This window comes from Clostridium celatum DSM 1785 (genome assembly GCF_000320405.1).
GTDB lineage: Bacteria > Bacillota > Clostridia > Clostridiales > Clostridiaceae > Clostridium > Clostridium celatum.
Genome location: NZ_KB291618.1, coordinates 57672 through 115342, shown reverse-complemented (window position 1 = coordinate 115342; position 57671 = coordinate 57672). Strand labels below are relative to the sequence as shown.

The 57671-nt window shown below is 27.9% G+C and carries 46 protein-coding genes, 1 other RNA gene, 2 pseudogenes and 1 riboswitch (2 of these 50 cut by a window edge); of the genes and pseudogenes, 45 read left to right on the top strand and 4 right to left on the bottom strand.

The features are described 5' to 3' along the window. The 9 genes and pseudogenes from HMPREF0216_RS04580 to tpiA form a co-directional block, all read left to right on the top strand. Positions 1-124, top strand: the 3' end of a protein-coding gene (locus HMPREF0216_RS04580; RefSeq protein WP_005211723.1) for a D-alanine--D-alanine ligase. Its footprint begins 788 nt before the window's first position; the window shows 124 of its 912 coding nt (coding positions 789-912); its start codon lies beyond the left edge, outside the window; its stop codon occupies positions 122-124. Positions 125-287: 163 nt separating this feature from the next. After that, entirely contained in the window at positions 288-1229 is a 942-nt protein-coding gene (locus HMPREF0216_RS04575) for a glycoside hydrolase family 25 protein (RefSeq protein ID WP_005211720.1), read from the top strand. Between the two features lie 231 nt (positions 1230-1460). Continuing rightward, positions 1461-2948 (top strand): VanW family protein, encoded by a 1488-nt coding sequence (locus tag HMPREF0216_RS04570; protein WP_005211710.1) that lies wholly within the window; start codon positions 1461-1463, stop codon positions 2946-2948. A 313-nt stretch (positions 2949-3261) separates the two neighbouring features. Next, complete coding sequence (locus HMPREF0216_RS04565) at positions 3262-3723, top strand: tRNA (cytidine(34)-2'-O)-methyltransferase (RefSeq protein ID WP_040418861.1); 462 nt, start codon at positions 3262-3264, stop codon at positions 3721-3723. Positions 3724-3746: 23 nt separating this feature from the next. Continuing rightward, positions 3747-4583 carry a DegV family protein gene (locus HMPREF0216_RS04560; protein ID WP_005211703.1) on the top strand — a complete coding sequence of 279 codons (837 nt, stop codon included), beginning with the start codon at positions 3747-3749 and terminating at the stop codon, positions 4581-4583. Positions 4584-4972: 389 nt separating this feature from the next. Then, positions 4973-6020: pseudogene (locus HMPREF0216_RS04555) on the top strand (sugar-binding transcriptional regulator). Positions 6021-6066: 46 nt separating this feature from the next. Continuing rightward, the gene (gap, locus tag HMPREF0216_RS04550; protein WP_005211699.1) at positions 6067-7080 is read left to right on the top strand and encodes a type I glyceraldehyde-3-phosphate dehydrogenase; all 1014 of its coding nucleotides are present in this window, start codon (positions 6067-6069) and stop codon (positions 7078-7080) included. Positions 7081-7231: 151 nt separating this feature from the next. Beyond that, a pseudogene (locus tag HMPREF0216_RS04545) lies at positions 7232-8409 on the top strand (phosphoglycerate kinase). Positions 8410-8660: 251 nt separating this feature from the next. Beyond that, the gene (gene tpiA, locus HMPREF0216_RS04540; RefSeq protein ID WP_005211696.1) at positions 8661-9407 is read left to right on the top strand and encodes a triose-phosphate isomerase; all 747 of its coding nucleotides are present in this window, start codon (positions 8661-8663) and stop codon (positions 9405-9407) included. A 116-nt stretch (positions 9408-9523) separates the two neighbouring features. Here the strand turns inward: tpiA and HMPREF0216_RS04535 are convergent, their stop codons facing one another. Next, positions 9524-10396 (bottom strand): hypothetical protein, encoded by an 873-nt coding sequence (locus HMPREF0216_RS04535; RefSeq protein ID WP_040418859.1) that lies wholly within the window; start codon positions 10394-10396, stop codon positions 9524-9526. 25 nt (positions 10397-10421) lie between these two features. Between HMPREF0216_RS04535 and HMPREF0216_RS17050 the strand changes: the two genes are divergently transcribed. From HMPREF0216_RS17050 to HMPREF0216_RS04520, 4 genes are all read left to right on the top strand, one after another. Further along, positions 10422-10574: a hypothetical protein gene (locus tag HMPREF0216_RS17050; protein ID WP_005211686.1), complete on the top strand. Its 153-nt coding sequence runs from the start codon at positions 10422-10424 to the stop codon at positions 10572-10574. A 293-nt stretch (positions 10575-10867) separates the two neighbouring features. Then, entirely contained in the window at positions 10868-12400 is a 1533-nt protein-coding gene (gpmI, locus tag HMPREF0216_RS04530; RefSeq protein WP_005211684.1) for a 2,3-bisphosphoglycerate-independent phosphoglycerate mutase, read from the top strand. A gap of 137 nt (positions 12401-12537) precedes the next feature. After that, entirely contained in the window at positions 12538-13404 is an 867-nt protein-coding gene (locus HMPREF0216_RS04525; RefSeq protein ID WP_040418857.1) for a DegV family protein, read from the top strand. Positions 13405-13635: 231 nt separating this feature from the next. Next, the gene (locus HMPREF0216_RS04520) at positions 13636-14070 is read left to right on the top strand and encodes a GH36 C-terminal domain-containing protein (RefSeq protein WP_005211680.1); all 435 of its coding nucleotides are present in this window, start codon (positions 13636-13638) and stop codon (positions 14068-14070) included. Between the two features lie 146 nt (positions 14071-14216). Here HMPREF0216_RS04520 and HMPREF0216_RS04515 read toward each other — a convergent pair whose 3' ends face one another. After that, on the bottom strand, positions 14217-15989 hold the full coding sequence (locus HMPREF0216_RS04515; protein WP_040418855.1) for a sensor histidine kinase: 1773 nt from the start codon (positions 15987-15989) through the stop codon (positions 14217-14219). Positions 15990-16102: 113 nt separating this feature from the next. Between HMPREF0216_RS04515 and HMPREF0216_RS04510 the strand changes: the two genes are divergently transcribed. From HMPREF0216_RS04510 to HMPREF0216_RS04485, 6 genes are all read left to right on the top strand, one after another. Further along, positions 16103-17353 (top strand): response regulator transcription factor, encoded by a 1251-nt coding sequence (locus HMPREF0216_RS04510; protein WP_005211676.1) that lies wholly within the window; start codon positions 16103-16105, stop codon positions 17351-17353. 27 nt (positions 17354-17380) lie between these two features. After that, positions 17381-18427, top strand: coding sequence for an ABC transporter substrate-binding protein (locus HMPREF0216_RS04505; RefSeq protein ID WP_147576241.1), 1047 nt, complete (start codon positions 17381-17383; stop codon positions 18425-18427). A gap of 376 nt (positions 18428-18803) precedes the next feature. Further along, on the top strand, positions 18804-19709 hold the full coding sequence (locus HMPREF0216_RS04500; protein ID WP_005211674.1) for an ROK family protein: 906 nt from the start codon (positions 18804-18806) through the stop codon (positions 19707-19709). A gap of 174 nt (positions 19710-19883) precedes the next feature. Further along, positions 19884-20594, top strand: a complete 711-nt coding sequence (locus tag HMPREF0216_RS04495) for a GntR family transcriptional regulator (RefSeq protein ID WP_005211673.1) — start codon at positions 19884-19886, stop codon at positions 20592-20594. 161 nt (positions 20595-20755) lie between these two features. Continuing rightward, positions 20756-22120, top strand: a complete 1365-nt coding sequence (gene celB / locus HMPREF0216_RS04490; RefSeq protein ID WP_005211672.1) for a PTS cellobiose transporter subunit IIC — start codon at positions 20756-20758, stop codon at positions 22118-22120. Positions 22121-22176: 56 nt separating this feature from the next. Further along, complete coding sequence (locus HMPREF0216_RS04485) at positions 22177-22491, top strand: PTS sugar transporter subunit IIB (protein ID WP_005211671.1); 315 nt, start codon at positions 22177-22179, stop codon at positions 22489-22491. A gap of 244 nt (positions 22492-22735) precedes the next feature. Here HMPREF0216_RS04485 and HMPREF0216_RS04480 read toward each other — a convergent pair whose 3' ends face one another. Then, complete coding sequence (locus HMPREF0216_RS04480) at positions 22736-23047, bottom strand: PTS sugar transporter subunit IIA (protein ID WP_005211670.1); 312 nt, start codon at positions 23045-23047, stop codon at positions 22736-22738. Positions 23048-23198: 151 nt separating this feature from the next. On the opposite strand from HMPREF0216_RS04480, the gene HMPREF0216_RS18085 reads away from it, so the two are divergent. The 14 genes from HMPREF0216_RS18085 (at position 23199) to smpB (ending at position 36491) form a co-directional block, all read left to right on the top strand. Further along, the gene (locus tag HMPREF0216_RS18085) at positions 23199-23426 is read left to right on the top strand and encodes a GntR family transcriptional regulator (protein ID WP_005211668.1); all 228 of its coding nucleotides are present in this window, start codon (positions 23199-23201) and stop codon (positions 23424-23426) included. Further along, positions 23427-23909 (top strand): UTRA domain-containing protein, encoded by a 483-nt coding sequence (locus HMPREF0216_RS04475; RefSeq protein ID WP_341349472.1) that lies wholly within the window; start codon positions 23427-23429, stop codon positions 23907-23909. 288 nt (positions 23910-24197) lie between these two features. Next, on the top strand, positions 24198-25595 hold the full coding sequence (locus HMPREF0216_RS04470) for a glycoside hydrolase family 1 protein (RefSeq protein ID WP_005211665.1): 1398 nt from the start codon (positions 24198-24200) through the stop codon (positions 25593-25595). 131 nt (positions 25596-25726) lie between these two features. After that, positions 25727-26671 carry an ROK family protein gene (locus HMPREF0216_RS04465; protein ID WP_005211658.1) on the top strand — a complete coding sequence of 315 codons (945 nt, stop codon included), beginning with the start codon at positions 25727-25729 and terminating at the stop codon, positions 26669-26671. Between the two features lie 30 nt (positions 26672-26701). Further along, positions 26702-27637: a type I phosphomannose isomerase catalytic subunit gene (locus tag HMPREF0216_RS04460; RefSeq protein ID WP_005211657.1), complete on the top strand. Its 936-nt coding sequence runs from the start codon at positions 26702-26704 to the stop codon at positions 27635-27637. 260 nt (positions 27638-27897) lie between these two features. Continuing rightward, positions 27898-28482 carry a hypothetical protein gene (locus tag HMPREF0216_RS04455; protein ID WP_005211655.1) on the top strand — a complete coding sequence of 195 codons (585 nt, stop codon included), beginning with the start codon at positions 27898-27900 and terminating at the stop codon, positions 28480-28482. 161 nt (positions 28483-28643) lie between these two features. Beyond that, a complete protein-coding gene (gene eno, locus HMPREF0216_RS04450; protein ID WP_005211653.1) occupies positions 28644-29942 on the top strand; it encodes a phosphopyruvate hydratase in 1299 nt (432 codons plus the stop codon). A 277-nt stretch (positions 29943-30219) separates the two neighbouring features. After that, positions 30220-30939 (top strand): MGDG synthase family glycosyltransferase, encoded by a 720-nt coding sequence (locus HMPREF0216_RS04445; RefSeq protein WP_005211651.1) that lies wholly within the window; start codon positions 30220-30222, stop codon positions 30937-30939. After that, the gene (locus HMPREF0216_RS16700) at positions 30914-31294 is read left to right on the top strand and encodes a glycosyltransferase (RefSeq protein WP_005211649.1); all 381 of its coding nucleotides are present in this window, start codon (positions 30914-30916) and stop codon (positions 31292-31294) included. Before HMPREF0216_RS04445 ends, HMPREF0216_RS16700 begins: the two co-directional genes overlap by 26 nt. 2 nt (positions 31295-31296) lie before the next feature. Further along, positions 31297-31980, top strand: a complete 684-nt coding sequence (locus HMPREF0216_RS04435; protein WP_005211647.1) for a polysaccharide deacetylase family protein — start codon at positions 31297-31299, stop codon at positions 31978-31980. Continuing rightward, positions 31973-33043: a lysylphosphatidylglycerol synthase transmembrane domain-containing protein gene (locus HMPREF0216_RS04430; protein WP_005211645.1), complete on the top strand. Its 1071-nt coding sequence runs from the start codon at positions 31973-31975 to the stop codon at positions 33041-33043. The genes HMPREF0216_RS04435 and HMPREF0216_RS04430 overlap by 8 nt, the downstream gene beginning before the upstream one ends. A gap of 212 nt (positions 33044-33255) precedes the next feature. After that, the gene (gene secG, locus HMPREF0216_RS04425) at positions 33256-33486 is read left to right on the top strand and encodes a preprotein translocase subunit SecG (RefSeq protein ID WP_040418853.1); all 231 of its coding nucleotides are present in this window, start codon (positions 33256-33258) and stop codon (positions 33484-33486) included. 203 nt (positions 33487-33689) lie between these two features. Next, positions 33690-35945, top strand: coding sequence for a ribonuclease R (gene rnr, locus HMPREF0216_RS04420; RefSeq protein WP_005211634.1), 2256 nt, complete (start codon positions 33690-33692; stop codon positions 35943-35945). A 75-nt stretch (positions 35946-36020) separates the two neighbouring features. Next, positions 36021-36491: an SsrA-binding protein SmpB gene (gene smpB, locus HMPREF0216_RS04415; RefSeq protein WP_040418851.1), complete on the top strand. Its 471-nt coding sequence runs from the start codon at positions 36021-36023 to the stop codon at positions 36489-36491. A gap of 74 nt (positions 36492-36565) precedes the next feature. Here the strand turns inward: smpB and HMPREF0216_RS04410 are convergent, their stop codons facing one another. Further along, positions 36566-37489 carry an amidase domain-containing protein gene (locus tag HMPREF0216_RS04410; protein ID WP_005211630.1) on the bottom strand — a complete coding sequence of 308 codons (924 nt, stop codon included), beginning with the start codon at positions 37487-37489 and terminating at the stop codon, positions 36566-36568. Between the two features lie 319 nt (positions 37490-37808). On the opposite strand from HMPREF0216_RS04410, the gene HMPREF0216_RS04405 reads away from it, so the two are divergent. The 12 genes from HMPREF0216_RS04405 to HMPREF0216_RS04360 all read left to right on the top strand — a co-directional run. After that, on the top strand, positions 37809-38861 hold the full coding sequence (locus HMPREF0216_RS04405) for a LacI family DNA-binding transcriptional regulator (RefSeq protein WP_005211628.1): 1053 nt from the start codon (positions 37809-37811) through the stop codon (positions 38859-38861). Between the two features lie 331 nt (positions 38862-39192). Further along, positions 39193-40569 (top strand): sucrose-specific PTS transporter subunit IIBC, encoded by a 1377-nt coding sequence (locus HMPREF0216_RS04400; protein WP_005211627.1) that lies wholly within the window; start codon positions 39193-39195, stop codon positions 40567-40569. 362 nt (positions 40570-40931) lie between these two features. Continuing rightward, positions 40932-41016, top strand: a riboswitch (cyclic di-GMP riboswitch). A gap of 220 nt (positions 41017-41236) precedes the next feature. Then, complete coding sequence (locus HMPREF0216_RS17480) at positions 41237-42940, top strand: discoidin domain-containing protein (RefSeq protein WP_005211624.1); 1704 nt, start codon at positions 41237-41239, stop codon at positions 42938-42940. A gap of 17 nt (positions 42941-42957) precedes the next feature. After that, positions 42958-48588, top strand: a complete 5631-nt coding sequence (locus HMPREF0216_RS17475) for an NPCBM/NEW2 domain-containing protein (RefSeq protein ID WP_005211621.1) — start codon at positions 42958-42960, stop codon at positions 48586-48588. 341 nt (positions 48589-48929) lie between these two features. Continuing rightward, positions 48930-49496, top strand: coding sequence for a hypothetical protein (locus HMPREF0216_RS04390; protein WP_005211620.1), 567 nt, complete (start codon positions 48930-48932; stop codon positions 49494-49496). A 267-nt stretch (positions 49497-49763) separates the two neighbouring features. Continuing rightward, positions 49764-50735 carry a carbohydrate kinase family protein gene (locus HMPREF0216_RS04385; protein WP_005211619.1) on the top strand — a complete coding sequence of 324 codons (972 nt, stop codon included), beginning with the start codon at positions 49764-49766 and terminating at the stop codon, positions 50733-50735. Between the two features lie 7 nt (positions 50736-50742). Then, positions 50743-52170 (top strand): glycoside hydrolase family 32 protein, encoded by a 1428-nt coding sequence (locus HMPREF0216_RS04380; RefSeq protein WP_005211609.1) that lies wholly within the window; start codon positions 50743-50745, stop codon positions 52168-52170. Between the two features lie 442 nt (positions 52171-52612). Next, complete coding sequence (gene mgtE / locus HMPREF0216_RS04375) at positions 52613-53947, top strand: magnesium transporter (RefSeq protein WP_005211607.1); 1335 nt, start codon at positions 52613-52615, stop codon at positions 53945-53947. A 103-nt stretch (positions 53948-54050) separates the two neighbouring features. Further along, positions 54051-54728, top strand: a complete 678-nt coding sequence (locus HMPREF0216_RS04370) for a response regulator transcription factor (RefSeq protein ID WP_005211606.1) — start codon at positions 54051-54053, stop codon at positions 54726-54728. Then, complete coding sequence (locus HMPREF0216_RS04365; protein WP_234088521.1) at positions 54718-56130, top strand: HAMP domain-containing sensor histidine kinase; 1413 nt, start codon at positions 54718-54720, stop codon at positions 56128-56130. The genes HMPREF0216_RS04370 and HMPREF0216_RS04365 overlap by 11 nt, the downstream gene beginning before the upstream one ends. A 437-nt stretch (positions 56131-56567) precedes the next feature. Further along, positions 56568-56922: a transfer-messenger RNA gene (gene ssrA / locus HMPREF0216_RS16685) on the top strand. Between the two features lie 304 nt (positions 56923-57226). Further along, positions 57227-57671, top strand: the 5' portion of a protein-coding gene (locus HMPREF0216_RS04360) for a hypothetical protein (RefSeq protein WP_005211602.1). It continues 44 nt past the right edge of the window; 445 of the gene's 489 nt are visible here — the first part of the coding sequence; the start codon lies at positions 57227-57229; the stop codon falls past the right edge of the window.

The window sequence follows — 57671 nt, the reverse complement described above, 5'->3', positions numbered from 1 at the left end:
TACATTACCAGGTATGACTCCGGCAAGTTTATTCCCTAAGAGTGCTGCAGCTATAGAAGTTAGTTACTCAGGGCTTTTAGATAAAATAATAGAAACTTCATTAAAAGTTGAGAGAACTATTTAATTAATAGATGATATATTGAATGAGGCCTATAGGGATAATACCTATAGGTTTTATTTATATTAGCTAATGATTATAGAATAAGAAATGTTGATTATTAATTTGTAACCATAATTAAATTGTTAAATATCATAATATCAAGGAGAATTTTTTATTGGAGGAAATTATGCAAAATAGAACTGATAAAAGTCTTTTTGGTATTGATATTAATGAATATACACAATCGGTAGATTTTTCAGTGCTTGCTACAACAATTGACTTTTTATACTTAAGGTCATCAGGATCAGCAACAGGTAGATTTAGAGTGGATAGAAAGTTTATAGAGTTTGCAAAACAAGCAAGAGATTTTAAAATTCCTGTAGGAGCATATCATTTTGGGGTACCAAGTGCAGATTTAACAACAGCAGATTCACAATGTGACGATTTTATAAATATATTACAACAAGGTTTTGGAAATAAGGATTATGGAGATTTATTTCCAGTTTTAGATGTAGAGACACCTACAGATAAATCTATTACAACAACTACATTAATTGATTGGATAGATAGATTTAGAAAGAGATTTGAGAAAAAAACAAGAAGAAGACTTATGCTTTATACTGGAGTATTTTTTGTTCAGCTTTATGATAATTTCTTTATACCAAATAGAGGATATCCATTGAAGAATATGATTTTATGGATTGCTTTATATACATCTATTCCAGGAAATCCACCAATACCACCTGATGTAGGAGGTTGGACAAGATGGAGAATTTGGCAATACAGTGAAGAAGCAAGTGTTGGGGGTGTTGGAAATCCTGTAGATGCAAATTGGGGTCCTGATAGTATTGACTTGTTAACTCAACCTAGAGATGTAACAGGGCTTAGTGTTACTAGAAAGGGAAATGTTATAAATGTTACTTTGAATAAGAATACTGATACAGATTTGCTAGGATATAATATATTTGCAAATAATTATTGGATTGGAACAGTTGATGCAAAAGATACTAGTTTTAGTATTCAAGTTAAAAACTTACCTTTCAATGTAACAGGTCCGGTAAAAATAAGTATTGAAGCTTTTGATTATGATGGAGAGACATCAAAGAAGAGAAGTAGTATGACTGTATAAAAGTAACAAGAGTTTTTTCTGAATTTAAGATGAAACAATAATGAAAAATAATGCAAGTTACAAATTTTTATGTTTTATCTTACATTTAGAGAGAATTCTTGTTAAAATAATGTATAGGGAAACGATGGTAAAGATATTTTATTAATTGTATTAGTATTAATAATAGAATATAATATAAAAGATACGTATATCATTAAGAAAAAACATATATGGGGAGGAGTAAAGCTTTTTATGGAAAAGGATAATAATATCAATAAAAAAAGTGTTGCTTTTTACAAAAATAAAAAGAATATACTTATAGCTTCAGGAGTTCTAGTGTTAGCTTTAGGTGTAACATTTGGTTATGTAATGAATGTAAAAGGTAAAGTTGATTCATGGGAAGATAAGATATATCCAGGGGTACAAGCTTATGGCTTAGATTTAGGTGGAAAAACTAAAGAAGAAGCTGTTAACATATTAAATAATGAGTTAGTTACTTTAATAGGTAATAAAACTATAACAGTATCTGTTGGAGATAGAAACTTTGAAATTAAATATTCTGATTTAAATCCAACTGTAAATGCAGAAGAAACTGTAGTAAATGCATTAGAATATGGAAAAGAAGAAGGAATGTTTAGTAAGAAATCTATGATTGAAGATGGGGTAGAGTATCAAGTAGAACCAGTACTATCATATAATGAAGAAAAATTAAAAGAGTTCGAAAATGATATTGAATCACAAGTAGACATAGCCGCAGTTAATGCTAGTATAACTATAAATTCAGGGCAAATATCTATTACACCAGAACAAAATGGTAAAAAGATAGATTCAGAAGAATTACATAATAAACTAATTGAGTGTATAAATCCTAATCCTACATCTAATGAAAGTGTAGCTGTAGAATTAAAAGAGTATGCTCCGAGAATAACATCAGCTGAGTTAGCTAAGATTGACGGTAGAATATCGCAATATATTGATACTTATAGAAATGATGGTAGTGGAAGAGTTACAAATATGGAATTAGCTACAGGGTTTGTAAATGGAACACTTTTAATGCCAGGAGATGAATTTAGTTATAACCAAACTATAGGTGAAACTACTGCTGATAGAGGTTATAAAGAAGCTAATACATATGTAGGTGGAAATGTTGTACCAGGATATGGTGGAGGAGTATGTCAAATATCTACTGCATTATATAGAACAGCTATGAGAGCTAATTTAAAATCATCTTTAAGATATAACCATTCAATGATGGTTGGATATTCTGAAGCAAGCTTAGATGCAACAGTAGCAGAAGGGGACATAGATTATAGATTTATTAATACATATGATTTCCCAATTTATATAGAAGGATATATGACTGGTAGTACTATAGTTTTCAATATTTATGGAAATGTTGAAGGTATGGCTGGAAAGACATATGAACTTGTAAATGAAGTGATTGATAAATATGACTATACAACAGAATATGTTGATGATCCAACATTGGCAGAAGGTCAACAAGTTACAAAGAGTGGAGGAGCAGCTGGATATAAATCTAATGGCTATCTAGTAACTTATGAAAATGGTGTTGAAGTAAATAGAGAATTAGTTTCAACTGATATATATCAACCAATGAATGCTGTTGTTTTAAGAGGTACTAAAAAAGCTACACAAGCACCGGTTCAAGAAGAAAGTAAAAATGAGCAACAAACAACAGAAGGTGAGCAACAATCACAACAAACTTCTGAAGCGCAATAATAAAGTAATAAAAAATATGTATCAAAAGTTATTTTGATACATATTTTTTTGCTTATTTTAAGAAATATAGCAATTATGGTGTTTATAGTAATATAAACAATGTAGTAGTGAAGAGTGCATATGAATTTGTGTTAAATTAGGGTAAGTAATAAAATTGTACTAAAGTAATAATTATTAAATACCATATATTAAAAGTTAATAAACTGTAAAAAACTTTGACTAATAAATATAGATATAGTATCATTTAAATTATAAAGATTATTGTAGAGTAAGGTGTAAAGCATCTTACTTTTTGTTTTGGAGGGTGAATTCCTTGAATTTAAATATAGTTTTATATCAACCAGAAATACCACAAAATACAGGGAATATAGCAAGAACTTGTGTTTTAACTGATTCAACACTTCATCTAATTAAGCCTCTAGGTTTTAGTATAGATGATAAAGCTGTTAGAAGATCAGGATTAGATTATTGGAAAGATTTAAAGTTAGAAGTACATGAATCATATGAAGATTTTATGGCTAAATACGGAGATAGAAGAATATTTTTATCAACCACTCATGGAGGAAATATATATTCTGATGAGAAATTTCAAGATGGTGATTTTATAATGTTCGGAAGAGAATCATCAGGAGTTCCAGAAGAGGTTCATAATGCACATAGTGGAATAAGAGTTCCAATGGTACAAACAAGTACTAGAAGTTTAAACTTATCAAATACAGTTGCGATAATAGCATATGAAGCATTAAAACAAATAGGATTTCCAAATATGAAATAATAATAATAAAAGGGGGTACTACTATGGAAAAAATAAAAATTATTACTGATAGTACTTTAGATTTGCCAGTTTCTCTTATTAGAGAGAAAGATATAGAAGTTTTACCACTTCTTATTAACTTTGGAGAAGAGAGTTATTTAGATGGAGTAGAAATAACTACTCATGAGATGTTAGAAAGAATGGAAAAAGAAAATGTGCTTCCAACTACAGCTCAAGTAACACCAAATAGATTTGAAGACACATTTAAAAAATACTTAAATGAAGGATACAAAATAGTTACGTTAACTTTATCATCAGAAATGAGTGGTACTTATCAATCTGCATGTATTGCTAAGAATATGTTAGAAAGCGATGATATAGTAGTTATTGACTCAAGAAATGTTACTTCAGGGCTAGGGGTACTTGCTTTAAAGGCTTGTGAATTCAGAGATAATGGAGATAGTATTTTTGAAATTGAAGAAAAAATAAAAAATATAATTCCAAAGGTAAAAAGTTCATTAGGATTTGAATCACTTGAAAACTTAGTTAGAGGTGGAAGATTATCTAAAACTGCAGGTACTATAGGTAGTGTTTTAGGTTTAAGACTTATATTAGAAGTTAAAGAAGGACAAATGGCAGTTAAAGATAAAGTTAGAGGAAGTAAAAAAGCTTTAAAGAAAATTATTTCTGACTTTGAAAGTGCAAATGTAGATTTTAACTCACCAATAGTTATAGATGAAATATTAAATGAGGAAATTTTTGAAGGTCTTAAAAAATATTTTGAAGAAAAAAATATAGAATATATTCATGGTATTGTTGGGTGTACTGTAGGGATACATTCTGGTACAAGAGCTTGTGGAATATTCTTTATTGAAAAATAATAAGAAGCTATTATATTGATATTTTTGATTATATTTTATTTAAAATAGAAGCTATAAATTTATAGCTTCTATTTTTTCGTGTGTTAAAAATTAAAAGATGAATAGATATAAAAATATAAGGACAAAATATTATAGAAAATTAAAAGTGAAAATAATAGTATTAGAAAAAATATATTATAAGAGTAATTTTGAAATTACATAAAAAGTAAAAAAAGACAACGAAAATTATAATAAAAAAATAAAAAATAGTAGAAAACATTAAAAAAGGAAAAATAATTTAAAAAAAGTTCTTTTAAAGACTTTTAAATTTTTAATATATGATTTATAATAATAGATGTGGGACATAAAAGTCATTGCTGGGACGTTTTTAGTCCAAAGGAGGATCTAGAGTGCAGGAAATATTAGATTTGCAAAGAAAGATAGTTCCTGAGCTGGTGGAAGTCCTAGAAAAACGTTATAATGTTTTGAGAACAATATATTATAACCAACCCATTGGAAGAAGAATGCTCGCAAGTGAACTTGATCTTGGCGAAAGAATAGTAAGAAATGAAATAAATCTATTAAAGGCGCAAAATTTAATAGAAATTAATACTCCAGGTATGACGGTAACAAAAGAAGGACAAGATGTCTTAGAAGGATTACATGAATTCATACATAAAATAAAGGGACTAAATGACCTTGAGGAGTATATAAAAGCATTTTTAGGGCTTAAAGATGTTATAATAGTTCCTGGAGATGTTGATGAAAATCCATCAGTTTTAAAGGAATTAGGAAACAGCAGCCGCTAATTATGCAAAAAATATAATAAAAGATAAAGATATAATCGCCATTACTGGAGGAAGCACAATAAAAGAAGTTGTTGAAGCTTTTCCAAAGGTAAGTAATCTATCTGATATTCTTGTTATTCCAGCACGAGGTGGAATGGGAAGAAAAGTAGAAAGTCAAGCTAATACTTTGGCTGCATCTTTAGCAAAGAAGGTTAATGGAACGTATAAGTTGTTACATATACCTGAAAATGTTAGTTTGGATGTATTAGAAGGATTACTTAAGGAAAAACAAATTAAAGAGGTTATTGAAAATATTCATAATGCTAACATTTTAATATATGGAATTGGTAATGCAATACATATGGCTAAAAAAAGAGGCTCATCTGAAGAATATATAAATAATCTTGAAAAATTAGGCGCTGTTGGAGAAGCATTTGGGTGTTATTTTAATAAAGACTCAAAGGTAGTTTCACAAAATAATCCTATTGGAATTAATATTAATGATGCAAAGAAAATTAATACGCATATTGCTGTTGCAGCAGGAAAGAATAAAGTAGAAGCTATAATTGCAACTGAAATGTATAATACTAATGCTGTATTAGTAACAGATGAAGCAGTAGGCAGAAAAATTGCTGAGTTAATAAAGTCTAATTTAATTAATAAGATTTAAAATTTAATTTTAAATATATAATATCTATTTTTAGGAGGGAATTGTAATGGTAAGAGTTGCAATCAATGGATTTGGACGTATAGGACGTCTTGCATTTAGACAAATGTTTGGAGCTGAAGGGTATGAAATAGTTGCTATCAACGATTTAACAAGCCCAAAAATGTTAGCTCATTTATTAAAATATGATTCAGCACAAGGAAGATACGCTTTAGGTGATACAGTTGTTGCTGGAGAAAATTCTATCACAGTTGATGGAAAAGAAGTTAGAATATATGCTGAAGCTGATGCTTCTAAATTACCATGGGGAGAAATTGGTGTTGACGTAGTTTTAGAATGTACTGGATTCTACGTATCAAAAGCTAAATCTCAAGCTCATATCGAAGCAGGTGCTAAGAAAGTTGTTATATCAGCTCCAGCTGGAAACGACCTTCCAACAGTTGTATTCAACGTAAACCAAGATATATTAACTGCTGAAGATAACATAATCTCAGCTGCATCTTGTACTACAAACTGTTTAGCTCCAATGGCTAAAGCTTTAAATGACTATGCTACAATCCAATCAGGAATAATGTCAACAATCCACGCTTACACTGGAGACCAAATGATCTTAGATGGTCCTCAAAGAAAAGGTGATTTAAGAAGAGCTAGAGCTGGGGCTGTTAACATAGTACCTAACTCAACTGGAGCTGCTAAAGCTATCGGATTAGTTATTCCAGAATTAAACGGAAAATTAATCGGTTCTGCACAAAGAGTACCAGTTCCAACAGGATCAAGCACAATCTTAGTTGCTGTTGTTAAGGGTGAAAATGTAACTGTAGAAGGAATCAACGCTGCTATGAAAGCTGCTTCAAACGAATCATTCGGTTACACTGAAGAAGAATTAGTTTCTTCAGACATCATCGGAATCAAGTACGGTTCATTATTCGATGCAACTCAAACAATGGTATCTGAAATCGGAGAAGGATTATACCAAGTTCAAGTTGTTTCATGGTATGACAACGAAAACTCATACACTAGCCAAATGGTTAGAACTATTAAATACTTCGCTGAATTAGCTTAATTTTTAATAGATAATTATATACGGATTAGATGCTTATAAAAGCACTCTTATAAGATCCTAAAAACGGGTCCGGTCTCTAAGGCATACTTATAAGACCGGGCCTATTTTAAAATTATGAAGAAAACGATAAAAAATTTATGAGGTGAAGAAAATGAGCTTTAATAAGAAGACAATTGAAGATGTTCAAGTTAATGGTAAAAGAGTTTTAGTAAGATGTGACTTTAACGTTCCATTAAAAGATGGTGTTATCACTGATGAAAATAGATTAGTAGGAGCTCTTCCAACAATTAAATACTTAGTTGAAAATGGAGCTAAGGTTATACTTTGCTCACACTTAGGAAAAGATGCTCTAAGACTTTAGCACCAGTTGCTGTAAGATTAAGCGAAATGTTAGGTAAAGAAGTAGTTTTTGCTAGAGATGAAGAAGTTGTTGGAGAAAATGCTAGAAAAGCTGTTGCTGATATGAAAGACGGAGACGTTGTATTATTAGAAAACACTAGATGCAGAAAAGAAGAAACTAAGAACGGAGAAGAATTATCTAAAGAATTAGCTTCTTTATGTGATATCTACGTTAATGATGCATTCGGAACTGCTCACAGAGCTCACTCTTCAACTGAAGGAGTTACTAAATTCGTAGATACAGCTGTATGCGGATACTTAATTCAAAAAGAATTAAAGTTCTTAGGAGAAGCTGTAAATAACCCAGTTAGACCTTTCGTAGCTATATTAGGTGGATCAAAGGTTTCTGATAAAATTGCTGTTATCAACAACTTATTAGAAAAAGTTGATACAATCATCATTGGTGGAGGAATGGCTTACACATTCTTAAAAGCTCAAGGATATGAAATCGGAACTTCTTTATGTGAAGATGACAGAATGGACTACGCTAAAGAAATGATCGCTAAAGCTGAAGCTAACGGTGTTAAATTCTTATTACCAGTAGACCACAGAATTGCTGATGGATTCAAAGATGTTGAAGCTACAGTTACTGAAGATCAAAACATTCCAGCTGGATTCATGGGATTAGATATCGGACCTAAGACAGAAGCTTTATATGCTGATGCAATTAAAGATGCTAAGACTGTTATCTGGAATGGACCAATGGGAGTATTCGAATTCGAAAACTTCAACAAGGGAACAATTGCAGTTGCTAAGGCTATGGCTGATGCAGATGCTACAACAGTTATCGGTGGAGGAGACTCAGCTGCTGCTGTTAATATCTTAGGATTCGGAGATAAGATGACTCACATCTCTACAGGTGGTGGAGCTTCATTAGAATTCTTAGAAGGTAAAACTTTACCAGGAATCGCTGCTTTAAACGATAAGTAAGCCTCTAAATCTGTGATTTAGATAGGCGAACTTACTCATACGAACGAAAGTGAGTAGGAGTTTCCTATAAAGATTCCAAATTTTTGATTTGGTTAGTTTAAGCTATGCAATGGTGTACACCTACGAGCATAAGGGAGTAGGTGCTTCATTTAAAAATTGCAAGTATAATAAAAATAGATTTAAAGGTTATGAATGAAGCCTAGACTTCATTCATAATTAATTATTTTAAAATAAATTATGAGGTGAATATAATGAGAAAAGCTATTATCGCTGGAAACTGGAAAATGCACTATACTCCAGAAGAAGCTGTTAAAGTTATAAATGAATTAAAACCATTAGTTAAGGATGCTACTTGTGATGTAGTAGTTTGTCCTACTTTTGTTTGCTTAGATGCTGTATTAAAAGCAGTTGAAGGATCAAACATCAAAGTTGCTGCTCAAAACATGCACTTTGAAGAAAAAGGAGCTTTCACTGGTGAAGTTGCTCCAGGAATGTTAGAAGCTATGGGTGTTAGCTATGTTGTTTTAGGACACAGTGAAAGAAGAGAATACTTCAATGAAACTGATGAAGCTTTAAATAAGAAGGTTAAGGCTGCTTTCGCTCACAACTTAACTCCAATCCTTTGCTGTGGAGAATCTTTAGAGCAAAGAGAAAACGGAACAACTAACGAAGTTGTTGGAGCTCAAATTAAAGCTGATTTAGAAGGTTTAGCACCAGAACTAGCAGAAAAAGTTGTTATAGCTTACGAACCAATCTGGGCTATTGGAACTGGTAAAACTGCTACTGATGAACAAGCAAACGAAACAATAATGGCTGTAAGAAGCGTTGTTGCTGAAATGTTTGGTCAAGAAGTTGCTAACAAAGTAAGAATCCAATACGGTGGATCAGTTAAACCTGGAACTATAAAAGCTCAAATGGCTCAATCTGATATCGATGGAGCTTTAGTTGGTGGAGCTAGCTTAGTTGCTACTGATTTTGCACAAATCGTAAACTATTAATAGAAGAAATACTTCAAAGTAATATATTTTACTTTGAAGTATTTTTTTTAATATAATATAAAAGTTTATCTGAAATTATTAGAGAAGATAATGGAATATTAGCATTAACAAACACTTTAAGTAGTATGATTTTCATTTATTAGAATTTCATTTATCTTAATTATATAATTATTATAATCATTAAGTTGAGATAGCTGTATTGATAAATTATTCAATGCAGCTTTTAAATTTGCAATACGAGAATAAATATCTAATGATTCTTTGGATAAGTTACTTAAATATATTTTTTCAATAGAAGAAAATTCATTTATTATTGAATTAAGTTGATTACTACAAAGCTCGCACTTATTAGAAAGAGTAGAACTATTAAAAGATGATATATGAATGTAATTAAGTAATACAGCATTTTCGATTAATTGTTCTCTAACTTCTTTGAGGCTCTCTGCATTATTCTCAAAGTTAAAAAACTTTTCAAGAGTTACAATTGAAGGGGTGATACCTTCACTATCTGTATTAGAATTAGATGTAGATGAATCATTAGAAGTGCTAGAATTAATATCAGCGGAAAAATTAGAGTTAACTTTTAATAATTTTTTAGCAAAAATTGTTGGTAGAGCTAATAGTGCTGTAAAAATACTACTAATCCAATTGACAATACTTTTTTGACTACTTATAGATTCAGCAATTGAGTCACTTGAATCATTTAGGCTATCTCTATGGGAAGAAATAATATTGCTAACTGTATGAAGAATTTTTAATTTTGCATTATTAGAACTTATTACTTGAGATTCAAATTCAGAATTTGCAGGGTATGATATTGTACTATTAAATATAGATGCATTAATTGAATCATAGTCATTAATTAAATCATCTAAGGTGGTTTTATCTTCATTTGAAATCATATTATCGGTTAAAAGTGAATCAGTTGCAGTATAAGCAGCTGCTAAATAGTTATTATAATCATTTTTATATTTTGAGTTACCTGTCATTAAAAAAATTTCTTGAGAATTACTCATGTTAGTTATAGTAGTTTTAAAGTTATCTAATTCTATTATTGTATTTCTTATATTTGATGAATTGTTTATGGCATTAGATAATGATGAGTTTTTAATAAACATAAAAACATTTAAAGATATAACTAGAGCTATACTAATGGTTATAATATAAATTATTAGCTTTTTTATAGTATTACATCCTTTAAATTAGTATAAAATATTATATGAACAGTATTGAATAAGTGTTTTTAAAAATAAAAAGCAAATTATCAGAAAATTTTTTAGACAAACGTTTACAAAAATCTCTATATATTGTTTAGTAATAATAATTATAGTATAATAAACATGGTTCAATTAAGGACACTAATGACAAGTGAGATTCAAGGAGAATTAAATTGCATAATGAAACTCACAAAGTTATAAGTTCTTTGAAACTAAAAAGTATTTATATATTTGGAGGGAATTATGGCGAAGAAACCTGTAATGTTAATGATATTAGACGGATTTGGAATAGCTCCAGAAAGTGATGGGAATGCAGTAGCTGCTGCTAAAAAACCAAACTATGATAAATTAGTTGCGAATTATCCTCACTCACAATTACAAGCAAGTGGAATGTTTGTTGGATTACCAGATGGACAAATGGGTAACTCAGAAGTTGGACATTTAAATATTGGTGCAGGAAGAATTATATATCAAGAATTAACTAGAATAACTAAGGAAATAAACGAAGGTGGATTCTTTAAGAATGAAGCATTATTAGAAGCTATGGAAAATGCTAAGAAAGATAATAATGCATTACATTTAATGGGATTATTATCTGATGGTGGAGTTCACTCTCATATAGATCATTTAAAAGGATTATTAAAATTAGCTAAAGAAAATGAAGTTAAGAACGTATATGTTCACTGCTTCATGGATGGTAGAGATGTTGCTCCAGGTTCAGGAAAAGATTTCGTAGTAGAACTTGAAAACTACATGGCTGAAATTGGAGTTGGTAAGATAGCTACTATTTCAGGTAGATATTATGCAATGGATAGAGATAATAGATGGGAAAGAGTACAATTAGCTTACGATGCAATGGTACTTGGAAAAGGTGAAACTGCTACATCTGCTGTAGAATGTATGGAAAAATCATACCATGATAACAAAACAGATGAGTTCGTATTACCATGCGTTATCGAAACTAACGGAGCTCCAACTGGAACAATCAAAAATGGAGATTCAGTAGTATTCTTCAACTTCAGACCTGATAGAGCTAGAGAAATAACTAGAGCTATAAACGATAAAGAGTTTGCAGGGTTTGAAAGAGAAACATTAAATTTAACATTTGTAACAATGACTCAATACGATAAAACTTTAGAAGGCGTTTTAGTTGCTTATAGACCAGAAGCTATCACAAACACTTTAGGTGAATATGTTGCTTCTAAGGGATTAAATCAATTAAGAATAGCAGAAACTGAAAAGTATGCTCACGTTACATTCTTCTTCAATGGTGGTGTTGAAAAAGAAAACGAAGGTGAAGATAGAGCTCTTATTGCATCTCCAAAGGTTGCAACTTATGACTTAAAACCAGAAATGAGCGCACCAGAATTAACTGATGAATTAATAAACAGATTAGATTCAGGTAAATATGATATGATCATATTAAACTATGCTAACCCAGATATGGTTGGACATACTGGAGTAATGGAAGCTGCTAAGGCTGCAGTTGAAGCTGTAGATACATGCTTAGGTAGAGTTGTTGATAAAGTTTTAGAATTAGATGGAACAGTATTTATAACTGCTGACCATGGAAATGCCGAAACTATGATCGATTTCTCAACAGGAAATCCATTTACAGCTCACACAACTGATCCAGTTCCATTTGTATGGGTATCTAATCATACAGAAGGAAAGACTTTATCAGATGGTAAATTAGCTGATATAGCACCTACAATGTTAACAGTAACGGGATTAGAAGTTCCAGCTGAAATGACAGGGGAATCTTTAATAAAATAGTATTTAAGGAGAGGGCTACCCCTCTCTTTTTTTGTTGAAAAAAATATTTGGCAATCAAAAGATTTGACAATATTAATGTTTCTGTATATAATTGCTTTAAAACAAAACTAATATAAATTTAGTGGAGGATGAAGATTATGGGAATAAAGATATTAACTGATTCAGCATGTGATTTAACAAGAGAATATATAGAAAATAACAATATAGGATTACTTTCATTAATATTAAATTTAAATGGGAAGTTAATAAAAGATGATTTAGGACAAACTCTGAGCTATAAAGATTTCTATAACAAGATGAGAGAAGGTGCAACACCTACAACATCTCAAATAAATGCTCATGAATTTGAAGAAGAATTTACTAAGCATATAAAGAATGGAGATTCAATAATTTATATATCAATATCTTCAAGTTTAAGTGGTACTTTTAATAGTGCCAATATAGCAAAAAATATTTTACTAGAAGAATATCCAGATGCAAATATTTTGTTAGTTGATTCATTAAGTTTTTCTGTTGGTCAAGGTTTTCTAGTTAGTAAGGCATGTGAAATGAGAGATGAAGGTAAAAGTGTAGAAGAAATAGTTAATTGGCTTGAAGAGAATAAGAGAAAAGTAGTACACTCAATAATAATAGATGATTTAAATCATTTAAAAAGAGGTGGGCGTATTTCAGGGGCAACTGCAACTATTGGAGGTCTTTTAAATATTAAGCCAACATTATATATAGATGATGAAGGAAAATTAGTACAAGGTGAAAAAATTAAAGGTAAGAAAAAGGCTTTAAGGTTTTTAGCTAATGAAGTTAAGGAAAAAGCGATAAATACTAAAAATGAAACTTTATATATATGTCATGGAGATTGCTTAGAAGAAGCAGAGACTTTAAGGGATATTATATTAGAAGAACAAGAATTTAAAAATGTAGTTGTAAACTATGTTGGAAATGTAGTGGGAGCACATGCAGGACCAGGAGTTTTAGCAGCATTGTTTTTAGGGAGTAATAGATAGAAATAATAGTAAAAAAATAAGGATGTTATATCAAAAAAAATTGGTATAGCATCTTTTTGTTAATGACATTATAAAAAATATAATATATATGGATATTATTGCAATAAATTATAAAAAAATATTGATTAATAGATGAATATACGATATGCTATAGGTAAACGTTAACAAGAGTGCGATTAATTAGTTAATATATATTGGAATTTTAAATAATAAAGATAGTGGGAGTCAAATATGGGTGTAAGAATTATAGAAAATAGCGGTATGTTTAGTTTAAAAAATGAAATGATGTATATAAATAAAAATAGAGTTATATTAGATAAGGAAACTGTTAAGGGAAAGCTAGAAAGACACAATATAAGTATTGATATAATAAATAATGGGAATTATTATCTTATAAAGAATTCTACAAGAAACAATACTTTAGAATATTGGGAAGTTATCTCTAAAGATAAATCAGAAGTTTTACTTATATTCAATGATAGTCAAATAGAAAATAGTTATAATTGCAAAAAAATAAGATTAAAGGGATTAAATGAAGATGCAGTATATGTGAATAAGGACACTAATGAAGTATTTTTAGGTGGAGCATTAATGTATTGTGGAGTAAATATAAAAAAGCTATATGAAAATTACAATGGTAATATAGTTCATTTAAAAAGGTTATAATATATGTTTAAATATAAAAGTTAAGCTATAAGAAAATCAAAAAATAAGATTTTCTTATAGCTATTTTTTATTGCTTAAACGACTATATAAGAAATGGTGATATTATTAATTCTTATATTTGATGGAATGATACCAAGGTTAAGTAATTATTTTATTATAAATGGTAGAGTTAATACCATTGATGTTCCATTTCCTTCTATGCTAAAAATCTCAAGACCATAATTTTCACCGTAATTAAGTTTTAATCTTTTATTTATATTTCTTAATGCAATACCATTAAAGTTATGGTTTTTATCATTTATATAATCATTTAAATCTTGTAATTTTTCTTCAGGTATACCAATTCCGTTATCAGATATTGTTAATAAAAGATTATTATTTACCTTTGACCCTTGAATTATTATTTTACCGTTGCCACTACATTCACTTAATCCGTGATAAATGGCATTTTCTATTAAGGGTTGAATTATCATTTTAATTATTTCACAAGATAATAGTTCATCTGAAACCATATTTTCAATAGTGAATAATTGGTCAAATCTTATTTTTTGTAAATAGATATAATTATCTATAATTTTTAGCTCTTCTTTTAATGTCACAGTATTAATTCTACGGTTCATGCTATATCTAATTATTTCACCAAAGTATTCTGCCATAGTTGATGTTTCTATATCGTCATTTATTTCAGCCATCATATGAATAGATTCTAATGTATTATATATAAAATGAGGATTTATTTGATTTTGTAATTGTTGTAACTCTAATTCTTTATGTTCAAGAGCATTTTTATAGTTGATATTAATTAAATAATTTATTCGATTTTTCATTTTATTATAAGAGTTAACTAAAAAACCTATTTCATCATCTTTATCATAAATAATTTTTGTATCAAGGTTTTTTTCTAAATTACTTGATTTCATATTTTTAGCTAATGATTCAATTGGATTAAATATTCTATTTTTTAAGAATAAATAAAGTATAGCTGACATAATCAAGAAGAATATTAAATTAATAAAGAAAAACATCATATATAGTGTGTTTAAGTTAAAAGCATCTGATTTTTTTATTGTATTTATAAGTATCCAATCATAAAATTGAATATAATTATAAGTTACTATATAGCTAGTATCTTTGTACATATATTCAATCTGAGGTTCTGTATTAGTAGTTATAAGTTGTGTATTTTGATATAAATCATTGAATAGTGGATTTTTATTAGTTTCTGCTATTAACTGGCCATCTGAATCATAAAGTGAAAGAATTTGATTATTAAATGCTATGTCATTATTTAATAAATTTAAAATTTTATCAGTAGGAATTGTAATTAACAATAATCCAGTTATTTCATTTGATGATATATCAATAATTTGTCGTGTTAGAGCAATTAAATTTTCGTTACTAGAAGTATTAACATCAACAATACTTTTAATATTAATATTGCTAAATATGGAAGTTGAGTTATCGGATTGAATACTTTTTAGAAACCACCACTCTAAAGATGGATTTATTAATATATCTGTAGAGGTATTTCTAGAAGCGAATGTACCACGGCCTTTTAAATCATATATGTAAGCTCCATTTATTGAATCGTTTTGAATTAAAATCATTTCGCAAAGATGTTTTAAATAATTATAATTATTTATATCAAGAACATTATCTGATCTAAGGATATTATGTAAGTTTGATATTTCTGGTATAAGTAATGGATACTTGGACACATCAGAAATACTATTAATCTTTTCAGATATTTGTTTACTTAAACTAAGATTGAAATTTTTAATGAGTTTTTCTGTTTTTAAAGATTCATATTTAGAATATGAGTATAAATTTAAAATAGTAAATATGAAAAAAATTAAATACAAAGTTGCAAAAATTGATAGTGTTAACTTCTTTATAGAAGAATTTTTAATTAAAGTCATGTGATCCCCCAATAAATAAATTCCTAAAAATATATAATTACAATATGTAAACATTTAATGTATAATACTAATATATATCAATTAGTAAGTTTATTCAATAAAAGGGAGGATATATGAAAATATTAGTTGTTGATGATGACAAAATTATCAGAATGGGATTGACTAAAATAATAAAAAGGTTATTTGATCAACATGAAGTAATTTCAGATTTTCAAAATGGCTTGTTAGCACTAGAATATTTAAGGGAAAATAAAGTGGATTTAGTTATTACTGATATAAAGATGCCTATAATGACAGGTACAGAGTTAATAAAAAACTCTTTAGATACATTAACTAATCCTCCTATGTTTGTAGTGTTAAGTGGGTATGATGAATTTACATATGTAAGAGATACAATGAAGTTAGGTGCAATTAATTATTTGTTAAAACCAATTAAGCAAGATGAATTAATAAGTGTACTAGAAGAAGTAGAAAATAAAATAAAGGATAATAGCAAAAAAGAAAAGATATTAAATAAATCTATTGATATTTTAAAGAAGGACTTTTTTAAGCATATGCTATTTTCAAATGGAGAAACAAATTATAAAACTGATAAAAGGTTACTTGAAAATATACAGTTAAGTGAAAACTATATATATAAAATGATCATTATAGATAGGGATAAAAATAATGAAAAAGAATTAGTGAGAAACTTTATTAAATCTGTAATTGATAACTTTAAGAGCATGGAGTATTTATCATTTAATTTTGAGGATAATACATATATGATATTTTATATAGATACTACTAAGGAAAAGAATTTAAGTTATTTTGATTCATATATATATGAAAATGTTGATATGTTTATTGAAAATAATAGAAATGTATATATTGTAGAATCAACAGAAAAGGTTTGGAAGCTTAGAGAGCAATCTAAAGAGTTTAGAAAGCTGAAGAGTAGTATAAGACAAGAGCATAGAATAAAAAAATATAATCTTAACTTATCAGATAAAGCATATTTAAGTAATAATGAAGAAATGAAAAAAACTAATTTAACAGCCATAAAGTTAGCCAAGCAGTATATAGTTGATAATTTTAACAAGAATATAACACTTAAAGAAGTTGCTAATGAAGTGTATTTAAGTCAAAACTATTTATCTGAATTATTTAAAAAGGAAACAAATGAAGGGTTTTATGATTTCTTATCAAAACATAGAATAAGTGTTGCTAAAGAGCTACTTTTAAAAACTAATCTCAAAGTTTATGAAATTGCAGAAAATGTTGGGTATAATGATGCAAGAACATTTGGTAGGTCTTTTAAAAAGATAACAGGAAAGACTCCAAATGAATTTAGAAATAATGATGATAAAGAAGGAAATATGTAATTGTGCTTTTAGAAAGAGGTAGTGTTTGTGAAAACTAAAGGTAGCTTTAAAGTTTTAAGTATTGTAGTTGTTATTTTAGTAAGTATTATTATGGCTACAATTTGTATAATTAAACCTTATAATAAAAATAATGAGAGTACTATAGAAGAAAAGGGGCTAGTAGGTGAAATAAGTTTTGTAAGCAATAGAACCGATAAAAAAGAAGAATTAAAGAATTTAGTAAAAGAATTTGAAAAATTACATCCCAATGTAACTGTTAATCTAGAGCTTATAGGTGAAATAGAAGAGATACTTCAGAGAAGGGCAGCAGTACAGGAATTACCAGATGTTACAATAGTTCCAGGAGCTATAAAATCAAGTGAATATGACAGGTATTTTTTACCCATAGATGATTTAGGCTTTGATGAAAATGAAATATATCATTATAAATATGGAATTAATGAAGAGGGTAAACAATATTGTTTAGCAAGTTCTAGTTTATGGTATGGAATTATATATAATAAAGCTATTTTTGAAGAATTAGGAATTGATAAGATACCGAGTACAAATGAAGAGTTTTTTGAAATTTGTGAAAAGATTAAAAGTAATGGAATTGTACCAATGGCTTTAAATTATACGCAGTCGTGGGTAATGGAGTGTTGGATATCTATAGCACCATATTTATTAGATAATAATTTAGAGACTGACGCAATATTAGGCAATGACAATATTCTTTATGAAGATGGAGGAATGTTAAAATCCTTAGATTTCGTTAGAAGTATAGTAGATAAGGGATATGTAGAGGAAAATATATTAGATTATAAATGGGAACAGTGTAAAAGGGATATAGTATCTGGAAAAGTTGCAATGATTTTTTATAATTCTGATTTTAAGTATCAGTTAAGTGAGATGGGAATGAATAGTGATGATATAGGAATGTTCCCACTTCCTGAAAGTGAAGTAATAAAAATATTTGGTGATTATAAATTAGCAATAGCTAAAAATACAAAATATCCCGAAGTAGCAAAGGAATTTTTAAAATTTTTATTTGAAGAAGATAAGTATGTTAATGCATTAAATATACAATCATCTTAAAAACCAGTGAGAAAAACAAGGAATTTTTTAATGAGTTAAAAGGATTTAATATTTCAATAAATAAAGATGAAGATGAAATATTAGATGAAAGAACGAAAGATAATACTATAGATATACATGGTATTTATGAAAATATAAGAAAATCTATTGGATTAGATTATACTTTTACTCAAAGATATATTATTGATAAAAATATAGAAAATATAATAACTGAAACTAATAATGATTGGAACTTAAAAAAGAAAGAATATATAATAGATTAATTTTAAGATTTAAATATAAATATTACACAGATACTTAAATATTATGGACAACAAAATATTAGGACGATATATTAAATGTAAATATTAATAACTTTTATAAGTAGGAGGAATATATGAACAATTATATAGTATTTGATATAGGTGGGTCATCTGTAAAGTGGTCTATAATTAATAATTTAGGTAAGATAATTATTAGTGATAAAATAGATATAGCTAAAACCAGTGAAGAATTTTTCGAAAACTTATCTACTAAAATTAATAGTTTAAAAGAAGAGTATAGTTTAAAGGGAATTGCTTTAAGTGCACCAGGAGCTGTAGATAGTGAAAGTGGAATTATTGGAGGTATGAGTGCATTACCATATATACATGGGCCTAATTTTAAACGAATATTAAATGAAAATACTGGATTACCAGTTGAAATAGAAAATGATGCAAATTGTGCAGCTTTAGGTGAATGTTGGATTGGTGTGGCAAAAGAAGAAAATGATTGTGCTTTTGTGGTTTGTGGGACAGGCATAGGTGGAGCATTAGTTAAGAATAAAAAAATACATTCAGGTATTCATAAGCATGGTGGAGAATTTGGTTATTGCTTAGTAGATATAGATGTTACTAAGCAAAAATATTTATCATGGAGTGGAGTAGGCTCAACATTTGCATTAGCAAAATCTATTGCAGAGAGAAAAGGCATAGATATAGAAAAGTTTAACGGATTAAAAGCTTTTGAATTATATGATAGCGGAGATGAAGTTGCGATAGAAGAGGTAAATAAATTTTTTAGATATATGGCTATAGGCATATTTAATATTCAATATACTTATGACCCAGAAGTTATAGTTTTAGGTGGAGCTATTTGTGAAAGAAAAGGTTTTTTAGATGAAGTAAATAAAAGGATAGATGAAGTTATGAATTCTAATCCAGATGCAACAATAAGACCAATAGTAAAGATTTGTAAGTATGGAAATGATGCAAATAAATTAGGGGCTTTATACAATTTTTTACAAAAACAAAATTTGATATAGGATATAAAAATAGAGCTATATATTAAGATGAATATAGCTCTATTTTACGTTATAGATATAATGAAGAGTATTTATATGAAAAAGTATAGTAATAACTTAAATATAGATATTGTTTAAAGATATTTGTAAAATTATAATGATATATAGAAAATTAAAATTTTATGAGGTGTTATAATGTTAAAATATGAAGAAATTGCAATTGATCTTCAAAATAAAATAGCAAATAGAGAATATAATGTAAATGATCAATTGCCACTAGAAAAGGAAATGTGCGAAGAATATGGTGTCAGTAGAATTACAATAAAAAAGGCAGTAGATATTTTAGTAATGAAAGGATTAGTTGTAAAAAGAAGAGGGGCAGGTACTTTTGTAAAAGGAATTGAAAGTAGCGAAATAAAAGAAATAAGTGAAAGTAATTTATTAACTGGATTTACAGGTATTTTCCGCAAAATAAAAGTAACAAGTAAAGTTATTGAGTTTAATATAATTAATACAACTAGTGAGATTGCTAATAAGTTAAAAATATCTAATGATGAATTTGTTTATTATATATGTCGTGTAAGATATGCAAATGATGAACCATATGTAATTGAATATACATATATGCCTATTAATGTTATTACAGGATTAAAAAAGGATGTTTTAGAAAAATCTATATATAACTATATAGAAGAAACTCTAAATTTAAAAATTAAAAGTGCTCATAGAACTATTAGAGCTGTAAGTGCAAATGAAGAGGAGAGAAAGTATTTAGAGATAGAGAAATATTCACCATTATTAGAAGTTGAGCAAATAGCTTTTTTAGATAATGGTATACCATTTGAATATTCAAAATCTCATCATAGAAATGATAAATTTGAATTTAAAAGTGTAATTATAAAGTAGAAAAAGTGTGCAAAAATTATGATTTGCACACTTTTTTTAATAAATTTATATTTTTATAATAAAAGAATATACTTTTGCTTTACAAAAGATATATCTTTTATTATAATAAGTCATGTAATAGATTTCATAAAAAGTTATAAACTTGAGAGGGGATGGATTAGATGTCTAAATTTAATGAGTTAATTGAAAAGTATTTACTACCTATAGCTGGTAAGTTAAGTGCTAGCAGAGTTTTAACAGTTTTACGTGATTCATTTATGCTAAGTTTTCCACTAACAATAGTTGGATCGCTTGCAGTTGTTATAATGAATCTACCATATTTAGATAAGGTCATAGGTAGTAATGGGGTAGCTACTGTAACAGATGTATTAAGTATACTACCATCAGCGACTATGAGTATAGCAACACTATTTGTTGTAATGGGCATTGGGTATTATTTAGCAAAAAGTTATGATGTTGATCCTATTTTTCCAGCAGCTATTTCAGTAGCATCATTTTTAGTTTTAACACCGATTTCAATGACTACAGAAGCAGGTGTTTTAGTAACAGATATAATTCCAATTACAAGATTAGGTGCAAAGGGAATGTTTGTTGGTATTTTAGCAGCATTCTTAGCAACTTGGTTATATGTACGTATTATGAAAAAAAATTGGACAATCAAAATGCCAGATGGTGTTCCACCAACAGTAGCAAAATCTTTTGCCGCATTAATACCAGCATGTATAGTATTGACAGTATTTTTAGTAATTAGAACTATTTTTGTTTATACACCTTGGGGTAATATACATGACTTTATATATCAACTTATACAAGTTCCATTAATGCACTTAGGTAGTGGATTAGCAGCAACAATAGTTGCGGTATTTGCAATTCAACTTTTATGGTTCTTTGGTTTACATGGTCAAATTATAGTTAATTCAGTATTAGATCCAATTTGGAATACATTATCACTTCAAAATTATGAAGCAGTAGTTAATCATACAGATTTACCTAACATAGTTACTAAACAGTTCATGGAAACATTTACTGTTGGTATAGGTGGTACAGGTATGACGCTTGCAGTTGTAATTGGTATATTAATAATTGCAAAAAGCAAACAATTAAGAGAGGTAGCTAAATTAGCAGGACCAGCAGGAATATTTAACGTTAATGAACCAGTTATATTTGGTTTGCCAATAGTTATGAATCCAACAATACTTATTCCTTGGATTATCTCACTAATAGTAGGTGTTACTATAGCTTATTTATCAATGAAATTTGGATTAGTTCCAATGACAACAGGGGTAGCAGTACCTTGGACAGTACCAATTTTCTTTAGTGGTATGCTTGCAACTAACTCTTTAGCTGGTGGTATATTACAATTAGTTATATTAGCTGTAGTATTAGCAATTTGGACACCATTTATAAAAGTAATGGATATACAAGCAATTAAATTAGAAAAAGAAGCTGCAGAAAAATCTAAAAATAAAGTAAGCAGATTTAAAAAGACAAAAGAAACAGCAGAAATGACAGAAAAAGCTTACTAAGAAAATTTAAATACAGTATTTAAATAAATAGATATAAAATCTGGAGGGATATTATTATGAAAAATATATTATTAGTTTGTTCAGCAGGAATGTCAACAAGTTTATTAGTTACTAAAATGCAAAAGGCAGCAGAAGAAAATGAAGTAGAATGCAAAATCTGGGCAGTATCACAAAGTGATGCTCCAAATAATTGGGAAAAAGCAGATGTATTATTATTAGGACCACAAGTACGTTTTTTAGAGTCAAAAATGAAAACTATGGTTGGTGGAAAAATACCAGTTGCAGTAATTGATACTGTTACTTACGGAAGAGTAGATGGATTAGCTGTTTTAGAACAAGCATATGATGTTATGGATGAATTTGAAGCATAAAATTTTTATATGCAAAAGGAATATTAGATATCGTTAAAAAATAAAACACAATGTAGATTAGCTTTAGATTAAAGTATAATCTATGTTGTGTTTTATATTATAAAGCACAAATTTTTAAAGATATATTTATTAAAGGAAAATTAAATATTAAAAAATAAGTGTAAGTAATAGAGTTAATATTTTAATATATAATTTATAAATAAAAAATAAAACCAGCATATTGCTGGTTTTATTAAAAAAGTACTTATTTTGAATATTTTTTATGTGTTAAGATTAATTCTTCAACTAACATTTTTAATGTTTCAGTTGTCATTAATTGATCTTCTGCATGCATTAATATTAAAGAAAATGGTAATTGTTCACCATTAGCTTCTTTTTGAACTAAATCAAAGTGACTGTGGTGAGCTTTAGATAAAAACTCTCCAGATAAAGTAACTTTATTATCGGCATCTTCAAATTGCTCTTCTCTAGCTAACATTAAAGCTTCCATTAATAATGATTTTGCTTCTCCAACATTACTAATTAACTCAAATGCAACTGATTCCATATTATTCATAAACAAAACCCTCTCTCTTAAAAGTATATACTTATTATATAATAGAACATTACAAATTTCAATAAAAAATATATATTTAATCTTTCTGAATAAATCATAAATAATTAGTAGAATAAAAATAGAGTAGATAAAGGTAAAGGTGAAATAAAAAATGATAAAATATCAAAAAATAGCATTAGATATCAAGGATGATATTTTAAGAGGTAAATATAAACCAAATGAACAGCTTCCATTTGAAAAGGAAATATGTGAAAAGTACAATGTAAGTAAAATGACTGTAAAAAAGGCATTAGATTTATTAGTGGGTGAAGGTCTAATAATAAAGAGAAGAGGTTCTGGGACATTTGTAAAAGATATAACAGAAAATGAAATTCAATGAATAATAGAAAAAAAACAATTTTCTGGATTAACTAATACTAATTTAGGGCATAAAGTAACAAGTAAAGTGTTAGAGTTTAAAATTATAAATGCTTCCGAAACAATTGCTGATATGCTAAAAATAGAAAAAGATGAATTTATTTATTCTATCCATAGAGTAAGATATGTAGATGATATCCCTGTAGTTATAGAAAAAACTTACATACCTTTAAATCTTATTCCAGGAATGAAATTAGCAGATGTTAAAGGATCTATATATAGTTACATACAAGATAAGTTAAATTTAAAAATACAAAGTGCACACTCTACAGTAAGAGCCTATAAAAGTACAGATTTAGATAGAGAATATTTAGAATTAAATTTAGATGAACCTGTATTAGAAGTAGAAAGAGTTGCATACTTAGATAATGGAAAAGTTTTTGAATATTCTTTTTCTAGACATAGATATGATAAATTTGAATTTAAAGCAATTACAGTAATTTAAAAAATTACTGCAATGAGAAAACATAAAAAATTCTTAGTTAATAAATCACAACTTATTAACTAAGAATTTTTTTTGCTTTTTTTAATTATGACAAATGAATATCAATATGTTTTGCAGTAATATAAGAAAAATTCCAATATAAAAGTATGTTTTTTTAAAATCAAAAACATGATTTTAAAAATAAAAGATATGTTTTTATAAATAAAAGTATAGACATTTAAAAAAGACGAGGATATAATATGATTAAGAATTAGTTCTATAAATTATAAATTTCGGAGGAGAAAAAAGATGACTAAAAAATATATATTTCCAGAAGGGTTTTGGTGGGGATCAGCAACATCAGGTCCACAATCAGAAGGAGATTTTAATAAACCACATAAGAGTGTATTTGACTATTGGTATGAAGTAGAGCCAGAAGCTTTCTTTGATAGAGTAGGACCACAAGTTACATCTAATTTTTATAATAGCTACAAAGAAGATTTAGCTATGCTTAAGGAAATTGGTTTAAATAGTTTTAGAACATCAATTCAATGGACAAGACTTATAAAGGATTTAGAAACTGGAGAACCAGATGAAGATGCAATAAGATTTTATAATGATGTTATAGATGAAACTATAAAAAATGGCATGATTCCAGTTATGAATTTACATCACTTTGATATACCAGTTGAATTATATGATAAATATGGTGGATGGGAATCTAAACATGTTGTTGACTTATTTGTAAAGTTTGCAGAAACAGCATTTAAGTTATTTGGAGATAGAGTTAAGTATTGGACTACTTTTAATGAACCTATAGTAGTTGTTGAAGGAGAATATTTATATCAGTTCCACTATCCGAAATTAGTAGATGGTAAAAAAGCTATGCAGGTATTATTTAACTTAAATCTTGCATCTGCAAAAGTAATAAATAAATTTAGAGAAATTGGATGTGATAAGGATGGAGGAAAAATAGGTATAGTTCTTAACTTAACTCCAGCATATCCAAGAAGTAATAGTGAAGAAGATTTAAAGGCAGCTAAAATTGCTGATGACATATTTAATAACTCATTCTTAGATCCAGCTGTTAAGGGAGAATTCCCATCTCTTTTAGTTGAACTATTAAAAGAAAATGGTGTTATGTGGGAAGCTTCAGAGGAAGAAATGGAGATAATAAGAAAAAACACTGTTGATTTCTTAGGAGTAAACTATTATCAACCAAGAAGAGTTAAAGCAAAAGAATCGGAGTTTGATAATTCAAAAGGATGGATGCCAGACAAGCACTTTGATTATTATGATATGCCAGGTAAGAGAATGAATCCATATAGAGGATGGGAGATATACCCTCAAGCAATGTATGATATAGCTATGAATATAAGAGATAATTACAATAATATTCCATGGTATATTTCAGAAAATGGTATGGGTGTTGAAGGTGAAGAAAAATATATAGATAAAAATGGTGAAATTCAAGATGATTATAGAATTGAATTCTTTAAAGAGCATTTACAATATCTTCATAAAGGAATAGAGGAAGGTTCAAATTGTTTTGGATATCATTCATGGACTCCAATCGATTGTTGGTCTTGGTCTAATGCTTACAAAAATAGATATGGATTTATTGCTGTTGATTTAGCTACTCAAAAGAAGACAATAAAGAAGTCAGGTAGATGGATTAAAGAAGTAGCAGAAAATAATGGATTTTAAAAGAGCTAAAAATTAAGAGTTAAAGTTTTTATAGATAATAAATAGAGTATTGAGTTAGTAATTTTAGCTCTTTACTCTTAATTTTTAAGGTGAAATTTTGAAAATAAAATATTATCAAGGACGGAAATATTATGGATAAAGATTATGTTGTAGCTGTTGATTTAGGTGGAACTAAAATATATACAGCATTAGTTGATTTAAAAGGAAATATTATAAAAGAAAAGATTGTTAGTACAGAAGCTAATAAAGGGGATATTGCAATAGTTTCTAATATAAAGAAAACTATAGATTATGTTTTAGAGGATATTGATAGAGAAAAAGTAGGGGCAATAGGGATTGGATCGCCAGGACCTTTAGATGTAAAAAGAGGGTTAATTGTGGCACCACCTAACCTACCTTTTAATAATTATAATATAGTAGAAGAATTAACTACTACGTATAATTTACCAACTTTTTTAGATAATGATGCAAATGCAGCTACATTAGCCGAGTATATGTTTGGAGTAGGTAAAGGTACTGAAAATATGGTTTATATAACTGTAAGTACAGGCATAGGTGGAGGAGCTATATTAAATGGAAAGATATATAGGGGTAGCACTTCAAATGCATTAGAAGTAGGACATACTACAGTTTTTAAGGATGGACCAAGATGTGGGTGTGGAAATAAAGGGTGTTCAGAGAGAATGTCATCAGGTACGGCGATAATGAAGAGAGCATTAGAGGCTGTTAATAGCAATGTTAATACGAATCTTAAAAATTATGAAAATATAACAGCTAAAGAGGTGTTTGTTGAAGCAGCTGAAGGAGATTATGTGGCTAATGATATTTTAGATGAAGCATTATCATATTTAGGCCTAGTAGTTTCTAATGTGATGAATACTTTAGATCCAGATATGATAGTCCTTGGTGGTGGTGTTATTAATGGTGGAGAGGTTGTTATAGAAAGAGTAAAAGAAATTGTAAAACATAGGTCTTTAAGTATAATAGCTGAAAACTGTAAGATAGAAAAATCTAACTTAGAAGGTAAATCAGGTGTTTTAGGGGCAGCTGCATTAGCTATAAGTGAATTAAGATAATAAGTTTATTTAAGAAAGGGAGAGTTTGATATGTATCCAATTAGATTTGAAAATCTTTATTATAATAAAATTTGGGGTGGAAGAGATTTTGAAAATTTTAGAGATAATATGCCAGAGGGGGAGATTGGTGAAAGCTGGGATATAGCTTGCCATCCAAATGGTATTGGAATTGTAGCCAATGGGGAGCTTAAAGGAAAAAGATTTGATGAAATAATTTCAGAATTTGGTCATGATTTAGTTGGTTCAAAAGTAAGCACAGAAAAGTTTCCATTATTAGTTAAACTTATAAATTCAAAAGAAAAATTATCTGTACAAGTTCACCCTGGTGATGAATATGCAAAGAGAGTTGAAAATGAATTTGGAAAGACTGAGGCTTGGTATGTTGTTGATGCAAAACCAGGAGCTAAGTTAATTGTTGGAACAAAAAATTGTAATAAAGCTACTTTTGCAAAAGCTATAGAAGAAGGTAAATCAGAAGATTATCTAAATGTAATTGAAGTTAAAAAAGGTGATTGCTTCTTAATAAATAGTGGACTTGTTCATGCTATATGTGAAGGATTAATAATAGCTGAAATTCAACAAAATTCAGATGTTACTTATAGAGTTTATGATTACGGAAGACCAAGAGAAATTCATGTTGAAAAATCACTTGATGTAATAAACTTTGATTTAGCAGCAGAAAATTTATCAAATCATGAGATTGTTGAGTTTGAAGGATTCTCTAAAATTAATTTTTGTGAAAATGAATATTTTGGAATGCAAAAATTTAATATTAAAAAAGAATGGACAGACTGTAGCAATGAAGAAAAATTCTTTATTTTAACTTGTGTTGATGGAAAAGGAACAATCGAAGGAAAAGAATTCTCTGAAGAAATTAAAATGGGAGATAGCTACTTAATTCCAGCAAAATTGGGGAATTATTCTGTTAAAGGTGAATTAGAAGTAATAAAAAGTTATCCTATGTAAAAGAGATGTTATTAATTATTTATCACAGATATTAAAAAAATATTGTAAAGAAAAGTTATTGATATATATAAATTTAAATACTATAGAATTATAAAAAATAGTTAAACTTGATATCCATTAAGTTTAACTATTTTTATATATTTTTTAGAAAAAGAAAATTGTATTTTAGATAGGATTAATATACTATAGGTGAGTATTATAAGAATATAATAATATTATTATTAATATAATAGTACAAATATTAATTAAGGTAGGTTATAATGGCTAGGACATATGCGTATTCAGCAGACTTCGATAAAGAAGTGGAACGATTGTTCAAAGATGCTAAAGTTTTAGGGGAAGGGCATAATGGAATTGTTTATGAAGTACCTGGAAATAGGGCTATAAAAATATTTACAGATAAAAATGTTTGTAGAAGTGAAGCAGAAATATTATACAAAGTAAAAAAATCTAAATATTTCCCCAAAATATATAAAAATGGAGATTATTATATATTAAGGGATATGGTAAATGGAAAGAGATTAGATGATTATATAGAAGAAAATGGATTAAGTCAGCAGTTAATATATAATCTTTACAGATTAATAAATGAATTTAAGGCTTTAAAATTTACAAAATTAGATGCTAGATGTAGAGATATATATGTAGATAAAGCTGAAAGGTTAATGGTTATTGATCCTAAGCAGTGTTATAGAAGAAAAGTTGATTATCCAAGGCATTTGATGAAAGGTCTTGATGGAGTAGGTGTTTTAGAAGAGTTTTTAAAAGGCATATATATAATAGATAGAAGAAAGGCAACAGAGTGGGAGCAAAAAATTAATCAATATTATGCAAAAGAGTATTAATAAAAAGTAAGGTGGTGAATGGAAAATAAATATCTATTTGCTATCTTATTTTTTATTTTAATAAGTGAATATTATTCATTTTTACTGTAAAAAATAAGTAGGTAGATGGTAAAGAAAAAAATAAATATTTCATTTATTGCTAAATTTAAGGAGGATATAAAATGAAAAATTTTGTTGAAATTGTTGATGTAGTAGCAAGACAAATACTAGATTCAAGATGTTTTCCAACTGTAGAGGTAGAAGTTTATCTAGAAGATGGTACAATTGGTAGAGCTGCAGTTCCATCAGGAGCATCAACAGGGATTTATGAGGCTGTTGAATTAAGAGATGGAAATAAGGATTATTATATGGGTAAAGGAGTTTTAAAGGCTGTTGAAAATGTTAATGATACAATAGCTGAAGAACTTATTGGATGTAATGTTTTTGATCAAACATATATTGATAAAATGTTAATTGAACTTGATGGAAGCAATAATAAAGGAAAATTAGGAGCTAATGCAATATTAGGTGTTTCCTTAGCAGTTGCACAAGCAGCAGCTAACTATTTAGGACTTCCTCTATATCAATATGTAGGAGGAGTAAATGCGAAAGTTCTTCCAGTACCTATGATGAATATTATAAATGGTGGATCTCATGCTGATAACTCTGTTGATTTACAAGAGTTCATGGTTATGCCAGTTGGATTTGATTCTTTTGATAAAGCTGTTCAGGCTTGTGCAGAAGTTTATCATGCATTAAAGAAAACTTTAAATGATAAAGGATATTCAACAGGGGTTGGAGATGAAGGTGGATTTGCACCTAATTTAAAGAGTAATGCAGAAGCTATTGAAGTTATATTAGAAGCTATTAAGAAGGCTGGATATGAACCAGGAAAAGATATATTTATAGCAATAGATGCTGCATCATCTGAATATTATAAAGATGGTAAATATGTATTAGAACATGAAGGAAAGAGCTTAACTGCTGCTGAAATGGTTGATTTCTTTGAAGATTGGGTAAATAAATATCCTATTATTTCTATTGAAGATGGTATGGCAGAAGAAGATTGGGAAGGTTGGAAATTACTTACTGATAGATTAGGTAAGAAAGTTCAATTAGTTGGAGATGACTTATTTGTAACTAATACTCAAAGATTAGAAGATGGTATTTATAGAGGAGTTGCAAATTCAATTCTTATTAAATTAAATCAAATTGGTACATTAACAGAAACATTAAATGCTATAGAAATGGCAAATAGAGCAGGATATACAGCTGTTATATCTCATAGAAGTGGTGAAACAGAAGATACTACAATAGCAGATTTAGTTGTTGCAGTTAATGCAGGTCAAATTAAGACTGGTGCACCAGCAAGAAGTGAAAGAGTTGCTAAATATAATCAATTAATTAGAATAGCAGAAGAACTTGATGATGTTGCAGAATATAGAGGAAGAAAAGCATTCTTTAACATAAAGGAACAATAAAAAATTAATAGTTAAAAATAAAGGATCGTGCAAATTTAGCACGGTCTTTTTATATATTACAAAATTGTAATAACTATGTAATATTAATCGATATGTTATAAAAAATTTTTTATATAAAATTAATTAAGAAAAAGTAATGAGTTTTAAATATGAAGTAATTTAATAAAATCTTAATAAATTAAGCATTCTATATAAGTAAATATTAAGATTTGAATTAAATAAATATTAAGATTTACTATTTATAATTAATTTATAGTAAAAAGTTGGGGGAAATAAAATGAATGTATTAATTTTAACAGGAAAATTCGGAATGGGACATTATTCTGTATCAGAAGCAATAAATGAAGAAATAAAAAGTAAGTGTTCAGATATTAATGTAGATATAGTAGATATATTAGAATATTTAATGCCAAAAACAAGTAAGGTTATTTATAGTAGTTTTAATGTATTAGTTACAAAATGGTCGAATTTATATAATTTTATAAATAGTAATAATGAAGACTATAATATTAAAACTTTTAATTATTTATTTGTAAATAAAATAGATAAGTTATTTTTAGAGTATAAACCTGACTTAGTTATATCTACATTACCAATAAGCTCACAATATATTTCAAAATATAAATCCATTAAGAAATTAAATATTCCTTTATTTACATTCATAACTGATATTTCTAGTCATAGTGAATGGATTTACAAAAATACAGATTTTTATTGTGTTGGAGATTATAGTATAAAAGAAGATTTAATTAAAAAAGGTATTGATGAAGAGAAAATATTTGTTACCGGAATTCCGGTTAAGCAACAATTTAAAAATAATACTGTATCACTTCATAAAAATAGATTAAAAGAGGTTTTAATTATGGGTGGAGGCTTAGGTTTAATTCCCTTTAAAGAAGAGGTATTTGAATCACTTAATAATGAAAGAAATATAAAAACAACAATTATAACGGGAAATAATAAAAAAATGTATGACTATATTAAAGGGAAAGTATAAAAATATAGTTGTAGTTGGATATACAGATACAATAAGCGAGTATATGAAAAAAGCAGATTTAATAATATCAAAGTCAGGTGGAATAACTTTATTTGAAGCAATTCATAGTGAAGTACCTATTTATGTTATAGAACCTTTTTTAGTACAAGAAATTAAAAATGCACAATATATTGAAAGAGAAAAAATAGGTAAAGTTATTTGGAAAAAGAATTTTTATATAGAAAAAGACATTATAGAATTAATAAATAATGATGTAGCTGTTTTAGAAATGAAACGTAATATGAAGAAAATTAAAGAGAAACTAAGACAAGAAGAGATTATAAATATTATAGAAAAGTTTAAGAGGGGAGCTTAGTAATGGGATTTGTAGTTATTATAGCAATTAGTATATTGGCATATAGCGTTTTTCCAACCTTTTATTTTAAATTTAAAGGTACGTCTATTGCTAATGAGGTTAAAAGTGAAAAGTTTTTATCCTTAACTTTTGATGATGGACCAGATGAAAAATATACAGAAAAACTTTTGGATTTACTTAAAAGATATAATATAAAAGCTACATTTTTTGTTGTTGCTAAGTTTGCAGAAAAAAATAGTAGCATTATAAAGCGTATGGAAGAAGAAGGACACACTATAGGACTTCATTCTTTAGAACATCAAAATGGTTTAATAAGAGGTCCTTTATATACAAATAAAGATTTTGAAGAGAGTATAAAAATCTTTAAGAATTTAAAGATTTCAGTTAAGTCATTTAGACCACCGTGGGGTCATCTCAATTTAACAACATTAGTTAATTTGAAGAAATATAACTTAAGTTTAGTACTTTGGGATGTAATAATTGGTGACTGGAAAAGTGATATAAGTTCAGATGAAATATCAAAACGATTATTAAATGAAACAAAAAATAAAAGTATTATCTGTTTACATGATGGAAGAGGTAAAAATGAAGCTCCTCTTAGAACAATTGAAGCTTTAGAAAAAACATTGCCTATATGGCTTGAAGAAGGATATGAGTTTATCACAATAGGAGAACTGTATGAGTAATAATATAACCCCAAAAGATATTTTTAAAAATAGTATATTTTTTATAGCGTTAATTTCAGTTACATTTTTTATTTTATTTAAAGACAGTAGTGTAAGTAATATATTAATTTCACTAAAGTCTGTAAATTTATTTTATATATTTATAGGAATTATTTGTATGTTTATATTCATAATTTGTGAAGGAATAAATATTAGACGAATGCTAAAAATATTTTCATATGATATAAGTGTTTTTCAAGGATTAAAATATTCATTTGTAGGTTTCTTTTTTAGTTCCATAACTCCATCAGCTTCAGGAGGACAACCTATGCAAGTTTATTATATGAAGAGAGACAACATTAATATTTCACATTCTTCGCTTGTATTACTTATGGAGCTTGCTAGTTTTCAAATTGTTACAGTAACTATTGCAGTAATAGGTATTATAGCTAATTTAGATTTTATTATGAACTTAAATTACACAATGAGGATTCTTATTTTTTTAGGATTGTTAATTAATTTGTTAATTCTTTGCTTTATTATTTTAGCTATATTTTCGAAAAAATTTACAATGAAATTAGCGGAATTATTTTTAAGATTAATAAGTATACTGAAATTTATAGATGTTGAAAAGATTAGAAAACAAGTAAAAGAACAAATAAGTCAATACCAACAAGGAGCAATACTAATTATAGAAAATAAATATATTTTTATAAAAGTACTTTTAATAACTATTATTCAAATAGGAGCAATGTATAGTATAACTTTTTTTGTGTATAAAGCATTTGGCCTTGATGATTTTTCATTCTTTACAGTTTTTTTAATACAAGCAATATTGTTTATTTCTGTTTCTGCAATTCCTCTTCCTGGAGCTGTTGGAACAAGTGAAGGTAGTTTTTTAACTTTATTTAAAACACTTTTTCCATCAAGTTCATTAAGCTCAGCAATGTTACTTAGTAGAGGGATTAGTTTTTATCTGTTTGTAATAATAAGTGGAATTGTTGTAGCTAGCATAAGATTATTAAAAAGCAAGTCTAGCATTAAGTGTAGCAAAGGTAGTTTAACCAATGAAAAAATTATATAAAATTATAATTTGAGCTTATTAATATTATCTATAGGATACTTAAAATATATTAAATTTATTTAGTAAAATCTTAATGTAATATTTTGATATTTACAGAAGAATGGCCTAGAAAATTATGGAGTTATTTGTAAATAATCTTGTAATAGTAGGATTATTATGTTATGATAATTTCATATGAGTATGCTTGAAAGTATAGAGTGGGAGGTGTAACCGTGAAAAATGTATTATTTGTTTTAGAAGCGGTTTTAGGATTAATAGTTGTAGTGTCAATATTAATGCAAAAAAGTAAAGCTGATGCTTTAAGTGGGTTAATTCAAGGAAGTAAGAGTGAAACATTCTTTACAAAAAACAAAGCTAAGACAAAAGAAGCAATGTTAGTTAAGTTAACAATAGTTTCAATGCTTCTATTTGCAATAAACACAGTAGTTTTAAATATAGTTTAATATAATTATTACTTAGGCCACTATATAAAATAGTGGTCTTTTTTTAGTGATTTACTAAAATTTTGAGAATACTATTATAGTAGGGAAATTATTTTAAGCGCTGTGTGTTGAATAAAAAAACATACATGTGGTACTATAATAAATAGTGTGTATAAGAAAATAATGGATAAAGACAATAAATTAAATTAATCGGAGGAAATTACATGAAAATAAAAGACACCTTACTCAGCTTTATGAGGGAAGAGGCATATAGACCTATGGATATTCAAGAACTAGTTACAGTTTTTGATATAAATCCAGATGAATATAAATCATTTAAAAGAGCCTTAAAGGTTATGGAGTTAGAAGGGTTAATTATTAGAACAAAAAAAGATAAATTTGCACTTCCTGAAAGATTAGGACTTATAAAAGGGAAACTTCAGGCGCATCAAAAAGGATTTGGTTTCTTAATTCCAGAAGAAGAAGGAGAAAAGGATGTTTTTATTCCAAGTTCATTTATTAATGGTGCTATGAATAACGATAGGGTACTTGTGCAAATTACTAGAGATGATATTAATGGGAAGAAGAGAGAAGGAGAAGTTGTAGAAGTACTTGAGAGAGCTAATACTAGAATTATAGGTGTTTATGAAGATAGTAGAAACTTTGGGTTTGTTGTTCCAGAGGATTCTAGATTAAATCAAGATATATTTATTTCAAAGAAAGATAAAAATGGAGCAAAGCATGGTGATGTAGTTATTGCGGAAGTAACTAAATGGCCAGAAAAGAGAAGAAGTCCTGAAGGAATAGTTAAAGAAGTGCTTGGAAAAAAAGGTGAAAAAGGATTAGATATTTTAACTATAATTAAAAAACATGGTCTTCCAGAAGAGTTTCCACCAAAGGTTTTAGCTTATGCTGAAGGAATTTCAGAAGAAATAGAAGAAAAAGAAATAGAGAGAAGAAAAGATATTAGAAATCTTAGAATGGTAACAATAGATGGAGAAGATGCAAAGGATCTTGATGATGCTGTTTCTATTGAAAAATTAGATAATGGTAGATATAAGTTAGGAGTTCATATTGCAGATGTTACTCATTATGTTAAAGAAAAAAATCCGCTAGATAAAGAAGCGTTAAAAAGAGGAACTTCAGTTTATTTAATAGATAGAGTTATACCAATGCTTCCAAGGAAGCTTTCAAATGGCATATGTTCACTTAATCCTAAGGTTGATAGATTAGCATTAAGTTGCTTTATGACTATTGATAACAATGGTAAAGTTTGTGACCATGAAATAGCTGAAACTGTTATTAGAACATCAGAAAGAATGACATATACAGATGTAACTAAAATACTTAGAGATAATGATGAGGAACTTATTAAGAAGTATGATTATTTAGTAGATGACTTTAAAACAATGCAAGAGCTTTGCTTAATACTTAGAAATAAGAGAATGAGAAGGGGCGCTATAGATTTTGATTTTGAAGAATCTAAAATAATCTTAAATGAAAATGGTAAACCAATTGATATAAAACCATATGAAAGAGAAATAGCAAATAGAATAATTGAAGAATTCATGCTTGTTTGTAATGAAACTATTGCTGAGCATATGTTCTGGACTAATTTACCTTTTGTATATAGAGTTCATGAAAATCCAGATGAAGAAAAATTACAAAAATTTAGGGACTTTATTTACAACTTAGGATATACAATGAAAGTAACACAAGATATTCATCCAAGAATTCTTCAAGAAGTACTAGAAAAGGTTAAAGGTAAGAAAGAAGAAACTGTAGTTAGTACTCTTTTATTAAGAAGTATGATGAAGGCAAAATATACACCAGAATGTTCTTCGCACTTTGGATTAGCAGCAACATATTATTGCCACTTTACATCACCAATTAGAAGATACCCTGATTTACAAATTCATAGAATAATAAAGGAATTCTTAAATGGTAAGATAGATGAAAAAAGAGCTGCCAAACTTGCACCAATAGTTGATATAGCTGCAAAGCAATCATCAGATATGGAACGACTTGCAGAGGAAGCAGAAAGAGAAGTTGATGATTTAAAGAAAGCTGAATATATGATGGATAGAATAGGTGAAGAATTTGAAGGAATTATATCATCTGTTACATCATTTGGTATATTTGTTGAACTTCCAAATACAGTAGAAGGACTTGTTCATATAACTGATTTAGATGATGACTATTATGTTTATGATGAGCAACATTTAATGCTTTTAGGTCAAAGAACTAAGAAAATTTATAGATTAGGTGATTCGGTTAAAGTAAAATGCTCTAGAGTTGATATAGATAACAGAGAAATTTTCTTTGATATACTTGAAAGTGAACAACATTTAGAAGAAATAGTGCCAAGCGAAGAGACAGCTTCAATAATTGCAGAAGTAAAAAAAGAGTTTGGAACTAAGATTGAAGATGAAGAAAAAACAGAGGAATCAATAGAACCAGAAGAAGAATTCAATGAATAAATTACTTAAGTTGTGATTTTAGTTATAAATTGATATAATTAAAAAAAACGTGTTAATAAAGAAGTGGGTGCGGATATGGCAAGAGTTAAGAATAGTAATTCTTTAGCTGAAAACAGAAAAGCTCGTCATGATTACTTTGTTGAAGAAACAATTGAAGCAGGGATTGCATTAGTTGGGACAGAGGTTAAGTCTATAAGAGGTGGAAAGTGTAATTTAAAGGATTGTTATGCTGATATTAAAAATGGTGAGGTATTTATTCTAAATATGCATATTAGTCCTTATGAGCAAGGAAATATATTTAATGTTGATCCTTTAAGAGAAAGAAAGCTTTTACTTCATAAGGAACAAATAGGAAGACTTGCAGGATTAGTTTCTAGAGATGGATACACATTAGTACCTCTATCTTTATATTTAAAAAATGGAAGAGTTAAAGTAGCTCTTGGTATTTGTAAAGGTAAGAAAAACTATGACAAGAGAGATTCTATGCTTGAAAAAGCACATAAAAGAGATATAGAGCGTCAAATGAAAGAAAGAAATAGATACTAATTTAAAGTATTATAAAATGAGATTATATCATCAATTTTGATATAATCTCATTTTTATATTGAGGCAAGAAGGTGTTAATAAGAAGATTTAATATTTTTTTCATTCCAACCAAAGTCGAATGGCATATTAACAGCATTTAAGCTATTGCAATTTATTAGAGGATAACCATTTGAATCAAAGCCAGAAATTACAGCCTTATGATCTGTAAATAGTGATTTTTCAAATCTTAAAATATCATCAACTTTCAAATTAGTAGGTGTTGAAAAGTTGCTATTTAAAGTTTTGGTATAAGGTAAGACTGTTTCAGTTAATGTAAATGTGTAATTATCTATTCCATCATCAAATACATCACAGTAGTAATCCTTATCGATTAAATATAAATCATCAAAATTTTCACTATAACTATATAGAGTTAATATATGGGGAATAGTTAGTGAAAATTCATTTTTTAATTTACCTTTATTATGAACATAAGTAAAAGTACATTGTTCATCCACATCTATTATAAATTTATTATCCTTCTGAGTGATACTATTTATAATTATAAAAGAGTTTATGGAAGTAAATAAAATACCACGCTCAATAGCCCAATCTCTTAAATAAGCAATTCTTTTAAATTCGTATATTAATGAATATCTACCATTGGAGCTAGAAGCTCTATAGTAGTTATATAAAGAAGATACATCTCCAGATAAGAAGCTGTTATTTCTTTTGGTAAAAGCTTCAGATAAAAATTTATTTATACTTTCTTCATAAGATTGTAAATTACTATTTTTAGGTAGTGAATTTTCAGTGTAATCTACAAAGGTATAAATAGAATCATTATTAGTAAGGAAAAAATTATTTTCAGTATAATCAATATAACTATGACCTTTAACAGTTCCTAGTGTATAAAAGAAATATATAAATAAAGAAATTATAAGGATATCATATATGAATACTAGAAAAAAATGTTTAAAGGTATATCTTACTTTAATATTTTTATCTTTAGAAAACATTCAATCACTCCTTGTAACTAAAACTTAAAGTAAATATGATATTAAAAACTTATAACAAATATAAGGTTTTATAAATTTAATATTTAATTAATATATATAAGGTATGGTTAGTATAGAAAATATACTAAGAAAATAATTCTAAATATAGTATTAACAATTAATAAATTTATTATTTACTAAAAATAGTAATAATATGATTGAAGTTGATTATTTAAGTATATACATTTTAAAGTTGAAATATTACAGTATATAAATTAGTATAGTATATGAATATGTTTTTAAGTGAAAACATTTAAACAATTATTAAGGAGAAGCGATAATGGCATTAAATATAATTGATATTGCAAAGTTAGCAGGGGTATCTAAATCAACAGTATCTAGATACTTAAATAATGGGTATGTTGGTGCTGAAGCTAGAGAAAAAATAAAAAAAGTGCTTGATGAAACAGGGTTTACTCCTCAGAGACAAGCAAAAGGAATGAGAACTAAAAAAACAAATTTAATAGGAGTAATAGTTCCTAAAATAAGTAGTGAAACTCCAGCAAGAGTAGTGGAGGGAATTACAGAAATTTTATCACCTAATAATTATGATATTTTAATTGCAAATACGAATCTTTCAATTGAAAAGGAATTAGAATATCTTAATATATTTAAGGCTAATCAAGTAGATGGAATTATCTTTATGGCAACTAAAGTAACTGAAAAACATATAAGTGTTATGAAAAACTTAGAAGTGCCTATTGTAGTTGTAGCTCAAGATATAGAGGGGTTTTCATCAGTATTCTTTAATGAATTTGATGCAACAAGAGATATAACAAATTGTATAATTGAAAAAGGTCATAAAAAGTTAGGCTATATTGGAGTTTATGAAGAAGATCAGGCTGTTGGTTTTGATAGACGAGAGGCATTTATAGAAACATTAAATGAAAAAAATATAGAAATAATTAATGAGAATATAAAAATAGGTGACTTTGCTGAAGAAAGTGGTTATAAATTAGCAAAGGAAATTATGGAAGGAAATAATCCACCTACTGCAATAGTTGCAGTGACTGATAATTTAGCATTAGGTGCAATAGAGTATTTAATTGATAATAATTACAGAGTTCCAGAAGATGTTGCAGTGGTTGGTATGGGAGATTCTAAAATATCAAGGGTTATTACCCCTAAACTTACAACAATTCACTATCATTATAAAACTGCAGGAAGAAAGTCGGCAGAAATAATGTTGGAATATCTTAATGAGAAAACAATACAAAAAGAAAAAATGGTAAAAAAAGTTAAAATAAATTGTTTACTAATAAAAAGAAATAGTGAAAAATCAAACTGTGAAAAGGTTTTAATGATTTATATATGGGAATGTTCCTATATATAAATCATTAAAAAAATATATAGGTTAAATAGAATAATACTGAAATGTATAATGTTTATTCAAAAATTACCAAGATAAAAATTTTAAGAAAGTGTAGACTTATATAAAATAAAGTTATATAATCGTATTGAAATTAAATTATAAACAAATTTCGACAATTGACTTAGCAAAAAATGAAAACGTAATACGTTTTTTTAAGGTGAATGGGAACATTACCACAAGTTTTTTATAAGCACTGTGGGAACATTACCACTTATTGAATAAAGCCTTTATTATAAGGTAATTATAAATTTATTAAAAATTAAAAATTAAAAATTATTAGGAGGATTTTAAAATGGGGTCAAATAAGTATTTTGATGCTGCTCAAGATATTTTAAAGTATATCGGTGGGCCAGAAAACGTTGGTAGTGCTGCACATTGTGCAACAAGATTAAGATTAGTATTAAAAGATCAAAACTTAGCTAACAAAGAAGAACTAGAAAAATTAGATATTGTTAAAGGTGCCTTTTTAAATGGAGGTCAATTCCAAATAATAATAGGACAAGGGACAGTAAATAAAGTTTATGCAGAACTTATAAAAATTGCAGGAATTAAAGAAATGAGCACTGCAGAAGTTAAGCAAGAAGGTGCTAAAAAACTAAATCCAATACAAAAGTTAGCTAAGATATTATCAGATATATTTGTTCCAATTATACCAGCTATAGTTGCAGCAGGTTTATTAATGGGATTATTAGGTTTAGCAGGTAAATTTGGATTAGAGCAATACTCTAATACTTGGTGGTGGATGATGCTTGATTGGTTCAGTTCAGCAGCATTTAACTTCTTACCAATATTAGTTGCAATAAGTGCAGCAAAGGTATTTGGATGTAATCCATATTTAGCGGCTACTGTTGGGGGAATAATGATTCACCCTGCTTTACAAAATGCATGGACACAAGGTACTGGATATGAAACTATTAAAGTTTTAGGATTTATAAATATGCCATTACTTGGATATCAAGGAACAGTATTACCTATATTATTAGTTGTATTTATAATGGCATATATAGAAAAGGGTACTAGAAAGATAGTTCCAGAAATGCTTGATATATTAGTAACTCCATTAATAACAGTATTAGTAACTGGATTCTTAGCTTTAGCAGTTGTAGGGCCATTAGCCAATGTTGTTGGAGCAGCAATAAGTATATTCTTAACATTTGCAATATCTAAATTAGGTGTAATTGCTGGACTTATATTTGGAGGAGCATATTCATCAATAGTTATAACAGGAATTCATCATAGTTTCCACGCTGTAGAACTTAATCTTTTAGCTGAAACTGGTGTAAATACATTATTACCAATTTGGTCAATGGCAAATGTAGCTCAAGGGGGAGCATGTTTTGCAGCATTCTTATTAACTAAGAATAAGAAGATGAAGGCTGTAGCTCTTCCATCAGCAGTAAGTACACTATTCGGTATAACAGAAGCAGCTATATTTGGTGTTAATTTAAGATATAAGACTCCATTTATAGGAGCAGCCATTGGTGGAGCTATTGGTGGAGCTTATGTAGTAGCTATGAAAGTTGGAATGACTGCAGTTGGTGTTACTGGAATACCAGGAATAGCCATAACAAATTCTACATCAATGTTACATTATGTTATAGGAATGGTTATAGCAATAGGTGTTGCTTTTGCCGCTACTATGATAATGGGAATTAAAGAAGAAGCTTAATATTTTATAATAAAGAAGAAGTTGTTAAATTAATTTCTTCTTTTTTTATATTAAAAATATAATAGAAGTTATTGTGATTATTTATTTAATTGTATTTTCAAGTATATAAAGATAATAAGTAAATTGTATTTTTTAACAACTAGGCTTTTAAAAGTATATTATTCTAATCATAAAAGGGAAAAATACAGTGCTAAATAGAAAAAAATAAGTGAGAAATCTATTTATACTGAAATTTATGAAAGATATGCCATTTTGTAGTAAAAAGTTAAATTTTATAGTATAATCAAAAACAACAATTGCTAACTATTATTTAATAATAAATAATACATATTATAAGTGGTAGCATATTGATATTAAATTTAAAATTAAATAGGCAAATCTAAAGAAATTTAGAGACGCAAAGCTATAGGGACTAAGGAAGTATTTCTATGTCAGCCAGTTGCCAAAGAGTGCATTATACTTTTTGTTTATAAAGTTTTAAAAGGTTAATAGTATTTATAGAAAATTAAAAGTTATATTTAAATGATAACGTTTAATAATGATACCGATATTTTCTGTAAGTAAAAATTACTTTTATTAAAAGTTTATGTTTATTTTAGCTACTCTTTAGGGAGTAGCTTTTTTAATGTGCTTTTCTGGGGGAAATAATATTTCAGGGGGAAAATGAATGTTAAAAAGAAAGTTATCAACATTAATTTTAGCAACAACAATAACTAATTTAGTTGCTACACCAGTTAATGTGTTTGCAGAAACATTAACAAGAAACAATATTATTGAAACTAATGAAGTGGAGGAGGAAAATAAAACTAATAAAGCTACTATAACTAAATTTACTTTATATGGTAGTGAGTTGTTAGAGAGTTATAATGAAATTTTTAAAATGGACAACTCTAACATAAAATCTATAACTAATAATGGTGGGAAATATTCAAGTAGTACCATAGATAAGGCCATAGATGGAAACTTCCAAACTCATTGGGAAACAGGAATACCTAATAATAGTAATTTTACTAATGAAGTTATAATAACTTTAAATGAAGTAGCTACATTAAATAGAATAGTTTATGCGGCAAGACCAGATGCAGGTGGAAAAGGTTTTGCAGAGGAAGTTGAAATATATTCATCTAATACAGAGGATGGAGAAGACTTTGAACTAGTAGCTTCAGGTCAATATGATGGTTCAATAAGAGATATTGTAGAAATAAAATTTGATGCAACTGAATTTAAGAGGGTAAAATTTGTATTTAAAAAAGCAAATCAAGGATGGGCAAGTGCATCTGAATTTATGTTTTATAAAGAAGATAATATAATAGATAAAATGAATAATATATTTACTAATGATTCAAAAAATCAGTTAAGTGAAGAGTTTAATACTCTAGAAAAACTAGAAGCTTTTGATTTAGAAGCCAGCACACATCCTTTATATAGTGAAATAAGAGAAGATATTAATAATGCTAGAATAACATTAGAAGGAAAAGCATTGGAATTTACAGAGGCTAAGGTATCTAACTTTAAGTCATTTAATGATGAAAGGCTAGCTAGTTATGATGAATTATTCAAAGTGCCGTTAGAGAAAGTTACAAGTATAACAACTAATGGTGGACATTATTCCTCTAATGTTATAGCAAGAGCTATGGATGGAGATGTAAATACAAATTGGCATTCAGGTAAGCAAAATACATCTAGCCATACAAATGAAGTAGTAATAACTTTAGATGAGTTAACTACAATAGATAGAATAATGTATACAAGCCTAGTTTCAAGAGGATTTGCACAAGAATTTGAGATATATGGATCTAGAACTTCTGAGGGGGATACATTTGAGAAAATATCAGATGGGTCTACAAGTATAACAACTAAAAATACTTTACAAATAAAATTTAAAGAAACAGAAGTAAGAAGAATAAAATTTGTATATAAAAAAGGATATGAAAATTGGGCTTTAGCTTCTGAATTTGGTTTATATATGCCAGATGAATTAGATCAAAAAATAGATATATTATTTATAGATGAAAAAATGAATGAAGTTAACCCAGAGTTTGGAACAATTGAAGTTATTAATAATTTAATAGAAGAAGCTAATGGACATCCGTTTAAAGATGAATATATTGAAAAATTAAATATAGCTAAAGAGTTAGTAGAATTTGGAAAAGTTCAAAGCGGTACTGCAAATGTGTCTAAATTTGAACCATTTTATACAAACTATATAAATGAGTATGATGATGTGTATAGAGTTAAAAATTTAAGTATAAGCAACAATGGTGGACAATATTCTAGTTCAGCGATAAAGTATGCAATAGATGAAGATACAAATAGTCATTGGGAAACTGGAAATCCAAATAGTGATTCATTAAGAATGAAGTTATATTAACTTTAGAAGATGCAGAAGTGATAAGTCGTTTAACTTATAAATCAAGAGTCAATGGTAAGGGATTTGCAGAGCAGTTTAGTATATATATATCGCCAGTAGCTTCAGGAGATAATTTCCAAAAAGTAACTGAAGGAAGTTATACAGTAACTAGTGATATGCTAGAGATACAATTTGAAGCTACTAAGGCTAAAAGAGTAAAGTTTGTATTTGATAAGGCTAATCAAAATTGGGCATCAATTTCAGATATAAGATTATATAAAGAGGATTTAGTATCTAAAAAAATAAAAACATTATTTACAAATGGGTTAATGGATATTGTTTCAGAAGAATTTAATACTATAGAAAAGTTAACAGAACTTGAAAATCAGGTTAATGAGCATCCGTTAGCACCAGTTTATTTAAAAGATATACAAATGGCTAAGGATATTATAAATGGTGCATTAGAAACTGTTAAAACTGTTGTGGCAGAACAGTATGGAGATAGAAATGCACATGCAAATAAGAATCTAAAGTTTGGATTTGGTAATAATAATCAACCTACAGGAATAGTTGCTAGAGCGGGGGAAACAATAACTGTATACGTTGATGCAGAACCAGGTGAGCCATTACCACAATTAATGTTTTCTCAACAGGAAGGAAGCTTTGCAAGTTGGGGAAGATCTGTAAGTTTACACATAGGTAAGAATGTAATAACTGTACCAGCTGTTAGTCAAAATGATGGATGGTACAATCATGATGTAACTCCAGGTGGAGCTGTATATATAGTAAATCCTTATACAGAGGAACAGCAAAGTAAAGCACCAGTTATAAGATTTGCATCAGGTTGTGAACAGTTCCCTATGATGGATAAAAATACTGATGAACAAGAATTCTTAGAACTTCTAAAGGATTATAAAGCAAGAGTTGATGCAGATAAGGTAGAAAATCCAAATGTTATGGATAGAAAAATGATAGATGTTGTAGAGGTAGTTTCAGATCATCTTGTATTTACAGGAACTGCAACAGGGGCATATGAAGCTTATATAAATCAAGGTTTTAGTCCAATGAATACTGTAAATATGTATGATGATCATATGGATATGATATTTGAATATTTAGGCATGGATGGAAGTAGTATAAAGAATGATATTAAGTATACTAGAGAGAATATAAGATTAGCTCAACCATTTGGATATATGTATGCTGCATCTGGACATATTGGTGTTCAAGGTGATGTAATGGTATCTATGTTAACTAGTGTAGGTGGCTGGGGTGTTGATCATGAAATGGGGCATAAGCTGGATATAGGAGTAAGAACTATAGGTGAGGTTACAAACAATATGATACCTCAATATTCTTCTTATTATTATAATAAGGCAAATAGAAGAATACCTTTTGAAAGTCATGTTTTTAAGAATGTTATAGCAACTAATAATAACAATTATTATAATGGTGGATACTTTGAAAACTTAGCTGTATTCTGGCAATTAGAAATGATATATCCAGGATATTGGGGAAAATTAAATAGTCAGTATAGAGAAAATAACGTAGTTTTAGATTCTGAAAATTCAGCAAATGATAAATTAAATCAGCTAGCTAAATATTCTAGTATAGCCTTAGAATTAGATTTAAGCGAGCATTTTGAAAGACATGGATTCTGGGTTTCTGATGAGACAAAAGAATTATTAAGTAAATATCCAAAACCAGATATAAAAACTTGGTATGCTAATTATGATTATATAGAGTATGATGGTGAAGGATTTGATAGTAATCCTGAATTAAGTGTTAGTATTCTAAAAGAAAATGAAAATATAAAATTATTATTTAGTGTTAATGAAGATTCTAAAAATGATGTATTAGGTTATGAAATATTTAAAGATGGTAAATTAATTGGATTTACTTCAACTAATAGCTTTGTGGATACAGAATCAATGGTAGGGGAAGATGCAAATTATACTGTTATACCTTATGATAAGAAATTAAATAGTGGAGAAGAGGTAGTAGTAAATTCTCTAACTCCAAGTTTAAATTTACAACAACAATCAATAAGCATAAAACTTAGAGAAGAATTTAATCCAATGGATTTAGTTAAAGCATTAAATTACAATGGTGTAGATATAAGTTCAAATATAGTTATAAATGGAGAAGTAAATGTAAATGAAAAAGGAACTTATCCATTAGAATATACTATTGAGGATAATGGAGTAGTTGTTACAAAAACAGTAAATGTACAAGTTGTAAGTGATTATGATTATTTATCAGATTCAGATTGGAAAAATGCTACAACTCAACATGGAACTCCAAGAAGAAATGCGAATATAAAGGGAAGAATAAATAATGAAACAAAGACTTTTGATAAAGGTTTTGGAATACATGCAAATGGTAAGATAACTTATGATTTATCTAATGAAGATTATGATAATTTTGAGGCATTGGTTGGTGTTGATATGGGAATAACAGCTCAAGCTAACTCAAGCATATCATTTAAGGTTATAGGTGATGGTAAGGTTCTGGCGACTACAGGTGTAATAAAGCATGAAGATAATATGGTAACTATAAATGTTCCAGTTAAGGGTGTTAAAGAATTAGTTATAGAAGTTAATGATGGAGGAAATGGTAATACTTCTGACCATGCAGTAATAGCTAATCCAAAGTTAACTACTAATAATGCTAAACCATCGTTAACTGTTATAGATAAAACTTATAAATTAGGAGAAACAGTAGACTTTATGGAAGGAGTTACTGCATCAGACATAGAAGATGGAGGCTTAACTGATAATGTTGAAATAATTTCTAATAGTTTTGAAGAAAATAAAGTTGGAAGAATTGAGGTTGTTTATAGAGTTACTGATAGTGATAATAATGTGGTTGAAAAGACTTCATATATAACAATATACGAGGAGTTAGTCACTACTAAATCAAAGTATGGTTTATTTAATGATTTAGAAGCTTATAATGAAAAGTTTAAAATACCAGTAGTTTCAGTTTCTAATAATGGTGGAAACTATGGAAGTAGTGTTATTGGTTATGCAATAGATAATAATAGAAATACACATTGGGAAACAGGAAAACCAAATAGCCTTTCATTCCAAAATGAAGTTATATTTGATTTAGGTGAAATTAATGAAATAGATAAAATTGCTTATGCTGCTAGAAATGGTGGAAAAGGATTTGCAACTAAGTTTGAAATTTATATTTCTACTGAAGCAGAAGGAAATGACTTTAGACTAGCAGGTACTGGTTCGTACAATGGAAGTGTTAATGATGTTATTGAAATTGATATAACTAAAACAGAAGCAAGAAGAGTGAAATTTAAATTTATTGAAGCAAATCAAAATTGGGCAAGTATAGGGGAGATGTCATTCTATAAGAGTGATGAATTATCAGATAAGATTACAAATGAACTATTTACTGATAGTAATAAAAATGAAGTAAGTGAAAAATATAATACTTTAGAAAAGCTAGAAGTTTTAAGAGAAGAGGTTGATGCTCATCCAGCAAGGGAGCTTTTCCAAGATGACTTAAATAGAGCTGAACAAATTATAAGAAATAAGTTCCCAAGCTTAGTAGTAGGTGGAACAGAATATGTTAAGTTAAGAAGTGAATATGACTTAATGTCATCTGTAAGTGCAAATGATCAAGAAGATGGAGACATAACTAATAAAGTAATAGTTAATGCAAATGATTTTACAACTAATAAAACAGGTGAATATAAAGTTTCATATACAGTAACAGATAATGATGGAAATGTTGCTACTTTAGAAAAAACTATTATAGTTTATAGTGATTTAGAATATTTATCTGATATTGAATGGACTTCTGCAAGAACTGATTATGGTCAAGTAAGAAAAGACTTAGCTTCAGTTGGAGCTAAAATTAAATTAAGTGTAAATGGCGAGGAAAAGATATTTGATAAAGGTATTGGAACTCATGCAAATTCAGAGATAGTTTATAACTTAGAAGGTACAAATTATAAATATTTTGAAACTTACGTTGGTATAGATAGAAATATTACAAAGCAAAATAATTCAAGTGTAATATTCAAAATTTATGCTGATGATTTAGAAGTTTATAATAGTGGACTTATGAAATGGGAAGATGATGCTAAATTAGTAAGGATTCCATTAGAAGGAGTATCAGAGTTGAAGATTATTGCTGATAATGCAGGTAATGGTAATGCATCAGATCATGCTAGTTTTGGTGATGCCAAATTCTTAATATTAAATTCGGTTCCAAAGATTAATGTACCAAAATCAGTATCTACAAAAGTAGGTCATCCTATAGAATTAAATGAAGAGTATTCTGCAACTGATGCTGAAGATGGAGATTTAACATCTAATATTGAAGTATTAGGAGAAGTTAATTTTAATAAAGCTGGAAAGTATGAATTAACTTACAAGGTAACAGATTCTGATGGAAATACAAGTATAAAAACAAGAAGTGTTGCAGTAGTTGACATGAATGATTATAAGTATTTAACAGAATATGATTGGAAATCAACTAATAATAGTTACACTGCACCTAGAAAGGATATATCAATAAGTGGAAGAACGTTAAGGTTAACAGATGAAAATGGACAAGAGATATCTTATGAAAGAGGTATAGGAGCTCATTCAACATCAACGATAATTTATGATTTAAGTGATAAAGATTATGCATACTTTAGTTCATATGTTGGTGTAGATAGACAAATGTACGGAACTGTTGGATCTGTAACTTTTGAAGTTTGGGTTGATGGCGATAAGAAGTTTGATAGTGGATTAATGACATCGAGAGATGCACAAAAATATGTTGAAGTAGATATTAATGGAGCTAAGGAATTAAAGCTTGTTGTAACTGATGGTGGAAATGGTAATGGTTCAGATCATGCAACATGGGGAGATACTAAATTACACTTTGCCAATAATGAAGGTATTGAAATAAATAGAGCTAAATTAGATGAATTAATTGAAAGCATTAATAACTTAAATAAAGATATTTATACTGAAGAAAGTTTCGATAATTTACAAATGGTTTTAGAAGAAGTTAATGTAGATTTAGCTAATGGATATACTCAAGAAGAGGTTGATAACTTGTTTGTTAAACTAAATGAAGCATATGAAAATTTAGAACAAGCTATTGATTTATCAGAAGTAGTAAATATTCCAGATGAATATCTGAAGAGAGCTATTAAGGCACAATTAAATATATCATCAGATGCTATAACTATAGGAGATATATATAATCTTATTGAGTTAAATGCTATTGGATATGGAATTTCAAACCTAGAAGGATTGCAATATGCTAAGAACTTGGAGTCATTAAATATTCAGTATAATGAAATAAAGAATCTAGTACCAATAAAGAATCTTGAAAAATTAACTGACGTAAAAGCTATGTATCAAAATATAGTTGCAGGTAGTCTTTATAAAAAAGATAATAAAATAACTATAAACTTCGATGTTATAAACAGAAAAGGGGAAAAGTTAAATCCAACACAAATAATAGTGAGAAATAACAAAACCTTGGAAGATACGATTCTTAATGTAGAAGAGTGTATAGATGAAAATGGATTAATATCTTTTGATACAGTAGAATTCGATCAATTTATGCATACTGTATACTTGGGATATGAAGATAGAGAAGATAATTATCTAGCTCAAGTTATATATATGTTTGACAATAGATAAATACGAATTTTACTAAGGTAAGTATAAGACTATACCATATGAAAAACTAATATCATAATATGATATATATTTCGATATTAAGTTTATAAAGAAAGTGTAAAATAAAAATAAATTATATAGGTAATTAATTTTAAAAATAGTAGCTATATTTGTATAAAAATAAATATAGTTGCTATTTTTTTATTTATCATATTTATAAATGAGTTTAAAGGTTGTGTAGAAATAAATATAAGGAAATATAGTTAAGAAAGAGAAAGTGTAATTTTCAGAAGGTTGGATAAAGTAACATTTTAATTTTTACTTAATAAAATAATAATAGGTAAAGTTAAGGTGGTGAGGGTGTGAGTAAAAGGAAACCTAGATTTATTAAGGTTATTAAAAGATGTTGGAGTGAGATAAGTTTTAAAGATAAGGGATTAATATTAATTATGATAATTTTAATTATACAATGTATTCATAACTTATATACCCCTGATCCTACTAACACAGATTATGTCACTGTAAATGTAATGATTAGAACTAGTGTTGCTAGTATATTTGGATATTTTTTAAGCTCTAACTTTTTGGTTAGAAACAAAGAGGAAGAGTCTTATATAGATGAGGAAAATGACTATAAGTTTAAGATTTTAAACAATGAATTACAAGAAGATAATATAAGGGGAAAAGTTGAAACTGAATATGATGAAGAAAAAGAAATAACACGAGAAAAAGAAAGATACTTTTGTAATAAAACACTACAGAATGCTATAGCTATAATTTTATGTATCACAATTATTATATCTCTAATAATTGGAGTAAACTTTAATATAATTCCGGCAGGAGCAGACTCGAAAATATCTCAATTTAGAGATTTAATTAGCGGATGTATAGGATTTCTTTTAGGTAATTCAAGTAAAGATAAAAAGTAATATAAGTTATAGATGAATTAAAATTTAATTTATCTATAACTTATATTATGTTTCTCATTAATATAGATGTTTAAATTATAGAATAAAAAGGGGGATATTTCTAAGAAAAATATATGGACTAACATAGGATAAATGATATAATATTTTCATAAGCGTAGTATTTTATAATTTATGAAATTATAAAGAGGGGATAAGTAATTCGATTTCAATATATTTTTTTGAAAATGAGGGAACGTTCCCATTAAGGATAATTTAGGAGGAAAATAAATGAAAAAAGTAATTTCAATCGGAGAAGCTTTAATAGACTTTATACCTCATGAAAAAGGAGTAGCTTTAAAGGATGTAAGCAATTTCTTAAGAGTTGCTGGTGGAGCACCACTTAATGTTGCTGCTGCTGTTTCAAAATTAGGTGGTAAATCTGTAATGTTAACTAAACTAGGTGTTGATGGATTTGGAGATCATATATTAGAAGAAGTTAAACCATTAGGGGTTGATGTTTCAAATGTTTTAAGAACAAAAGAAGCTAACACAGCTTTAGCTTTTGTTTCATTAAAAGAAGATGGAGAAAGAGATTTCTCATTCTACAGAAATCCAAGTGCAGACATGCTATTAAATGCATCAGAAATAAAAGAAGAAGTATTTTCAGAAGGTGGAATATTACACTTCTGTTCAGTAAGTTTAATAGATGCTCCAATAAAAGATGCTCATAGAAGAGCTATAGAATTAGCTAAGAAAAATAATTGCTTAATAAGCTTTGACCCAAATGTTAGATTGCCATTATGGGAAATTCCAGAAGCTTGCAAAGAAGCAATATTAGAATTCTTACCATTTGCAAACATTGTTAAAATAAGTGATGAAGAATTAGAATTTATAACTGGAATAGCTGATGAAACAGAAGCATTAAACTTCTTATTACAAGGAGCTGTTGAAGTTATAATATACACTAAAGGAACTAATGGAGCAGAATTTATAACAAAAGAAAGGAAAATATTCTCGCCATCATTTAAGGTAGAAGCTCAAGATACAACAGGGGCTGGAGATTCATTTATAGGATCATTCCTATACCAAGTTGCTGAAGGAGATAATACTTTAGAAAGCTTAGTTAGCTTAAATGAAGAAAAAGTAAAAGAAATATTAACATTCTCAAATGCAACAGCTGCTTTAACAGTATGTAAGAGAGGTGCTATAGGAGCTTTACCAACTAAGGAAGAAGTATTAACTTTAGCACAAGGGAGATAATAGTTTTATGTTAAGAAAAGAGTTCGATAAGCAAATAAAGGACTGTATGGACGGAAATTTAGCGGCTGTAAAAAATGATAAATGGAGAAATAAGTATCATATAATGGCTCCAATAGGTTGGATAAATGATCCAAATGGATTATGTGAATTTAATGGAGAGTATCACTGTTTCTATCAATATTCACCACTTACTCCAATGGGAGGATTAAAATTCTGGGGTCAATATACATCTAAGGATTTAGTTAATTGGGAAGATAGAGGGGTAGCTCTTTATCCAGATATAGCTGAAGATAAAGATGGTGTTTATTCAGGTTCTGCATTTGTGAAAGATGATACAGTTTATTTCTTTTATACAGGGAATGTTAAACATGCAGGAGAGCATGATTATATTTTAACTGGAAGAGAACAAAATGTTATACTTGTAACTAGTAAAGATGGAGTTAACTTTTCAGAAAAGACAGTAGTGCTTAGAAATGAAGATTTCCCAAGTAATATGTCACTTCATGTTAGAGATCCTAAAGTTTGGGAAGAAGATGGAGTTTATTACATGGTATTAGGTGCTAGAACTGTTGATGATAAAGGTTGTATTTTATTATATAAATCAAAAGACCTTTATAATTGGGAGTTTAATTCAATACCAGCAGGCGAAAGAGATGATATGGGATATATGTGGGAATGTCCAGATACATTTAAACTAGAAGGTAAAGATGTATTTATGTTTTCACCACAAGGAATAGATGCAGAAGGTTATAAGTATAATAATGTATATCAAAGTGGATATGCTGTTGGAAACTTTGACGAGGGTAAAAAGCATTTAGAACTTGGAGACTTCATTGAGATAGATAGAGGATTTGATTTCTATGCACCACAAACATTTGAAGATAGCAAGAATAGAAGAATAATGATAGGATGGATGGGAGTTCCAGATGCAGTTATACATAGGAATCCAACTATAGATAACTTTTGGCAACATGCATTAACTATTCCAAGAGAATTAATTTTAAAAAATGATAAAATATATCAAGTACCAGTTATTGAATTAGAAACTTTAAGAAAAGGTGAAGCTTACAAGGCTGAAGTTTCTTTAGAAGAAGGAAAAACTTTAGAAATATTCGAAAACAATACTTTTGAGTTAAATATTGATTTAAAGAATTGTAATGACTTTAGAGTTTCATTAAGAGAAGATTGTGTACTTTCATTTAAAGATGGAGTATTCAAATTAGAACTTGGAAAATCAGGTTATGGAAGAGCTATGAGAGCTGTGGAAATTAATTCTATAGATTCTTTAAAAATATTCTCTGATAATTCTATTTTAGAGATATTCCTAAATGATGGAGAAGAGGTATTTACTACTAGAATTTATAATGATTCAATAGATAAGTGCCTAAAGCTTGAAGGAACAGGAACTGCTTTAATAGAAAAGTGGAATTTGTAAAAAAGTATTCATAAAATCAATATTCATAAAATAAATATTGATAATACTAATTTAATATATATAATGAAAATAAAGGGATTCTAATTGTTTTAAACTTTTACCACCAATAGGAGTTTAGCATTTGGGAAATCAGTATCATTTTCAACAAAAATGAATAGTATATATTAGTTAAGTAAAAGAGATGGTAAGGCTTATGAAAGTGCATAGGTCTTATCATTTTTTTTGGTTTAATATAAAAACTCATAATCTCTCCATAATTGTTTTATATAATTTGAAAGTAGATTATTTTAGGAGAGTGATTATATGGACGATATACCCTTAGGAATTAAAAAAATAGATAAATTAAATAGGTTAAGTAGTTCATATATAGCAGAGATTGGTTAATTATCGTTAGTTTTTATTATGTAATTTTGTTATATATGAGCTTTATAAGGAGGCAATTATGACAAAAGAATTATTAAAAATTATTGAGTACAAAAATATGGGGCAATTAAGTCAAGAACTGCAAAAAATGAATCCTGTAGATATAGCAAAAAGTATGGAATTATTAGATGATAAATCTTTGCTAGTAGTTTTTAGACTTTTAACTAAAGATACTTCTGTAGAAGTGTTTTCATATTTAGATAAAAAATCACAGCAAAAGATTATAGAATTAATTACAGATAATGAATTAAAAGATATAATTGAAAATTTATTCTTAGATGATACAGTAGATATAATAGAAGAATTACCAGCTAATATAGTAGGAAAAGTAATTTTAAATACTTCATTAGAAAAAAGACAGTTAATAAATCAATTTTTAAAGTACAAAGAGGATTCTGCCGGAGCTATTATGACTATAGAGTTTGTAGATTTTAAGGAGCAGATGACTATAAAAGAAGCTATAAATCATACTAGAAAAATAGGTATAAATAAAGAGTCGTTAGATAACTGTTTTATAATAAATAAAGAAAGAGTATTAAAAGGGGTTATATCCTTAAAAGATTTAATTTTAAGTAATGAAGAAATGTTAGTTTCGCAGGTGATGGACACAAATATAGTTTCTGTTAAAACATCGGAAGATCAAGAAAAGGTAGCAGCCTTGTTCAAAACATATGATTTATTATCTATGCCTGTAGTAGACAATGAAAATAGATTAGTTGGAATTATAACTGTAGATGATATTGTAGATATTATTGAACAAGAAAATACTGAGGATTTTCAAAAAATGGCTGGGATAGAGCCAAATGAAGAGCCATACTTAAAAACACCAATTTTAAAGTTAGCAAAAAATAGAATAATATGGTTGCTTGTATTAATGATATCAGCAACATTTACTGGAGCAATAATTCAAGGTTTTGAAGAAGTTCTACAATCAGTAGTTATATTGGCATCATTTATACCTATGCTAATGGATACTGGTGGTAATTCAGGGTCTCAATCATCAACATTAATTATAAGAGGACTAGCATTAGGTGAAATAACTACAAAAGACTTTTTTAAAGTAATATTTAAAGAATTTAGAGTAAGTATAGTAGTAGCAACAGTTTTGGCAGTGGTAAATTTCCTGAGATTATATATCTTTACTAGTGCAGATATTATGATTTCATTTACAGTATGTATAAGTTTATTTTTTACTGTTGTATTAGCTAAGGTTGTAGGGGGAATTTTACCTATAATATCAAAAAAATTAAATTTAGATCCGGCAATAATGGCAAGCCCTCTTATTACAACAATAGTAGATGCTTTTGCATTAATAGTATATTTTGGCTTTGCTAAAATATTTTTAGGAATATAAAATTTACAAAGAGTTGTTATAAAAAATATTTTATGCAACTCTTTAAGTGTTTTTATGAATAATATTATTGTAATATTAAATTATAAATTTTTAGGAGGATATTATGATAAGCATATTAATAGTTGATGATGAAAAGAAAATATGTGAATTTATAAAAGCTTTTTTAGATAATGAAGGATACTATACAGAAGTTGCTTATGATGGAAAAAGTGCTATAGATAAATTTAATTCAAAGAAATATAATTTAATAATATTAGATAGAATGATTCCAGATATAAGTGGAGAAAAAATATGTGAATATATAAGAAGGGGATCTGATGTTCCAATAGTTATGTTGACAGCAAAAATAGAAGATGAAGATAAAATAGATGGATTTAAATTAGGGTGTGATGATTATATTTGCAAGCCGTTCAATATAAATGAATTAATATTAAGAATAAAGGCTATTTTAAAAAGAAGCAATAATTTGAATGAAAAAGAAATTATAAGATATGATGATGAATTAGAAATAAACATGTCCTCTCATGAGGTTAAGGTTAGAGGTGAATATGTAAGTTTAACTAATACAGAATATAAGATATTACTTACATTAATAAATAATCCTAAGAAGATATATACGCGAGATAAATTATTAGAGAATGCTATTGATGGATATTATGAAAAAGGTGATAGAGCTATAGATAGTCATATAAAAAATTTACGCCAAAAATTAGAGATAGATTCAAGAAATCCAAGAATAATTCAAACTGTATATGGAGTTGGATATAGATTTGGATTATAAAAGTAAATTAAGATCAATAAATAGTAAGCTTATAATATCTTTCACTTTTATTATGATTGCAACTATTATAGCAATAAGATTTTTTGTAAATACAAGCTTTAAGGCTTCGTTTGAGAAGTATGTTGATGATAGTAATAAGACTGAAGTAGATCACTTATTAGATATTGATATTAAAAATATATATGTAAATAATGATTGGGATATTGAGTTAATAGAAAATTTAGGCGTAGATGCAATAAGAAAAGGAATTGCAATTGAGATATATGATGAGAGCAATGATAAAATATGGAGTGTATTTGAAGATGAAAAGGTGTTATCAGATATTACCTTAAGAAAAATAAGTAATAATATGCAAAGTATAGAACGAAAATGGGATGATTATTTTAAAGAGTATAAGGTTAATATTATCGATATAGATGGAAAGTTAGTTGGATATGCGTATATAGGTCATTATGCATCAACTTATTATATGGAAAATGATGTGGAACTTTTTAATGCTATCAATAAAATTATATTTATAATAGGAGTAATTTCTATAAGTAGCATTATAATAATTTCAATAATAATATCTAAATCTATAGCAAACCCTATTTCTAAAGTAGCAAAAATGACAAAAACCATAGAGCAAGGAAATTATAAAAAGGAATTAGAGTACAAAAGTAATATAAGAGAAGTTGATGATCTTATAGATTCTATAAATAAATTGGCCACTGCTTTAAATAAGCAAGAAAATTTAAGGAAACAATTAACTGGAGATATAGCACATGAGCTTAGAACACCATTAACAAGTGTTAAAGGTCATTTAGATGCAATTATTTTAGGAATTTGGGAACCTACAACTGAAAGGCTTGTTAGTATAAATGAAGAAGTAACAAGAATTTCAAAGCTTGTTGATGATTTAAGGAAATTAGCAAAGTTTGATAGTGGAAGAAATACTTTAGAAAAAGAAGTAGTAAACCTGAAAAATTATATAAGAAATATTACTTATAATTATGAGGGGAAAGCACTTGCTAAGAATATAATAATTAAATATCAATTAGAAGATTTAGAAGTTTTAATTGATAAAGAGAAATTTGCACAGGTAATAGTAAATATATTATCTAATGCTATCAAATATAATAAAGGAAATGGTCAAATACATATTAGAACTTTTATAAAAGATAATAATGTTAATTTATCAATTAAGGATAATGGAATTGGTATACCACAAGATGAGATAAGTAATATATTTGAACGATTTTATAGAGTAGATAAATCAAGAGGAAGTGTAAAAGGAATTGGCGTTGGACTTACAATATCCAAATCTATAATAAATGCTCATGGTGGGGATATAAAAGTTATTAGTAAAATAAATGAGGGATCAGAATTTATAATTATTTTACCTAAAGAAAATAGGAAATAAAGTTATAAACATTTATTGGGAAAAATGTTAATTAAAGTGTGAATTGTTTTTTAGTATGTGTGGATAAATTTTTATTTTAAAAATAAAGTAGAGCCTAGACTCCGGGAAGGACAAACTAGGCTCTACAAATAATTAGCACTTTACGTACCAACTGCTTATTTAGAATAACATCTTTCGACAAATAGTGCAAGAACTTTATTTTAAAATATAAATAGTAAATATTAGAAATTTATAATAATAACAATTAGATAGTAAAGAAAAATAATTCTATTTACTTAAATTTTTCTTTATTACCTATATTATTGAGAGTTTGCTAATACTTTAATGGTATAGTTAAGTTGACAGTTAGAGAATCATGTTCTATAATAAAAACACGATATAAATTATCGTTTAAAAATTGAATAGGGAAAGCGTTTATGACCTATTTACCTTAACATGGGGGCGTTTTGGCTTCGACGGGGGTGTGATGGGTTTGATAAGCGGGCCGAGGGAAGCATGTGACCTCGATAATCAGGTATGCACTAAATATAAACGCAGAAGACAATTTTGCATTAGCAGCTTAATATAGCTTGCTCATCAGTCCAGGATGCCTACGTCTTGGGTAGCTGGTGTCATTGAAGTAGGGAACGAAGTCTAGCAAAGCTTTGAGCTAGAGGGGTATTTATGAAGCTAGGGAATTAGGAGTTTGTTTGTGAGCGAACTAAGGACCGAAATTTTAGTCACAAACTACGCTCGTAGAAAGTCAGGCTGGTCTGCTTTCGGACAGGGGTTCGATACCCCTCGCCTCCACCAAATAAGAACGCAAGTAAGGATACAATGGTAAAACCTTGAAATATCAAGGCTTGGCCATTGTATTTTGCTTTTTAAAGATAAATTTAAAACTGATTTTAATAGAGATTTTAGCCGTTTTTAGGTAATTTGAGTATTTGTGCACACCCCTTAGTGGAATTTTCACTAATGGGTGTACATTTTTACGCATAAAGGGGTAAGTATTAAAGAAAATAATAATATGAATAAAGCTATGGAAAAGAATACAAAAGTATAATATAATATATAGTGCTATATTATAAAGATATTAATTAGGAGGAGAGTTATTTTGAGGAATGATTATGCGAAGTTATTTGTAAATAAGTTAGATAATAAAATTGTAAAAGTAAAATATTCTCCAGAGCATGATGATTATTATAGTATTGTAAAAGAAAATTGTACCAAAGGCTATAGGCAGATAATTATTACCTCAAAGATTATGACATCTATTATTGAGGAGTATTTTTATACAAACTCATATAATATTACATCTATAGAGTTTATGGAAGATGATGTAACGTTAAAAAATGAAATTGATTCAATTTTAAGTAAGCTAAGATTAGAGAGAGCATATTTTGGGTTATTATTAGAAAAAATTAATTTTTTATCAGAAGAATCAGCTATTGATATTAGAAGTATTGAACTAAGGGGTAGAAATGATAAGAAAGAAGCAGTTAATATTTCATTACAAGTTAATGGTATAATTGGAATAAATAAAAAATGTTTTGAAGAAG

What these genes read in the sequence shown, in the direction of transcription:
- HMPREF0216_RS04575 (WP_005211720.1), top strand. Translation starts at nt 288, where the DNA reads ATGCAAAATAGAACTGATAAAAGTCTTTTTGGTATTGATATTAATGAA.
- HMPREF0216_RS04570 (WP_005211710.1), top strand. Translation starts at nt 1,461, where the DNA reads ATGGAAAAGGATAATAATATCAATAAAAAAAGTGTTGCTTTTTACAAA.
- HMPREF0216_RS04560 (WP_005211703.1), top strand. Translation starts at nt 3,747, where the DNA reads ATGGAAAAAATAAAAATTATTACTGATAGTACTTTAGATTTGCCAGTT.
- gap (WP_005211699.1), top strand. Translation starts at nt 6,067, where the DNA reads ATGGTAAGAGTTGCAATCAATGGATTTGGACGTATAGGACGTCTTGCA.
- tpiA (WP_005211696.1), top strand. Translation starts at nt 8,661, where the DNA reads ATGAGAAAAGCTATTATCGCTGGAAACTGGAAAATGCACTATACTCCA.
- HMPREF0216_RS04535 (WP_040418859.1), bottom strand. Translation starts at nt 10,396, where the DNA reads ATGACAGGTAACTCAAAATATAAAAATGATTATAATAACTATTTAGCA.
- HMPREF0216_RS17050 (WP_005211686.1), top strand. Translation starts at nt 10,422, where the DNA reads ATGTTAGTTATAGTAGTTTTAAAGTTATCTAATTCTATTATTGTATTT.
- gpmI (WP_005211684.1), top strand. Translation starts at nt 10,868, where the DNA reads ATGGCGAAGAAACCTGTAATGTTAATGATATTAGACGGATTTGGAATA.
- HMPREF0216_RS04525 (WP_040418857.1), top strand. Translation starts at nt 12,538, where the DNA reads ATGGGAATAAAGATATTAACTGATTCAGCATGTGATTTAACAAGAGAA.
- HMPREF0216_RS04520 (WP_005211680.1), top strand. Translation starts at nt 13,636, where the DNA reads ATGGGTGTAAGAATTATAGAAAATAGCGGTATGTTTAGTTTAAAAAAT.
- HMPREF0216_RS04515 (WP_040418855.1), bottom strand. Translation starts at nt 15,989, where the DNA reads ATGACTTTAATTAAAAATTCTTCTATAAAGAAGTTAACACTATCAATT.
- HMPREF0216_RS04510 (WP_005211676.1), top strand. Translation starts at nt 16,103, where the DNA reads ATGAAAATATTAGTTGTTGATGATGACAAAATTATCAGAATGGGATTG.
- HMPREF0216_RS04500 (WP_005211674.1), top strand. Translation starts at nt 18,804, where the DNA reads ATGAACAATTATATAGTATTTGATATAGGTGGGTCATCTGTAAAGTGG.
- HMPREF0216_RS04495 (WP_005211673.1), top strand. Translation starts at nt 19,884, where the DNA reads ATGTTAAAATATGAAGAAATTGCAATTGATCTTCAAAATAAAATAGCA.
- celB (WP_005211672.1), top strand. Translation starts at nt 20,756, where the DNA reads ATGTCTAAATTTAATGAGTTAATTGAAAAGTATTTACTACCTATAGCT.
- HMPREF0216_RS04485 (WP_005211671.1), top strand. Translation starts at nt 22,177, where the DNA reads ATGAAAAATATATTATTAGTTTGTTCAGCAGGAATGTCAACAAGTTTA.
- HMPREF0216_RS04480 (WP_005211670.1), bottom strand. Translation starts at nt 23,047, where the DNA reads ATGAATAATATGGAATCAGTTGCATTTGAGTTAATTAGTAATGTTGGA.
- HMPREF0216_RS18085 (WP_005211668.1), top strand. Translation starts at nt 23,199, where the DNA reads ATGATAAAATATCAAAAAATAGCATTAGATATCAAGGATGATATTTTA.
- HMPREF0216_RS04470 (WP_005211665.1), top strand. Translation starts at nt 24,198, where the DNA reads ATGACTAAAAAATATATATTTCCAGAAGGGTTTTGGTGGGGATCAGCA.
- HMPREF0216_RS04465 (WP_005211658.1), top strand. Translation starts at nt 25,727, where the DNA reads ATGGATAAAGATTATGTTGTAGCTGTTGATTTAGGTGGAACTAAAATA.
- HMPREF0216_RS04460 (WP_005211657.1), top strand. Translation starts at nt 26,702, where the DNA reads ATGTATCCAATTAGATTTGAAAATCTTTATTATAATAAAATTTGGGGT.
- HMPREF0216_RS04455 (WP_005211655.1), top strand. Translation starts at nt 27,898, where the DNA reads ATGGCTAGGACATATGCGTATTCAGCAGACTTCGATAAAGAAGTGGAA.
- eno (WP_005211653.1), top strand. Translation starts at nt 28,644, where the DNA reads ATGAAAAATTTTGTTGAAATTGTTGATGTAGTAGCAAGACAAATACTA.
- HMPREF0216_RS04445 (WP_005211651.1), top strand. Translation starts at nt 30,220, where the DNA reads ATGAATGTATTAATTTTAACAGGAAAATTCGGAATGGGACATTATTCT.
- HMPREF0216_RS16700 (WP_005211649.1), top strand. Translation starts at nt 30,914, where the DNA reads ATGACTATATTAAAGGGAAAGTATAAAAATATAGTTGTAGTTGGATAT.
- HMPREF0216_RS04435 (WP_005211647.1), top strand. Translation starts at nt 31,297, where the DNA reads ATGGGATTTGTAGTTATTATAGCAATTAGTATATTGGCATATAGCGTT.
- HMPREF0216_RS04430 (WP_005211645.1), top strand. Translation starts at nt 31,973, where the DNA reads ATGAGTAATAATATAACCCCAAAAGATATTTTTAAAAATAGTATATTT.
- rnr (WP_005211634.1), top strand. Translation starts at nt 33,690, where the DNA reads ATGAAAATAAAAGACACCTTACTCAGCTTTATGAGGGAAGAGGCATAT.
- smpB (WP_040418851.1), top strand. Translation starts at nt 36,021, where the DNA reads ATGGCAAGAGTTAAGAATAGTAATTCTTTAGCTGAAAACAGAAAAGCT.
- HMPREF0216_RS04410 (WP_005211630.1), bottom strand. Translation starts at nt 37,489, where the DNA reads ATGTTTTCTAAAGATAAAAATATTAAAGTAAGATATACCTTTAAACAT.
- HMPREF0216_RS04405 (WP_005211628.1), top strand. Translation starts at nt 37,809, where the DNA reads ATGGCATTAAATATAATTGATATTGCAAAGTTAGCAGGGGTATCTAAA.
- HMPREF0216_RS04400 (WP_005211627.1), top strand. Translation starts at nt 39,193, where the DNA reads ATGGGGTCAAATAAGTATTTTGATGCTGCTCAAGATATTTTAAAGTAT.
- HMPREF0216_RS17480 (WP_005211624.1), top strand. Translation starts at nt 41,237, where the DNA reads ATGTTAAAAAGAAAGTTATCAACATTAATTTTAGCAACAACAATAACT.
- HMPREF0216_RS04385 (WP_005211619.1), top strand. Translation starts at nt 49,764, where the DNA reads ATGAAAAAAGTAATTTCAATCGGAGAAGCTTTAATAGACTTTATACCT.
- HMPREF0216_RS04380 (WP_005211609.1), top strand. Translation starts at nt 50,743, where the DNA reads ATGTTAAGAAAAGAGTTCGATAAGCAAATAAAGGACTGTATGGACGGA.
- mgtE (WP_005211607.1), top strand. Translation starts at nt 52,613, where the DNA reads ATGACAAAAGAATTATTAAAAATTATTGAGTACAAAAATATGGGGCAA.
- HMPREF0216_RS04370 (WP_005211606.1), top strand. Translation starts at nt 54,051, where the DNA reads ATGATAAGCATATTAATAGTTGATGATGAAAAGAAAATATGTGAATTT.